This is a genomic window from Candidatus Omnitrophota bacterium (genome assembly GCA_018830005.1).
Taxonomy (GTDB): domain Bacteria; phylum Omnitrophota; class Gorgyraeia; order JAHJTE01; family JAHJTE01; genus JAHJTE01.
Genome location: JAHJTE010000002.1, coordinates 228,144 through 285,814 on the forward strand (window position 1 = coordinate 228,144; position 57,671 = coordinate 285,814).

Annotated in this window: 54 protein-coding genes (2 of these 54 cut by a window edge); all 54 read right to left on the minus strand. The window is 36.2% G+C overall.

From position 1 onward, the window contains the following. On the minus strand, positions 1 to 2,206 hold the 5' portion of the coding sequence (locus tag KJ593_05775) for an AAA family ATPase (protein ID MBU2541388.1). 1,061 nt of this gene lie to the left of the window's left edge; 2,206 of the gene's 3,267 nt are visible here — the first part of the coding sequence; the start codon lies at positions 2,204 to 2,206; its stop codon lies beyond the left edge, outside the window. A 49-nt stretch (positions 2,207 to 2,255) separates the two neighbouring features. Next, positions 2,256 to 2,624 carry a PilZ domain-containing protein gene (locus KJ593_05780; protein ID MBU2541389.1) on the minus strand — a complete coding sequence of 123 codons (369 nt, stop codon included), beginning with the start codon at positions 2,622 to 2,624 and terminating at the stop codon, positions 2,256 to 2,258. A 37-nt stretch (positions 2,625 to 2,661) separates the two neighbouring features. Further along, a complete protein-coding gene (locus tag KJ593_05785) occupies positions 2,662 to 3,855 on the minus strand; it encodes an electron transfer flavoprotein subunit alpha (protein MBU2541390.1) in 1,194 nt (397 codons plus the stop codon). Between the two features lie 16 nt (positions 3,856 to 3,871). Beyond that, positions 3,872 to 4,672, minus strand: coding sequence for an electron transfer flavoprotein subunit beta/FixA family protein (locus KJ593_05790; GenBank protein MBU2541391.1), 801 nt, complete (start codon positions 4,670 to 4,672; stop codon positions 3,872 to 3,874). Between the two features lie 83 nt (positions 4,673 to 4,755). Then, positions 4,756 to 5,910, minus strand: coding sequence for an acyl-CoA dehydrogenase family protein (locus KJ593_05795; GenBank protein ID MBU2541392.1), 1,155 nt, complete (start codon positions 5,908 to 5,910; stop codon positions 4,756 to 4,758). Between the two features lie 20 nt (positions 5,911 to 5,930). Then, positions 5,931 to 6,386 carry an N-acetyltransferase gene (locus KJ593_05800; GenBank protein MBU2541393.1) on the minus strand — a complete coding sequence of 152 codons (456 nt, stop codon included), beginning with the start codon at positions 6,384 to 6,386 and terminating at the stop codon, positions 5,931 to 5,933. Between the two features lie 87 nt (positions 6,387 to 6,473). Then, entirely contained in the window at positions 6,474 to 8,504 is a 2,031-nt protein-coding gene (locus KJ593_05805) for a tetratricopeptide repeat protein (GenBank protein ID MBU2541394.1), read from the minus strand. Then, the gene (locus tag KJ593_05810) at positions 8,501 to 9,439 is read right to left on the minus strand and encodes an ATP-binding cassette domain-containing protein (GenBank protein ID MBU2541395.1); all 939 of its coding nucleotides are present in this window, start codon (positions 9,437 to 9,439) and stop codon (positions 8,501 to 8,503) included. Before KJ593_05810 ends, KJ593_05805 begins: the two co-directional genes overlap by 4 nt. Then, positions 9,436 to 10,230 (minus strand): ABC transporter ATP-binding protein, encoded by a 795-nt coding sequence (locus tag KJ593_05815; GenBank protein MBU2541396.1) that lies wholly within the window; start codon positions 10,228 to 10,230, stop codon positions 9,436 to 9,438. The genes KJ593_05810 and KJ593_05815 overlap by 4 nt, the downstream gene beginning before the upstream one ends. Next, positions 10,227 to 11,024 (minus strand): ABC transporter permease, encoded by a 798-nt coding sequence (locus tag KJ593_05820; protein MBU2541397.1) that lies wholly within the window; start codon positions 11,022 to 11,024, stop codon positions 10,227 to 10,229. The genes KJ593_05815 and KJ593_05820 overlap by 4 nt, the downstream gene beginning before the upstream one ends. Before the next feature lie 11 nt (positions 11,025 to 11,035). Then, the gene (locus KJ593_05825) at positions 11,036 to 12,010 is read right to left on the minus strand and encodes an ABC transporter permease (GenBank protein ID MBU2541398.1); all 975 of its coding nucleotides are present in this window, start codon (positions 12,008 to 12,010) and stop codon (positions 11,036 to 11,038) included. Next, the gene (locus KJ593_05830; GenBank protein MBU2541399.1) at positions 12,007 to 13,614 is read right to left on the minus strand and encodes a peptide-binding protein; all 1,608 of its coding nucleotides are present in this window, start codon (positions 13,612 to 13,614) and stop codon (positions 12,007 to 12,009) included. Before KJ593_05830 ends, KJ593_05825 begins: the two co-directional genes overlap by 4 nt. Before the next feature lie 65 nt (positions 13,615 to 13,679). Further along, positions 13,680 to 14,069 carry a preprotein translocase subunit SecG gene (secG, locus tag KJ593_05835; protein MBU2541400.1) on the minus strand — a complete coding sequence of 130 codons (390 nt, stop codon included), beginning with the start codon at positions 14,067 to 14,069 and terminating at the stop codon, positions 13,680 to 13,682. Then, positions 14,054 to 14,815, minus strand: coding sequence for a triose-phosphate isomerase (gene tpiA / locus KJ593_05840; protein MBU2541401.1), 762 nt, complete (start codon positions 14,813 to 14,815; stop codon positions 14,054 to 14,056). The genes secG and tpiA overlap by 16 nt, the downstream gene beginning before the upstream one ends. A 10-nt stretch (positions 14,816 to 14,825) precedes the next feature. Continuing rightward, entirely contained in the window at positions 14,826 to 16,010 is a 1,185-nt protein-coding gene (locus tag KJ593_05845) for a phosphoglycerate kinase (GenBank protein ID MBU2541402.1), read from the minus strand. A 24-nt stretch (positions 16,011 to 16,034) separates the two neighbouring features. Then, positions 16,035 to 17,051 (minus strand): type I glyceraldehyde-3-phosphate dehydrogenase, encoded by a 1,017-nt coding sequence (gene gap / locus KJ593_05850; protein ID MBU2541403.1) that lies wholly within the window; start codon positions 17,049 to 17,051, stop codon positions 16,035 to 16,037. Positions 17,052 to 17,340: 289 nt separating this feature from the next. Next, positions 17,341 to 18,285 carry a methionyl-tRNA formyltransferase gene (gene fmt / locus KJ593_05855; protein ID MBU2541404.1) on the minus strand — a complete coding sequence of 315 codons (945 nt, stop codon included), beginning with the start codon at positions 18,283 to 18,285 and terminating at the stop codon, positions 17,341 to 17,343. Beyond that, a complete protein-coding gene (gene priA, locus KJ593_05860; GenBank protein ID MBU2541405.1) occupies positions 18,282 to 20,168 on the minus strand; it encodes a primosomal protein N' in 1,887 nt (628 codons plus the stop codon). Before priA ends, fmt begins: the two co-directional genes overlap by 4 nt. Continuing rightward, on the minus strand, positions 20,158 to 21,258 hold the full coding sequence (locus KJ593_05865) for a hypothetical protein (protein ID MBU2541406.1): 1,101 nt from the start codon (positions 21,256 to 21,258) through the stop codon (positions 20,158 to 20,160). The genes priA and KJ593_05865 overlap by 11 nt, the downstream gene beginning before the upstream one ends. Then, positions 21,255 to 21,854: an HAD-IIIA family hydrolase gene (locus KJ593_05870; protein ID MBU2541407.1), complete on the minus strand. Its 600-nt coding sequence runs from the start codon at positions 21,852 to 21,854 to the stop codon at positions 21,255 to 21,257. Before KJ593_05870 ends, KJ593_05865 begins: the two co-directional genes overlap by 4 nt. A 19-nt stretch (positions 21,855 to 21,873) precedes the next feature. Then, entirely contained in the window at positions 21,874 to 22,911 is a 1,038-nt protein-coding gene (locus KJ593_05875; protein ID MBU2541408.1) for an NAD-dependent epimerase/dehydratase family protein, read from the minus strand. Between the two features lie 3 nt (positions 22,912 to 22,914). Further along, the gene (locus tag KJ593_05880) at positions 22,915 to 23,685 is read right to left on the minus strand and encodes a glycosyltransferase family 2 protein (protein MBU2541409.1); all 771 of its coding nucleotides are present in this window, start codon (positions 23,683 to 23,685) and stop codon (positions 22,915 to 22,917) included. Beyond that, positions 23,675 to 24,781, minus strand: coding sequence for a DegT/DnrJ/EryC1/StrS family aminotransferase (locus tag KJ593_05885; protein MBU2541410.1), 1,107 nt, complete (start codon positions 24,779 to 24,781; stop codon positions 23,675 to 23,677). Before KJ593_05885 ends, KJ593_05880 begins: the two co-directional genes overlap by 11 nt. Before the next feature lie 11 nt (positions 24,782 to 24,792). Next, the gene (locus KJ593_05890) at positions 24,793 to 25,866 is read right to left on the minus strand and encodes a glycosyltransferase family 9 protein (GenBank protein MBU2541411.1); all 1,074 of its coding nucleotides are present in this window, start codon (positions 25,864 to 25,866) and stop codon (positions 24,793 to 24,795) included. Between the two features lie 8 nt (positions 25,867 to 25,874). Further along, positions 25,875 to 26,864: a glycosyltransferase family 9 protein gene (locus KJ593_05895; protein MBU2541412.1), complete on the minus strand. Its 990-nt coding sequence runs from the start codon at positions 26,862 to 26,864 to the stop codon at positions 25,875 to 25,877. Between the two features lie 31 nt (positions 26,865 to 26,895). Then, on the minus strand, positions 26,896 to 27,687 hold the full coding sequence (locus tag KJ593_05900) for a glycosyltransferase family 2 protein (GenBank protein ID MBU2541413.1): 792 nt from the start codon (positions 27,685 to 27,687) through the stop codon (positions 26,896 to 26,898). Positions 27,688 to 27,693: 6 nt separating this feature from the next. Continuing rightward, positions 27,694 to 28,620 carry a transketolase gene (locus tag KJ593_05905; GenBank protein ID MBU2541414.1) on the minus strand — a complete coding sequence of 309 codons (927 nt, stop codon included), beginning with the start codon at positions 28,618 to 28,620 and terminating at the stop codon, positions 27,694 to 27,696. Between the two features lie 2 nt (positions 28,621 to 28,622). Further along, a complete protein-coding gene (locus KJ593_05910; GenBank protein ID MBU2541415.1) occupies positions 28,623 to 29,459 on the minus strand; it encodes a transketolase in 837 nt (278 codons plus the stop codon). 4 nt (positions 29,460 to 29,463) lie between these two features. Then, on the minus strand, positions 29,464 to 30,156 hold the full coding sequence (locus KJ593_05915) for a glycosyltransferase family 2 protein (protein ID MBU2541416.1): 693 nt from the start codon (positions 30,154 to 30,156) through the stop codon (positions 29,464 to 29,466). 1 nt (position 30,157) lies between these two features. Beyond that, positions 30,158 to 31,483, minus strand: a complete 1,326-nt coding sequence (rfbH, locus tag KJ593_05920; protein ID MBU2541417.1) for a lipopolysaccharide biosynthesis protein RfbH — start codon at positions 31,481 to 31,483, stop codon at positions 30,158 to 30,160. Beyond that, entirely contained in the window at positions 31,476 to 32,453 is a 978-nt protein-coding gene (locus KJ593_05925) for a GDP-mannose 4,6-dehydratase (protein MBU2541418.1), read from the minus strand. Before KJ593_05925 ends, rfbH begins: the two co-directional genes overlap by 8 nt. Further along, on the minus strand, positions 32,446 to 33,405 hold the full coding sequence (locus KJ593_05930; GenBank protein ID MBU2541419.1) for an NAD-dependent epimerase/dehydratase family protein: 960 nt from the start codon (positions 33,403 to 33,405) through the stop codon (positions 32,446 to 32,448). The genes KJ593_05925 and KJ593_05930 overlap by 8 nt, the downstream gene beginning before the upstream one ends. Positions 33,406 to 33,435: 30 nt before the next feature. Continuing rightward, positions 33,436 to 34,224, minus strand: coding sequence for a glucose-1-phosphate cytidylyltransferase (gene rfbF, locus KJ593_05935; protein MBU2541420.1), 789 nt, complete (start codon positions 34,222 to 34,224; stop codon positions 33,436 to 33,438). A 1-nt stretch (position 34,225) separates the two neighbouring features. Beyond that, positions 34,226 to 35,488, minus strand: coding sequence for an O-antigen ligase family protein (locus KJ593_05940; GenBank protein ID MBU2541421.1), 1,263 nt, complete (start codon positions 35,486 to 35,488; stop codon positions 34,226 to 34,228). After that, the gene (locus KJ593_05945; protein ID MBU2541422.1) at positions 35,467 to 36,183 is read right to left on the minus strand and encodes a glycosyltransferase family 2 protein; all 717 of its coding nucleotides are present in this window, start codon (positions 36,181 to 36,183) and stop codon (positions 35,467 to 35,469) included. The genes KJ593_05940 and KJ593_05945 overlap by 22 nt, the downstream gene beginning before the upstream one ends. After that, positions 36,180 to 38,228, minus strand: a complete 2,049-nt coding sequence (locus tag KJ593_05950; protein MBU2541423.1) for a hypothetical protein — start codon at positions 38,226 to 38,228, stop codon at positions 36,180 to 36,182. Before KJ593_05950 ends, KJ593_05945 begins: the two co-directional genes overlap by 4 nt. 71 nt (positions 38,229 to 38,299) lie before the next feature. Continuing rightward, the gene (locus tag KJ593_05955) at positions 38,300 to 39,166 is read right to left on the minus strand and encodes a glycosyltransferase family 2 protein (GenBank protein ID MBU2541424.1); all 867 of its coding nucleotides are present in this window, start codon (positions 39,164 to 39,166) and stop codon (positions 38,300 to 38,302) included. A 46-nt stretch (positions 39,167 to 39,212) separates the two neighbouring features. Continuing rightward, positions 39,213 to 40,643 (minus strand): B12-binding domain-containing radical SAM protein, encoded by a 1,431-nt coding sequence (locus tag KJ593_05960; protein MBU2541425.1) that lies wholly within the window; start codon positions 40,641 to 40,643, stop codon positions 39,213 to 39,215. Between the two features lie 198 nt (positions 40,644 to 40,841). Continuing rightward, the gene (locus tag KJ593_05965) at positions 40,842 to 41,654 is read right to left on the minus strand and encodes an FkbM family methyltransferase (protein MBU2541426.1); all 813 of its coding nucleotides are present in this window, start codon (positions 41,652 to 41,654) and stop codon (positions 40,842 to 40,844) included. A 191-nt stretch (positions 41,655 to 41,845) separates the two neighbouring features. Continuing rightward, positions 41,846 to 42,904, minus strand: coding sequence for a hypothetical protein (locus tag KJ593_05970; GenBank protein MBU2541427.1), 1,059 nt, complete (start codon positions 42,902 to 42,904; stop codon positions 41,846 to 41,848). A gap of 6 nt (positions 42,905 to 42,910) precedes the next feature. Next, positions 42,911 to 43,069, minus strand: a complete 159-nt coding sequence (locus tag KJ593_05975) for a hypothetical protein (GenBank protein ID MBU2541428.1) — start codon at positions 43,067 to 43,069, stop codon at positions 42,911 to 42,913. Between the two features lie 28 nt (positions 43,070 to 43,097). Further along, complete coding sequence (locus KJ593_05980) at positions 43,098 to 44,843, minus strand: DUF2079 domain-containing protein (GenBank protein MBU2541429.1); 1,746 nt, start codon at positions 44,841 to 44,843, stop codon at positions 43,098 to 43,100. A 27-nt stretch (positions 44,844 to 44,870) separates the two neighbouring features. Next, positions 44,871 to 45,260, minus strand: a complete 390-nt coding sequence (locus KJ593_05985) for a hypothetical protein (GenBank protein ID MBU2541430.1) — start codon at positions 45,258 to 45,260, stop codon at positions 44,871 to 44,873. Further along, positions 45,261 to 47,078 carry a carbamoyltransferase gene (locus KJ593_05990; protein MBU2541431.1) on the minus strand — a complete coding sequence of 606 codons (1,818 nt, stop codon included), beginning with the start codon at positions 47,076 to 47,078 and terminating at the stop codon, positions 45,261 to 45,263. A 25-nt stretch (positions 47,079 to 47,103) separates the two neighbouring features. Next, positions 47,104 to 48,219, minus strand: coding sequence for an SDR family NAD(P)-dependent oxidoreductase (locus KJ593_05995; protein MBU2541432.1), 1,116 nt, complete (start codon positions 48,217 to 48,219; stop codon positions 47,104 to 47,106). 10 nt (positions 48,220 to 48,229) lie between these two features. Continuing rightward, a complete protein-coding gene (locus KJ593_06000; protein ID MBU2541433.1) occupies positions 48,230 to 49,477 on the minus strand; it encodes an O-antigen ligase family protein in 1,248 nt (415 codons plus the stop codon). Next, positions 49,464 to 51,287: a hypothetical protein gene (locus KJ593_06005; protein MBU2541434.1), complete on the minus strand. Its 1,824-nt coding sequence runs from the start codon at positions 51,285 to 51,287 to the stop codon at positions 49,464 to 49,466. The genes KJ593_06000 and KJ593_06005 overlap by 14 nt, the downstream gene beginning before the upstream one ends. A 36-nt stretch (positions 51,288 to 51,323) precedes the next feature. Then, the gene (locus tag KJ593_06010) at positions 51,324 to 52,292 is read right to left on the minus strand and encodes a class I SAM-dependent methyltransferase (GenBank protein ID MBU2541435.1); all 969 of its coding nucleotides are present in this window, start codon (positions 52,290 to 52,292) and stop codon (positions 51,324 to 51,326) included. 24 nt (positions 52,293 to 52,316) lie between these two features. Beyond that, positions 52,317 to 53,285: a GDP-mannose 4,6-dehydratase gene (locus tag KJ593_06015; protein ID MBU2541436.1), complete on the minus strand. Its 969-nt coding sequence runs from the start codon at positions 53,283 to 53,285 to the stop codon at positions 52,317 to 52,319. Between the two features lie 6 nt (positions 53,286 to 53,291). After that, a complete protein-coding gene (locus tag KJ593_06020) occupies positions 53,292 to 54,467 on the minus strand; it encodes a glycosyltransferase family 4 protein (GenBank protein ID MBU2541437.1) in 1,176 nt (391 codons plus the stop codon). Beyond that, entirely contained in the window at positions 54,443 to 54,997 is a 555-nt protein-coding gene (locus KJ593_06025) for a hypothetical protein (GenBank protein ID MBU2541438.1), read from the minus strand. Before KJ593_06025 ends, KJ593_06020 begins: the two co-directional genes overlap by 25 nt. Continuing rightward, entirely contained in the window at positions 54,994 to 55,536 is a 543-nt protein-coding gene (locus KJ593_06030) for a DUF4330 domain-containing protein (protein MBU2541439.1), read from the minus strand. The genes KJ593_06025 and KJ593_06030 overlap by 4 nt, the downstream gene beginning before the upstream one ends. Before the next feature lie 102 nt (positions 55,537 to 55,638). After that, positions 55,639 to 56,922, minus strand: a complete 1,284-nt coding sequence (locus KJ593_06035) for a DUF4330 domain-containing protein (protein MBU2541440.1) — start codon at positions 56,920 to 56,922, stop codon at positions 55,639 to 55,641. Beyond that, a protein-coding gene (locus tag KJ593_06040) for a glycosyltransferase family 39 protein (GenBank protein MBU2541441.1) crosses the window boundary here: on the minus strand, positions 56,919 to 57,671 show its 3' portion. It continues 498 nt past the right edge of the window; only the last 753 of its 1,251 coding nucleotides appear in the window; its start codon lies beyond the right edge, outside the window — the gene reads right to left on this strand; its stop codon occupies positions 56,919 to 56,921. The genes KJ593_06035 and KJ593_06040 overlap by 4 nt, the downstream gene beginning before the upstream one ends.

Here is a 57,671-nt window from a genome sequence, read left to right on the forward strand (position 1 = left end):
GTGTATCTTTTTCTTTATCCTGAGTGAGTGAGGCCTCGATTATCCGTAATGAATTCTCTAGGGACTGATGCCTAGGAGCAATGTTTGCAATTAAGGTCTCCAATTGAGCGATGTCCACTGTTTGTGACTCGCGCTTCTGGATTAAATCAGCAATCAGCTCTTCAGATTGAGAAATAGACTGCTCATTATTTTTAATTTCAGAGTCGATTGAATCTACTTTATTATTTGATTTCTCTAGGGCCTCACGCAGTGTGGTCATTTCTGATGTGACTTCCTGAAATTCCTCCTCTACGATATTTGCTTCCCCATTTAATTTATTAATCTCCTCTTTAAACAAATCAAATTGCATTTTCGTATTAGCAAAAGAAATCTCTTCTTTCTTTAATTCTTCCTCTTTTTGCATTTGAGATCTGGATCCTGCTTGAATAAGGTCTAGGAGTTCGTTTTTCTTGAGGCCTTCTTGCGCAAGCCTAGCCTCAAGCGCCTCTTCTTCTTCGGCAATCTTTTCAATATCCAGATCAATAATTTTTAATTTAACCTTTATTTGCTTCTTGCTGCCGCCCTCAAACTGGAGGCTATTTAATAAATTCTCCTCTATTTGTTCAATAGTATCAACTTTTGCCAAAATACCCATACCTGGCTTTAGATTATCAGCCTCAAAGATAATTATGCCATCGCAGGCATCAGGAAAATCACCATATTTCGATTTAAGATTTTGCAAAAATTCTTTTTTAGACACTAAATTAGAAAGTTTTTTCTCAAGAGTCACTATGTCTTCTTCTAATTTTTTTAACGTGAGCTTATTATTAGAAAGATTCTCTCTTTCAGCTTCCAGTGTTTCCCTTATCGCCTGGACTGCATCTGTCTTTTCTTTAAAACTAGCTTCGGCCTGGCTAAAATTAGCTTCAACGCCTTGCTTTTCTTCGTTGACCTTTGCCCTCTCAATCTGAAGCCTCCTGCTTCTGGCAGAAAGAGCATTTGAATCACTCAACAGTTTAGAGGCGTCATTTCTTGCCTTGCTTAAATTAGTTGCCAATTCCAAAATATTCTTCTTTGCACGCTTGATTGTCTCGCGTGCTGACTCGATCTCATCAATTGTAGAACTGAGTACCTCCTTTTTCACTTTTAACTGATTTTCCTTTTCCCGGGCGTTTTTATCAAAATCAGAAAGCTCACTTTTGATTGCTTGCGATCTTTCCTGCTCACCTTTAATTCTTTCGGAAATCAAATCTTTTTCTTTGGTTAAGGCGGTGATTCTTTGCTCATATTCTTCAATCCGCTCTTTATTAACAGCTATCTGCTCATTAAATCTTTCTGCAGCGCTATCCGCCTTAAGGGCATCTATATCAGCTAATTCAATGTTTGAGGCGATTTCATTAAAGCGTGTTCGCAGATCTTTTAAATTTTCTATTTTGCTTGCAATTGCGGCCTCTATATCTTTGCTCTCGTTTACTGATAATGTCTTCTCAGCCGCCAATTCCTTTATTTGGTTATTAAACTGATCTAATTGGAAATATGCCTTGTCTATCTCCAAATCTTTCAGATGCTGAAAAACCTCCTTATAGCGCCTTGCCTTTGCTGCTTGACGCTCCACAGAACCTATCTGACGCTTAACCTCAGCAATAATATCTGAGAGTCTTAATAAATTATCCTCGGTATATTTTAATTTATTTAGGGCCTCTTTTTTCTTGGCCTTATATTTAGTAATTCCTGCTGCCTCATCAAAAATCGCCCTTCTGTCTTCCGGACGCGAACTTAAAACAAGATCAATCTTACCCTGCTCAACCAAAGAATAAGATTCACTGGCGATTCCAGTGCCCATTAGAAGCTCATTTATATCCTTTAGTCGGACGCGGCTCTTATTTAGAAGATATTCGCTTTCTCCAGAACGAAAGAGTCGACGCGTAATAGTTATCTCTGAATAATCAACAGGAAAGAATTTACTTTCATTGGAAAAGGTTAAGCTAACCTCGGCAAATCCTAAAGCCGGCTTGCTGGAAGTGCCATTAAATATCACGTCCTCCATACTCACCCCGCGCATGGCCTTAACTGACTGCTCACCTAAAACCCAGCGTATTGAATCAAAGATATTACTCTTACCGCATCCATTTGGGCCGACTACTGCGGTAACGCCCGGTTCAAAATTCAAAACCGTCTTTTCCAAAAATGACTTAAATCCTAGAAGTTCTAATTTTTTAAAATACATATTTAACTTTTTAATCGGCCTCTAATCTGGAGGCTTCGGGGTTATGGTCTCATTTACCTTTATTATTTAAATTCAGAACTCCAAATACATATTTGGATATCTTTTCCTGGTCTTCCTTGGCAATATCCCTAAATTCAATACCTGCCTCATATTCTTCCTGGGCATCTTTGCCTCCAACCTTAAACATATCTATCCATACTATCTTGCCCGTTGTCTCGATTGGCTCTGATTGTTCTGGAAGAAATAATTTTAATTTCAATAAAGTATCTTTTTGGATGAGCGAATCTAAAAATAGGCAAATACCGCCTTGACTCAGATTTTTCGTAAAGGATCCAGTTCTATCGCCTCTGGATTCAATAATATCGTATTCAACCCTCACGCGTGTATCTAAACGAATGAATTTTCTTCTCTCCTGCATATTGAATCACCCCTTTTAACATACCGCAACTTTTAATCTATTTCAAGACTTCTCTGAATTTTTTTGTCAATACCGGAAGGATGTCAAATAAATCAGCAACTATGCCATAAGTAGCTACCTGCATTATTGGCGCATCCGCATCCTTATTTATTGCTACGATTATATCCGAAGACTGCATCCCAACGAGATGCTGGATTTGACCCGAGATTCCGCAGGCAATGTAAATCTTAGGACAGACTGTTCTTCCGGTTTGCCCCACCTGATGAGAATAAGGAATCCAATCTGCATCTACAGCAGCCCTAGATGCACCGACCGCAGCGCCTAATGCCTTTGCCAAATCCTCAATTAATTTAAAATTCTCAGGCGCCTTAAGTCCTCTGCCTCCGGAAACAATAATATCTGCCTCAGCCAGATTTACCTTGGAAGTTAAATCTGCAACAAATTTCAAAAGGCTTGTACGTGAATTTAAGAGCTCACTTCCTAAATCTTCCTTTATGAGCCTTCCTTTTCTTTGCTTATCGACAGCAGCTTCTTTCATTACCTTGTGTCTTACTGTTGCCATCTGAGGCCGGTTACACCTTGTAATAATCGTTGCCATAATATTACCGCCAAACGCAGGGCGAGTCTGAAGAAGACAACGACTTTCTCTGTCGATATCAAAACCAGTACAGTCAGCAGTTAAGCCTGTATTTAACTTAACAGCAACGCGCGATACGAGTGACCTACCGATAACTGTAGCCCCAGCAAGGAAAATCTCTGGTTTATATTTATTTATTAAATGAACCAAGGCATTGGTATAAGGCTCATCTAGAAAATCTTTTAATTTGGGATTGTCAATTACATATACCTCATCTGCTCCCCGGCTTATTAATTCTTGGCAACTTTTCTCTACATCGCTACCTAAAAGAACTGCAGCTAGCTTAACATTTAGAATATCAGCTAAATGCCTGCCTTCCCCTAGTAACTCATATACTACTGACTGAATAATACCGTTTTTCTGTTCGGCAAAAACCCATACACCCCTGTATTCTTTCAGATTCTGGCATCTTGTTTGTTGCTTCTCAATAACTATGGCTTCGAATTTGCAAGAATCAACACAGGCCCCGCAAAGCGTGCATTTATCTAAATCGATAATGGCCTTCTTATCAACAATAGTAATTGCATCAGGTGGACAGACCTTAACGCATAACGTACAGCCTGTACACTTATCTTTAATAACTTTTATTGACATCTTTTTAATTACGAATTTACTTACTCGATTTTGCTTGTAACACTGCGTCCTTTAATGCATCAACCAGCCTTTCTGCCACATCCTCTGCTTCGCCTTCGAATATTGCACCTTTAGGCCGGGGTGGAGGTGAAAATATTTTTACTACTTGTGTAGGTGAACCATCAAGGCCGATCTTATCTTTTTCAAGTTCTAGGTCCTTAACTGTTAAATGTCTTATTTCTGCTGATTTTGAACGCATCATATGCCGCAAGGAAGGAAGACGCGGCTCATTTATCTCTTTGACAACAGTTATTAGCGCCGGAAGGGGTGAGCTGATAACCTCAAAACCCTCTTCTGTTGACCTCTCAACAACACAATTGTCTGCTTCGATTTTTTCTATTTTTCTAACATACGTTACCTGGGGTATATCAAGATGCGTTGATATACCTGGTCCGACTTGAGCAGTATCTCCATCAGATGCCTGCTTACCACAGATAATTAAATCAAAAGGCGGTAGTTTCCTAATGGCGCAGGAAAGAATATAACTTGTTGCCCAAGTATCAGATCCTGCAAAGGCACGATCACTAATCAAGACTGCATCATCTACCCCTAAGGAAATTGCCTCCCGAAGTGCACTCTCTGCCTGAGGCGGACCCATACTTACAACAGTAACCTTAGCAGAGAATCTCTCTTTAAGACGCAGTGCTTCCTCAATCGCATACATATCAAAGGGGTTAATAATTGAGGCTACGCCCTCGCGAATCAAGGTATTAGTCTCAGGATTAATCTTTACATTTCCAGTTTCTGGAACCTGTTTTATACAGACAATGATATTCATCTTAAGGCTCGAAATCATGTGAAAGCGAGGTCTTTTTACACCTTAGAACAGAACCCGCTTTGTGAATCTTTCCATGCGTACTATTATTTCTTCTTTGCCTCTTTAATCAACTGCAAAGCAATTATACCGCGCTGAATTTGATTTGTGCCTTCATAGATCTGAGTAATCTTTGCATCTCGCATATATTTTTCCACAGGATAATCACGCATGTAGCCATATCCGCCTAAAATCTGCACAGCATCTGTGGTAACACTCATTGCGACATCTGAGGCATATAATTTTGCCATGGCTGACTCTTTAGCAACAGAGGTCTTGCCTGCATCTACCATACGTGCAGTAGCATATACGAGTGCCCTGGCAGCCTCAACCTTAGTAGCCATATCTGCAAGCATAAATTGAATACCTTGAAAGCTTGAAATTGATTTTCCAAACTGAGTGCGGCCTTTAGCATAATTAACTGCCTCATCAAGTGCACCTTGGGCAATCCCAAGCGCCTGGGCTGCAACACCAGGTCTACTCATATCAAAGGTCTTCATCGTAACTATAAAACCCATACCCTCCCTGCCTAAGAGATTTTCTTTTGGAATCTTACAATCAGCAAATATAAGCTCCCGGGTTGAAGAAGCACGTATACCCATTTTCTTTTCTTTCTTACCAAAGGTAAAACCCGGAGTATCCTTTTCCACAATAAATGCAGATGCGCCCCTTGCGCCTTTCTTTTTATCGGTCATGGCAATAACTACATACACATGCGCATCACCGCCATTGGTAATAAAATGCTTGAGGCCGTTTAAAATATAATGATCGCCCTCTTTTTTAGCCGTGGTTTCAATCGCAGATGCGTCAGAACCGGCATTTGGTTCGGTTATGCCAAAGGCAGCCAAATACTCTCCCCTTGCCAGGAGAGGCAGATACTTCTTCTTCTGCTGGTCATCTCCATAAAGTAATATTGGAAAGGTACCTAAGGCACTTGCCGCATAGCAAACTGCAATTCCACCGCAGGCCTTTGAAAACTCTTCTGTCGCAAGGCATAATTCTAATACGCCTGCGCCCATTCCACCAAATTCTTGTGGTATGTAGAGTCCGAAAAGGTCTGATTGGGCGATGATCTTCATAATCTCATGAGGGAATTCCTCGCTCTCATCCAGTTCTGCAGCATAAGGCTTAATCTTATCCTTTGCAATCTGAGCGCATAAGCCTCTAATCATATTCTGTTCATCAGTAAGTAGATAATCCACAAAACCTCCTATTTTTAATATTAAATTTTCTTCAGCAAGGCTATTTCTTTACAGTCTGGAAATTTAGGACAATTACAACATTCTAGCCAGATTTTATGAGGCAACTTTAGCCTATTTATCCTTCTAAATCCAAACTTCTTAAAAAATTTAGGTACATAGGTTAAAACGAATATATTTTTTATACCTAAACTCCTGGCCTCTTCCATGGCCTTTAAGACAAGAGCGCTTCCAATACCGCGGGAGCGAAATCTGTTGATAACTGCCAAAGACTTAATTTCTGCTAAATCGCCCCAGGATATGTGTAAAGCACAGCAGGCAGTAATCCTTTTATTAGCCTCATTAACAAATACCCAAAAATCGCGTATATTCTCATATAATTCATTTAATGAACGCGGCAGCATATAATCGTCTTTCGCGTGCTGATTAATTAAAGTATGCAGTGCCTTTATATCTCTGATAGTTGCTTTTCTAATCATGGTAATTATTAAATAATAAAACTAGAAAATTATATAATAAAAGTTTAAGTATTGCAATATATTATAAAAAATAAGGTAAAAATCTGCCTAGTTTTCTTCTAGCGACTGTTCGAGATTTGCAACGAATTCTTTTATCTCTTTATCATCAGGGGTTATTTTCTGCGCTAAGCGGGAAATTTTCAACGCCTTTTCCTTCTCGCCTAACTTAAGATATGTCTTAGCTAAGAGCAAACGAAGATAAGACTTCCTAAGGCCGTAAGTATAGGCAAGACGCAAATGCCTCAAGGCATCATCAAACTTACCCTGATTAAGAAATGCCTTACCAAGATAATAATGAGCCTCCCTTGAAGAAGGATAAATCTTTAAGGCCTCCTCTGCTTCAGAAATAACAGCTTTATCTAGGCCGACAGCATCAAGTAACCTTGCACGCAAAATATATGGGTCAGGAACAACTACACCTAGAGTGAGACGCAACATGTCAACCGGTGATGCCTGCCAATTTTTTAAATCAACACTTAAGGACCTAATCAACTTGGCATTAGCAGTTGTTTTCCTCAAGAATACAACTCCGCTTTCATCAAAAAATACTAATTGCCACTCGGGATGCTCATAGAACATCTTGAAGGCTTTTTTGGGAATAAAGGAAGTAGAATTATTTAAAAGAGCAGTATTTATATTAAATTTTTCTACCTGGGTATCAAAAATTTCTTTATCACCAGCCATAATTTTAAGGTAGTTATCAAAAAATTCACTACTATAAAGTTCAGTGCGTCCATCAATAAAGACTTTATATTCAGGATAAGCATGGAAGATAAGATATGCCCCGGAATTAAAATCATTGAAGAGATTTGCTGGTAAGTTATTATCACGCATAAAATCTATGCATGCCTTTGGATAGCGATACCCTATTAGATCTGAAAGATGGCTCTTCATCTCATAATCCTTAAAATCATAGTAACGCCTGAACATGGATCCATAGCTGATCTTTGCCATAAATACAATTAACACGCAAATAATGAGGCCCTTAATAGCTATATCCAGTTTGCTTGAGAAGACATTAATCCTTACCTTGCTTTTAACAGAATGATCAATCTCATTCAATCTAGATATTACTATTAGATAAGCGGCAAAACTCAAAAAAGTAATATTGCGTTGTACCACCAAACCAAAGGGGAGAAAAAATGCAAATAATAAAATATGAGAAATGTCTAACTTTCGCCAATTAAATAATAAACTAAACAGACTAATCAGAACTAAAATGTTAAACTGCGTACTTCCTACAAAGGCATTCCCTTTAAGGGGGAAAGCACTTACAAGCTCTGCCACGCTTTTAAATGCATAATGAGCCTGACCTAAGACTATATCTTTTAATATGAGGAAGGGATAAACTACGCCGATAAATCCATGCGGGTTAATAAAACAAACAAGTAATACTAGAAAAAGGAGTTTAATCAATCTATGAAAACTCCTATCCTCCAATTTGCCGGTTTGCGACCATTGGGCTGGAAGAAAAGGCAAGAATCTTCTAAAGACCTCGGCGATAATAAAAATAAGTATTAAAAGCGGACCTAAGAAAAAATAACCATGGGAATTCACCCAGAGAAACTGCCAGAATATCAAGATATAGATAACATTAGTGCCCTTATTAAACTTTAATTGATGCAAGAATATGCTAAAGAACAGTAAGCTCAATATATCCGGCCTCAGGTTGAATCTAGTATAAGTAGCAAATATTACCAAGATAGACAATAATACCGTCGTAATCATATGTTGGTTGTCTTTAAATCCAATCAAAAACAACACAAGAAAGGCTAAGGCAACAAATAGTGTCTGTAAGAATATCAGGCCGCTTATATCAAAATATTTGTACATTAAATAAACGGCAACCTGAAATAGCCATTCGTGATTTATCCAGCGCTTTCCGGATAAAGTAAATGAATAAGGATCAGAGCCTGAGACGCGCATGTCCTTGATAATCTCTTTTCCGGTTCTCAAATGCAGCCAGATATCTGTATCAAAGATACCGCTGGTTGCCTGAACAATCACAAATAATACAAGAATAATGCTTAATGCCGAGGTTGCATATTTATTAATTTTTGGAATTATATTTTTGTTCATTTTTGGCTCCTATATAAATCAAATGAAAAATGACAGGCGCTGAAATGGCCTTTTTCTTTCTCTTCTAATTTAGGTTCAACACTAAAACATTTATCCTTTGCATAGGGGCAGCGTGAATTAAAAATACAGCCAGAGATTTTCCTAAATCGTGGTATATCTCCTTTAAGTTTACTCCTCTTATCCCTTGCGGCCAAGAGTAAAGACTCTGTATAGGGATGCAGGCTTCTTTTAAAAATATCAAGGGCTTGCGCCTTCTCCATGATTTTGCCCAAATACATAACCAAACAAGCATCGGAAAAATTCTTAACCACAGCCAAATTATGAGTTATAAACAAAAAACTCAAACTAAGCTTTGTTTGTAAACTTTTGAGCAGATTTAAAATCTTTACCTGGATTCTAACGTCTAAGGATGAAACCGGCTCATCAAGAACAATAATTTTTGGACCTGAGGCTAGGGCCCTGGCTAAACTAATCCTTTGACGCTGACCGCCGGAAAATTCTTTTGGAAAGCGAAAACGCGAGCCTGAATCAATATCTACCAAGTCTAGGAGTTCTATAACACGCTCCTTAGGAGATTTGTGAGAAGACATCTTATGGATTAAGAGTGGCTCCAAAATAATATCCTCTATACGCATTAGAGGATTAAGTGAATTGTAGGGATTTTGAAAAACCATCTGAACATCTTTACGTAAATTCTTAATTTGGCTTCCAAAGATAATATCTCCGGAGGTGGCTGGAATCAATTTTAGAATAAGTTTTGCAACGCTAGTCTTACCGCAGCCGCTTTCGCCGACAATAGCTAGAGTTTGAGAAGATTCAAGAGAAAAATCAAGATCATCAACAGCCCTAATCTCAATTCTTTCCCTTGAGAAAAAATTCTTCTGTATGTAATAATATTTTTTAAGGTTTGAGGCTTTAAGTAAAGCTTCTTTCATAGTCTGCTAGTAATCATGCCTGCATTTAACAGCTCTTTAGTATAGGCCTCTTTAGGATGCGCAAATAACTCCTTGGTCTTTTTTAATTCTATCAATTTTCCCGCATAAATTACTGCTGTCTCATCAGCAAGAAAACGCACTAAGGATAGATCATGGGTAATAAAGATTATAGACAGACCCAGCTTTTGCCTTAACTCTGCCAGCAATTCCAAAATCGAGGCCTCTATTGTTACATCAAGATTAGAGGTTGGCTCATCTGCAATAAGAAGTTTAGGCCTAGAGGCCAAGGCCAAAGCAATCATCACCCTCTGATTCATACCTCCGGAAAATTGATGTGCATAGAATTCAAGATGCTCCTTTGGATCTGGTATTTTTACAAGTTCAAGCAGTCTATGGGCTTCATCTTTAGCATATTTACGGCTTAAATTTCTAGAGTTCATTATAGTCTCAATAAGTTGGCCGCCGATACTTATAACTGGATTTAGTGCTGCGGTTGCATCCTGAAATATATATCCGATTTGCTTACCGCGAATAGCCTCTAATTGTCTATCTGTCAATTCTAAGATATTCTTACCTTGATAAATAACCTTACCGCTTATGAATTTGGCGTTATCAGGTAAGAGTTTTGCAATACTCATTGCCAAAGTAGTTTTACCACAGCCACTTTCACCTACAATACCCAAAGCGCCACCTTCGCATAACGTGAGGCTTATGCCTGTTAACGCATCTAGCCTTCCTTCTCTGGCGTAATAAGAAACACTCAAATTTTCTATTCTTAATATATCGCTCATTGCTTCTGCCAATTTCTTAATCCTTCACCCAGCATATTATAACCGAGTATGGTGATAAAAATAGCGAGTCCGGGAAAAAGAGTAAGCCACCAGGCAACGCCTAATGTAGATTTTGCTTCAATAAGAATATTACCCCAGGAAGGCGTAGGCGGCTGAACGCCAATGCCTAAAAAACTCAAAGAAGATTCTACAAGAATCGCATATGCCATGCCTAAGATAGCTGCTACCACAACCGGTCCAAATGCATTAGGCAGGAGATGCTTGAGTATAATCCGCATATTGCTGGCTCCGATTACGTGGGCGGCCTGAATAAACTCACGTTCTTTTAGACTTAAGACTTGTGCACGTACAATACGAGCAACTCCCATCCAGCTTGTAAGACCGATAATGATCATAATATTAGTTATCGACGGTTCTAAAATCGCTACTACTGAAAGTATCAAGAAGAATGTCGGAAAACACAACATCAAATCAACAAAGCGCATTATCACCGAATCAATCCATTTACCATAAAAGCCTGCGATTGAACCTACGGTGCATCCGATTATTGTAGAAATCCCTACAGCTATAAAACCTACTTTGAGTGAAACCCTTGAACCAAAAAGCATACGCGAGAATAAATCCCTACCCAAAGAATCAGTACCCAAAATATGTTCACTTGAAGGCGGCATTAAAATACTGTCGACATCAATCTGGGAAAAATCATAAGCTGATAAGTAAGGTGCAAAAAAAGCACAAACTGCCAGCAGTAAAACAATTAGTAGGCCAAAAACTAATAATTTATTTCTTAACATTTTTCCTTTCTTTATCGCTGATAGCGTATACGAGGATCAACCCAGGCATAGGTAACATCAGCAATCAGATTGCCAGCCAAGGTAAAGATACTACCCAAAACGAGCAAACCCATAATCGAAGGATAATCTCGACTCATCACTGATTCAAAGAATAATCTTCCCATGCCCGGTATAGCAAATATTGTCTCAAAAATTACGCTACCACCAATTAATCCCGGAATAGATAGTCCTAAAATTGTAATTATCGGAATTAATGCATTCCGCAGGGCATGATTATATATTACCCTTGTTTCACTCAGGCCTCTTGCACGTGCTGCAATTACATAATCAGCTTTTATTACCTCCAGCATGCCTTGACGCATATAACGTGAAATCCCAGCCAGGCCTCCAAAGGCAGAAACAAATACAGGTAATATTAAATGCTTACTAACATCGAAGAATTTCATCATCGGTGTTAAAAATTCAAAATCAATGGATTTGATTCCAGATATAGGTAACCACCTTAAATGAACGCCAAAAAGACTCATCAAAAGTAGGGCCAACCAAAAACTAGGCATGGCAAATCCCACAAAAACAAAGATAGTGCTACTCTTATCAAATAGACAGCCCTCTCTTAAGGCTGATTTTATTCCTAAGGGTATGGCAACGATAAGAATGAGAGCCAATGATAGCACGTTAATCAACAATGTTATGGGCACTCTTTCTTTTATCTTATCCCAAACTGGCCGATCATCCAAAAATGAGTTACCAAAATCAAAACGTATAAGGCGCAAAAACCAATCTCTGTACTGGATATGCAGCGGCTTATCCAGGCCGTAGAGTTTTGCAAGTCGCGCTCTGACTTCTAGGCTAACCTTGGGATTAAAATCCGACGCAATTGTCGTAGGCCTGCCTGGGGCAAGATGAATCACTAAAAAAGAAATTAATGTTATACCAATAAATAAAGGAATTAAAATCAATATTCTTCTTATTAGATAATTAATCATCTTTTAATTCTAGAGCGGATATATTTTTGCTCTGAGTCAGGAACCCACCATTTTATAAAATTATATCCTATACCCAAGGGTTCTGGTTTTATGCCCTTAAAGCGTTTATGGACTATTGGAAGTGAATCCGGAACATAGAGAAATATATAAGGAGCATCTTCATATATAATTTCGTGGATTTCTTTATATAATCTGGCACGCTCAGCCTGATTAAATGTCCGCCTCCCCTTTACCAATAAATCATCCACCTTCTTATTATTATAAGAGATGAAATTAAATTCTCCTTCTCGCGTCTTAGAAGAATGCCAGATATCGTAATTATCAGGATCGCGCGATAAAGACCAACCCAATAGAACAGCGTCAAATTTTCTCTTGTCGATAAATTCACTGATGAACGCAGACCATTCAATAATCTTGATCTTAACCTTTATACCAATATCAGCCAATCTTTTTTGGATAATCTCGGCAACTGCCTTTCTCTGCTCATTTCCCTGATTTGTGATAATCGTAAATTCAAAGCGCTTGCCTTCCCTATCCAGCCAGCCATCTCTATCTGTATCCTGCCAGCCTGCTCCTTTAAGTAAATGCCTTGCCTTATCCTGATTAAAGTCCCTGACTGAGATATCCTGATTATAAGCCCAGGAATCAGGCACAAAAGGCCCTGTGCAAACCCTTCCTAATCCTAAAAGAACACCTTTGATTATCTCATTCTTATCTAGGGCATAGTCGAGTGCTTGGCGTACTTTTTTATCTTTAAAAAGGGGGTTCTTCAAATTAAATCCAAGATATGTAAAGCCAAAACTTGGCAGCCTGTATTTATTAAATGTATTTTTAAAAAAGGCAGTATCAGTCTGGCGCTTGTATTGAAATGGTGTAAGGCCTGATAAATCTACGCCTTCTACCTGAGCCTCTAAAAACAGCGTTGCCTGATCTGGTATAATGCGATAGATGTAACGGTCAATAAAAGGACGACTCTGGAAATAAGCCTCATTTGCCTCTAAGACAATTTTCTCTTGCGTCTTCCAGAATTTGAATTTATATGGCCCTGTGCCAATGGGATTGCGTGAAAAAGAGGTATTATTAAAATCTTCATTTTCTAATATGTGTTTAGGCATGATACCCATGCCCCAGCTTGAAAGCCCTGGTGAGAATGGCTCTTTATATGTAACCTTTAGTGTATATTCGTCAATAACTTCAATGGCTTTGACTTTTTGGAAGTCTCCGCTATAAGGCGTCTTTACATCCGGATCAATTAATTTCCTAAAAGTGAATTCAACATCTCTTGCACTAAAAGGTGTTCCATCATGCCAACGTACATTCTTCCTTAATTTAAAAATAATTACCAGGCCGCCTTCGGCAATCTGCCAACTCTCTGCCAAGTCCCCAATCAAATTAATATCCTTATCATATTTTATCAAGCCATTAAACACTAGGCCAACAATATCTCCAGAGGCTGAATCTGATGCTAGTATAGGAATGAGCGAACGCGCATCGCCGATAGAACCAACTACAATAGTATCTCCAGTATCTTTCACCTCTTGAGCGGAAGTTAGACAATGTGAAAATAAAAAACATGTAATTATAAAAACTGCTATTTTCTTCATAAAATAAAAAGCTACCATTCTTAAGTGGTAGCTAAACATTTTGAATTAAAGACATGTTTAAAGTTTTACTCTTTAGGCTCTCCAACCGCATCCAGGATTTCGTTATCAGCAGCCACGCCTTCTGCGACGACTTCTTTAAGCTCAGGTGGGCTGACCTCCTCTTGCTTTGTGATCTCATCAGCCTTACTTTTAGTTTCTGGAATCTCAACTCTTTCCATCAAGGATTTAGACTGTTGCTTGGAAACATAAGCCAAAGTCAGGCAGCTTGTAATAAAAAGGATTGCCATGACAGTTGTCAGACGCACCATAAAGGCATTTGTCTTAGTGCCGAAAATAGATTCTGCAGCGCCTCCAAAGGTTTCTGCTAAACCACCACTCCTACCTGACTGCACTAAAATCACCACAATCAGCAAGATTCCAATAATTGCATGTATAGTAATTAAGATACCGTACATCTTTTTACAATTTGGGAAAATGATTCAATCCCTAAACTTGCTCCTCCAACCAAGGCGCCATCAATATCAGCTGCCTTCATTAAATCTGCTATATTCTCTGGCTTGACACTGCCTCCATACTGAATTCTTACCGAACTTGCTACCTCTTTATTATACCATTTTTCAAGCAGTGAGCGTAGGAATTTATGGACTTCTTGGGCCTGAGCACTTGTTGCGGTTTTTCCTGTGCCGATTGCCCAAATAGGTTCATAGGCAAATACGATCTTTTTTACTTGAGCCTCCTTGATATCTTTCAACGCTGCCTGCAACTGTCTCTGCACCACATCATAAGTCTGATTAGCCTCTCTCTGTTCTAATTTCTCACCGATACAACAAATAGGCGTAATCTCTGCCATTAATGCAGCCTTAATCTTATTGTTAACTGCCTCGTCTGTTTCTTGAAAGTGTTGCCTTCTTTCAGAATGGCCTAAAATCACGAAGCTAACGCCGACATCCTTAAGCATCGAAGCTGAGATCTCTCCTGTATAAGCACCTTCATCTTGCCAATACATATCCTGTGCACCCAATTTGATGCTAGAATCAGCTAAGACCTCAGATACTTCACTCAGTGCTGTATAAGTAGGACAAACAACAATATCCGCGCCTACGAAATCAGATAGCTCCCTCTTTAGGCCATTGACCAACTCAATAGCCTGAGGTATGGTCTTATACATTTTCCAGTTTCCAGCTATTATCGGCTTTCTCATTATCTATCTCCTACTTATCGCTTAAGGCAGCAATACCAGGTAATGTTTTTCCCTCCATATACTCTAAAGAAGCGCCGCCACCTGTAGAAATATGAGTAATTTTATCAGTCAGGCCAAAAAGACTTGCAGCTGCTGCTGTATCTCCACCACCAAGGATTGTAGCCGCATCTAACTCAGTAATATAGGTCATTATCTCCTTTGTGCCGCGGCTAAAAGCCTCAATCTCACTCACTCCCAAAGGTCCATTCCAAAGCATGGTCTTTGCGTCTTTTAATTCATCTTTAAATATCTCTATACTCCTGGGACCAATATCTAAACCCATAAGATCAGATGGTAAATTTAATCCTTTAATTAATTGCGCAGAGCCAGGATTATCAATTGCTGTTGCAGCTATATGATCAACAGGCAGAACTATTGCTTTGTTCTGTTTTTTCGCTAAATCAATTATATTTTTTGCAAAATCAAGGCGTTCTTTATCAAGCAGTGATTTTCCGATTTCAACGCCAACTGCCTTTAAAAACGTATAAGCCATACCGCCGCCAATCAGAAATTTTTGAGCTTTGGGCAGGAGATTTTCGATTACAGCGATTTTATCCGAAACTTTCGCACCGCCTAAAATCACAACAAAAGGCAATTCCGGATTTGCCAAAGTATCTCCTAAGTATTTAATCTCCTTTTCCAGTAAAAACCCTGCTGCAGATTTAAGGTGATGCGTTACGCCTTCGGTAGAGGCATGTGCGCGATGCGCGCTACCAAAGGCATCGTTTACGAATAAATCGCCAAGTTTAGCTAAACCCTTAGCAAAATCAGAATCATTCTTTTCTTCTTCTTTATGGAAACGAAGATTCTCAAGAAGAATTACTTTTTCTCTGGAATCGGCTATAGCTTTTTCAACAGCTTCACCAACACAATCATCAAGCTTTAAAACAGGCTGACTTATGAGCGCCTCAAGCCTAGCTGCAACTTTATCCATTTTTAAGCTATCTTTAATTTCTCCCTTAGGCCTCCCTAAATGAGACATGAGTATCAACTTTGATACGCCATTATCTAAGGCATACTTAATAGTAGGCAAGCTTGCTCTTATACGAATGTCATCTGTAATGTTTCCCTGCTTATCTTGAGGAGCATTAAAATCAACCCGCACTAAGAGGCGCTTATCTTTTAAGCTTAAATCTGAAATTGTTAACTTTGCCATTTATTACTATGCTCCTGTCTTTATCTACAATCCCTTACTAACCAAAAGCTCTAACAAATCCACTACCCTGTTAGAATAACCCCATTCATTGTCATACCAACCCACAACCTTAACAAAATTCTTATCCATAATCATAGTTGAATCTGCATCAAATATGCAAGAGGCAGTATTGCCAATAATATCACTGGATACTATTGGATCTTCTGTATATTCTAAGATCCCTTTCATAGCGCCTTGGGAGGCTTGTTTCATTGCAGCGTTGATCTCTTCTTTTTTAGCATCCTTTTTAAGAATTGCCACGAAATCAACAATAGAACCAACCACAACCGGAACACGCATTGCCATTCCGTTTAATCTTCCACTAAGTTCAGGAATAATCTTACCCACAGCCTTGGCTGCTCCTGTAGTCGTGGGAATAATATTTACGGCTGCAGCGCGTGCACGCCTTAGATCTTTATGAGGAAAGTCCAGAATACACTGATCATTAGTGTAGGCATGTATGGTTGTCATCAGCCCTTTTTCTATACCAAAGCTATCTTGCAATACTTTAACCATGGGTGCTAGACAATTTGTAGTGCAGCTTGCATTTGAGACGATTTTATCCTCTTTTTTCAAGGCCGCTTCATTAACACCAATAACAATCATATTATCAATTTCATCTTTTGCCGGAACAGTGAGGATTACCTTTTTTGCCCCTGCCTCTAAATGAAGAGCTATTTTTTCCCTTTCTCTAAATACGCCCGTAGATTCAATAACAATATCTACGCCTAGCTCCCTCCAATTGAGCTCAGCAGGATTCTTTATTGCGCTAATCTTGGTCTTTTTACCATTGACAACAATTGCATCTGCCTCAGGCTCAACTGTGCCGTCGAATTTACCATAAGAAGAATCGTATTTCAATAAATGAGCTAAGGTCTTAGCATCCGTAAGGTCATTGATTAATGAAACCTCTAATCCTTTTCTTTTATTAATGACTTTAAACACATTTCTGCCGATTCTTCCAAAGCCGTTGATTCCTACTTTAATAGCTCTTCCTGACATGTACTTCCTCCTTTAATAATTAGATAACTTAAGGAATCCATAAAATATACTCTTTAAATCTCAAGCTTCGTTCAGTCTATTATATTATTTTTTCTTCTCCTGTCTATTAAAATTTAAGAAAATTATAACTTTATCTCTTTTCCCCCATTCAAAACCAGCTACCCTAGTCAGGCGCGGGAACAATTCTATATGCCAATGATAATCCTGCTCAATTGTCTGCCAGTATCCTTTGCGAGGAAAACGGATCCTTACTTAATTCTCCCATCTTTCCATTTCCCTCTTTAGTTAATTATCCCAAAAAATCACCTAGTGAAATTCTTGACCCAGCAATAAATTCCTCTGGCCTCATGCGTCTTGAATTCTCTGGCTGCACCTCTTCTATCTTAAGGACACCGTGAGCACAAGCAACAGAAATCAAGCCATCGCTTAAACTAACTACTTCTCCTGGCTTTGCCGAAACAGATTCAGGAAAGACTTTGGCAGCAAAGATTTTAAGGCGCTTTCCTTTAAAATATGTAAAGGCAACTGGCCAAGGCAGACAACCCCGAATCTGATGATGGATAGCAACAGCATCAATATTCCAATTTATGACACCATCGTTTTTCTCCAATTTCGGAGCAAAAGTAGCACATGATGAATCCTGTTTAGAAAAGGTAATCTTTTTCTCTTTAATCAAATCCAAAACCTCAAGAATCTTTTTGCCAGCAAGCACACTAAGTTTAGCCTCTAAAGTTATAGCATTATCATCTGCCTCTAGCAGAATCTCCTCCTGAGCAACAATATCTCCTTCATCTATTTTCTCATTCATTCGAATAATAGTTATACCGCTTGAAGTTTCTCCGTTTATAATTGCCCATTGGATAGGGGCAGCTCCCCGATACTTAGGAAGTAACGAGGTATGGATATTTAAAGCAAAACTGCGCGGTATATCTAAAATTTTTGCTGGTAAAATTTTACCATAGGCAACAACAATAAATATATCAGCCTCTAACCCTGCAAGCTTATCTAAAAAGGCTTTATCGGATAAATCATCAACAGCTAAAACATCCAATGCCTTGGTTTCAGCAAAAATCTTAACAGGCGTAGAATGCAGCATAAGATGCCTGCCTGATTTTTTATCAGGCTGGGTAACTACACAGCTCGGGATATAGCCAGCCTTTAGTAAAGTGCTTAGTATCTCAACCGAAATCTGAGCACTTCCAAAAAATATTATTCTCAAATCTTGCTTACTCATATATCTACATTAACTCCGATACTAACTGCCTTGCCAGCCTTTAATTTAGGTAATAACCCGGAAACAATGCGATTCATCTCCTCCACTTTAGCTGTTTTAATCAAGATTTGCAATCTAAATTTTGAACGCAATTTAAACGGAATATCTTCAATAGGAGAAAATACTTCTATATGCCTTTCTCTCGCAACGCGATTTTTCAATAGTTTGAACAATTTTTGGGAAGTCAAATTTAACTCTTCTAGCTTCGCAGATTTTAAATTTAATGCAATCAGATGCCTGTAAGGTGGGAGGTTCAAGCTCTTTCTATCATTTAACTCTGCCTTAATAAAAGCCTCATAATCCCCCTGATTAAGACAGCTAAATACACGATGTTCGCATATATAAGTCTGAACAACTAACTCATCTTTTGCTAAGGCGCGCAAATGCAGTAAAATCCTAAAGGCCTCTTCGCTAGAGCGAAGCTGGGCAAGATTTAATATATTATCCATGGAAACAACAGCACATAAATCTATATCTTCTTTTATAAGGCCTTCTTTTAACCCGAATTGACTAGTGATAATTATGTTTGATGAAGAGGCCTCAGCCTTGGCCTCCAAGGAATCAAGACAGGTAATTTTAACTCCGGGAAATAAACGATGCGTTTCACTTTCAAGGCGTTGAATACCAAAACCGCCAAAATATATGAGATTAAAATTGCACTTTGGGCAGACCTTAGGCTCATCTATTTTATAATTACAATGAGGACACTGCATCGTCTTTGTATGATAATAGTAAATAAGATGACTGCTGCAGCGAGCACACTCAAGTGAATGTCCGCAACTCTTGCATCGTAAAAATGTAGCAAAGCCTCTGCGGTTAAGAAAAATCAAAATCCTTTTTTCCTGTTCTAGGTAATTCCTGATGCGTTCAGTAAACGGCAAAGAGAATAGATTGCCTCCTCTAGGCAACCTTTGATATCTCAAATCAATTATCTTTGTTTTAGGCAACCTAGCTTTATCTGTCTGTTCTGAGATAAACTTAAATTTATTCTTTATCGTAGAATGAAATACTTCCGCACTGGGTGATATGCTTGAAAGCACCAACATAGCTTGCCTGTCCTTGGCCAGCATTATTGCAACATCCCTGGCATTATAGTAAGGTCTGGTCTCCTGCTTATAAACAAAATTGTCCTCAGAATCTATGATAATCAAGCCAATATTAACTAAGGGAGAGAATATTGCAGCGCGTGAGCCAACTACTATATCCGCTTCAGACGATTTAATCGAAAGCCAAGCAAGAAACGCCTCCTTTTTACTTAATCTACTGTGCAAACAGATAATACGTGCCCCCTTGAAAATGCTCCTTAAGCGCTTGACCCAAACGTCGACTAAAGAAGTATCAGGCAAAAGAAATATAACCTGCTTATTTTTCTCCAGCGCCTCTTTGATTCTTTCTACGAAAAACTCGCTCTTTTTTTCTTCATCGATACTGCGATAAACAAACCCAGAAAATTTCTCTTTAACTTTTGGCCTCTCTTCTGGCTCTTTTGGAAACTTATAATCTAGAGGAATCTGCCTTCCTTTTCTGATTAAGTCCGGAAGTGCTGCCTCAATCATCTCGCCAAGCGAAGAACAATAATAAGAGGAGATCTTAGACATTAAAGATAAAAAATGACCTGGCAAGATTGGCGCCTCATCTATTAAGGAAATAATAGGGTTGAGTTTCTTAATCTGCGATTTATCCGTCAATGCCTGAACATAACCAATCATATTGCGTCTATTAAAAATTATGTTCACACGAGAGCCTGCCTTTATTTTTTTTCTTAAATTCTCAGGGATAGAATAATCAAAGCTTTTTGATAGCGGCAGGCCCAAAACAACTTTAGCAATTAATTTATCTGACATGTTCCTTTAGAAATGAAATTATCCTAGAATTTGCATCGCATCTTGCGTAGCGAGCTAAATTTTGCTTCAAGACAGTCAAACCCTTAGGATCCTGCGAAAATTCAAGCAACCTTTGAATGACTGCGCTTTCTCTTCTCTCATAAAAGGCACAACCTAAAGTGGTAAAAACTTCAATATTGGCTGCCTCCTGACCTCCGATACGCGAAATAAAACACATCGGGATTTGTGCAATGAGCGACTCTGTTACTGTCAGGCCTCCTGCCTTAGTAATAATAACATCGCTACAAGCTAAGAAATCAGCCATATTACTAACAAGTGGATATAAAATTAGGTTATTTGATCCTATCTTTTCTAAACTGTGTAGCAATTTTTTATTCTTACCGCAGATTACTATCGTCTGCATATTATCCTTCAAAACGCTGGCGATTCTGCCTAAACAATTCAGGCCGATAGCGCCAGTTACAAGCAGGGCAGTAAATTTATTAGGATTGACTCCTGTAATCTCAGCGGCTACCTGGCGGCTCTTTAGATTCAAAAACGATTTATCTACCGGAATACCCAAATCAAGGATCTTATCCTTTTCAATGCCTTTTTTAATTAAAATATCCTTTAAAAATTGGAGGCCGACTATGAATTTATCAACTCCATCATTTAACCAAAAGCCATGGATGGTATAATCAGTTATAATTGATATATGGAAGGAATCTATCTTCTTTCTCTTTTTTAAATTGGATAATACTTCGCTAGATAAAAAATGGGTGCTTAAAACAACCTGGGGGTTATTTTTATTTAAAAAGCATACAAATCTCTTCGTCATCAAAGAGTTGCTGGCTCTTCTTAATAAGTTTATAAGCTTGGAGAGTATTCCTAAATTTGTCAGCCAATAAAAAAATGACCAAAGCCAAGAAATACGACTTATCAGAAAAATATATCCTTTTGAATAGGTGAATTTAAAAAAGGAGGGCGTGAAATCTAGAATATCAACAAGAGATGATTCTTGCTTTAGGCTATCGTCTAAACTTTCATAAATTGCTTCTGCTGCCCTACGATGGCCAGCTCCGGCACTCGCATAAACAATAAGAAGTTTCATGCATTAGTTTTTAATATGAATTTTGTAGCTTCTAATAAATTTTTGAACACGTAGTCAGGTCTTCCTGAGCGCTTAGCCATAACCCTTCGCCTATCCCTTCCGCTTAAAACTAGAATAGTCTTCAGGTGGCTGCGCTTTCCCATAACTATATCCTTGGCAATATCATCTCCTATTAAATAAGAAGATGTACGGTCAATTCTTGAATCAAGAGATTGCATTGCCTTTTTTACTGAGGCGGTCTTGGGCTTGCGACATGCGCAATTTGTCTCTGGTAAATGAGTGCAATATAAGACCTTTCTTATGCTTCCGCCTGCCCTCTTAATATTTAACAGCATCTTATGGGTAATTGCCTTAAGTGCAGCCTTTGTGTATATCTTTTTTGCCACGCCAGCCTGATTAGAGATGATAAATATAATGAATCCTGCCTCTGTTAGCTTCTTAATAGCTCTTAATGAACCCGGGATAAGCTTAAAAGAGCGCAGACTTGTCACGTATTTTCTTCTTCCTGGATACCTGTTGATTACGCCATCACGATCAAGGAAAATTACCTTTTTCTTCTTAGGCTTCGAATGTTTGGTTAGAATCTTTTTTTTCATTGCCGGAACTTTAAGGATATTAGATGAAAAAACGCTTATTCGTCTTCACCCAATCAACTAATCTAGCAATACCATCTTTAACGCCTATCTTGGGTTGCCAAGAAAGTCTTTCTTTTATTTTATCTATATCTGAAATATATACCTTCTGGTCACTAGGGCGCCAATCGCCAAAAGAAAGATTAGGGTCTTTACCGCTAATCTCTTTCAGCTGCTTGATGAATTCAAGCAGTGATATTGTATTATTGGGACCACCGCCAATATTAAAAACTCCGCTAGATAAATCACTATCAATAAAGGCATCGTATGCCCCAACAAGATCTTCAACATATAAGAGGTCTCTAACCTGCTTACCATCACCAAAAATAGTTATTGGCCTATTAAAAAGCGCTGCAATAATAAACCAAGCAACCCAACCCTGATCTTCAAATCCAAATTGTCTGGTTCCATATATGCAGCTCATACGAAATACTGCTGTGCGCATACCATAGATATGGGCGTACTCCTGAGTATAAAGATCACCCACCAGCTTTGATACTCCATAAGGAGTATGAGCTGTTAAGTCTGTAAGTATATCTTCATTAATGCCTTTAATTTCCTTAAAACAATAACGAGTATCCTTCTCCTCTATAGGGAGTTCACTTACATTCTCGCCATAAACTTTATTGGTCGAACAATAGATAAAGGTTGCATGCTTGCAAATTTTTCTCGTGCACTCTAATATATTGAGCGTACCAAAGGCGTTAATACTAAAATCTTCCCTAGGATCTTTTACAGAGGCAAGTACGCCAGGTTGACCAGCAGTATGGATAACAACATCAACCCCCTTGCCTAAGGCCTTTAGGCAATCGGATTCTACCCTTACATCACCTTTAATGCACTTAATATTATTAAGTTTTTTTAGATAATTCCAATTAAACTCTACTGATTTTTTGTCATATCCGAAAATTTTTGAACGCATGAGATTATCAAGGGCAATAACCTCATTTCCTTTCTTGGCAAAGTATTCTGCTGCGTGTGAACCAACAAGACCAGCTCCACCTGTAATTAAAATTCTCAACTTTTATACCCCCTTATTACGTACTATCTCCCTGTATTTTAGATAACTTAAAAACTGATATAATCCAGCACAGAAGGCTACAACAAATCCCCAGAAGCCACCTTTAAATCCTTTCTTTCCAAAGAAACTGCGCATAAATCTGTCAAAACTACGCCAGAGAAAGTGCCCTAAACGCATTGGCTTAGCCTGGTTGTACCATTTCTGAGCTTCAAGAGTAGTCTGTTTATTAAGTTTATTGATGAAATCTTCAATATTTTTGTAAGAATAGTGGATAATATCGCTCTTTAGGTGCCCGCAAGGGTCAGACATGAATGCCTTGGGATGCACAGCCGCCTCTTCATATTTAAATTTATCTTTTCGGAATAGTTTTAGCTGCGGACTAGGATACCAGCCGCTAGATTTAATCCAATGCTTGCCAATGAAATTCTTTCTAGGAATCGTAAATCCATTATAATCTGTTGGATTAGATAAAGCCTTATCAATCTCATTTTTTAGCTCTTCTGTAACACGCTCATCCGCATCCAGGCTTAAAACCCAATCATTCTCTGCCTGGGCGTATGCCCAATTGCGATGTGCGCCTTCTATATCCATCTTACGGGAGAAAACCTTGCTGCTAAAACGCTTAGCCAGAGACAGCGTCTCATCAGTACTTTCATCATCGACAACAATAATCTCATCAGCCCATCCAGAGACACTCTCTAAACAAGAAACGATATTTTTTTCTTCATTCTTTGTAATAATAACAACGGAGATAGGCGTCAATTTATCTTTCATAAATTTTCCTTAAACAGCTAGCCACATATTCAATTTCCCTTTTCTTTAAATGTGGGTACATGGGAAGTGAAAGTACTTCTTTGGCAACTCTCTCAGATACTGGAAAATCTCCTTTTTTGTATCCCAAGAATTTATATGCCTTTTGTAGATGCAGTGGTATGGGATAATGAATCAGGGCGGTGATTTTTCTTTTCTTTAGCAATTTTATTAAATTATTTCGGTTTTTTATCCTTATTGCATAAACATGATAGATATGCCGGGCAAAATCTGATACTATAGGAAGCTTAATACCAGGACAGCCATTTAATAAACTATTGTAGATTGATGCATTATATTTACGCATACTATTTGCCCTATCTAGCTTTTTAAGCTTAAGCCGCAATACTGCAGCTTGCAAGGTATCTAAGCGAGAGTTGTAACCGATTGTTCTGTGATCATAACGACTTGTTCTGCCATAATCTCTAAGCATAAGTAATCTTTTATAAAGCTTTTTACTATTGGTTACTACTATACCACCATCACCACAAGCACCTAAATTCTTAGATGGATAAAAGCTAAAACATCCTACATCTGAACTGCTTCCAGCCTTATGCCAATTGCCTTTCGAATCTTTCCAATCTGCCCCATGTGCCTGAGCAGAATCCTCTATAACTTTAAGCCCATATTTATCTGCAATCTTTAAAATCTGAGGCATATTTGCCGGCTGTCCATAAAGATGTACAGGCATAATCGCCTTGGTTTTTTTGGATATGGCCTTATTGAGGCTATCCACATCTATGTTATAGCTAGATTCTTCAATATCTACAAACTTAGGTTTTGCACCAGTATAAGTTATGGCCAAAGCACTAGCAATATAAGTAAAGGCGGGTACGATTACCTCATCGTTTTTCCCAATACCTAAACTTAGTAATCCTAAAAATAAAGCATCTGTCCCAGAGTTTACACCTACTGCATACCTTACATTACAATAAACAGCAAACTCAGACTCAAATTGTTTAACCTCTTCACCTAAAATGAAATCGTTAGAATCGAAAATATTTTTAACCTTCTTTAGATATTCCGGCAAAATATCTCGATGCAGACTTTTTAAATCCATGAAAGGGACCTTCACAGAAACCTCCTTACTTTTGAAAAAACCTCTTCTGGGCTAATATCAACTAAACATTTATTGTTATTTTCACATTTTGAAATTCGAAAATTCTTATAGCAAGGCCGACAGGATAAATCAGACTTCATCACAATATGCTCTTTTGATTGCGGGTAGGGACCATAGACAACTTCATTTACCGGCCCAAACACCGAAACCGACCTTACGCCTAAAGCCACTGCCATATGTAACGGGCCTCCATCATTAGTTAAAATGAACTTACATCTTTCCAAAAGAGCGCTAAATTGATTCAAGCTCAAGGACGGATATAGCTTATGAACATTCGCCTTCTCATTTATAGAATTATATACAGCCTCACAAACCTGTTCATCTTGTTTATTGCCGAAGATTAAAATCTTTAGTGCGCTATTAGTGATAATTTTGTTGCAAACGCTTGCGAAATTTTTGGCATCCCAACGCTTAAATGAAGCATCCTTGCCCCAACTTTCTCCTGCTCCAGGACATACCCCTATAAAATCCTGACTAGAATCCAGATCATGCTTAATTAAGAATTTTTTTGCCCAGTTTCTTGACGCACCATCAACAAACAATTCTAGTTTTGGAGCCAAGGGCTCAATCTTAAAAAAGTCCAATAATTGAAGATAATATTCTACTATATGCTTATCATGGTATCCAGAAATTTCTAACTTTTGAGTTAAAAATTTACCGCGTTTTCGATAGTCGATACCAATGCGTCTCTTTATGCCGCATAGTTTTGCCAACATGCCGTAGCGATGATCCAGCGAAAAATCTAGCGAAACATCGAATCTTGTCCTTCTAATCTTAGATCGCAAGAAAAGGGTATTTTTAATCTTGGCAAAGAAAGAATAGCTATATATTCTTTTTATATCTCCCCTGCTTAAAGGAAAAACAACATCAATTTTAGGGTTGGATTTTAAAATATCACTTACCCTTTGATTGCACCAATAGCCTATAAAAGAATCTGGCCAGTGCTCCTTTATTGCTGAAATTAAAGGCGTTGTAAACAGGCAATCTCCAATGCCAAATGGATTTATAAATAGTATTCTTTTCATACTTTAACTTAATGCATTATCAAAATCTTGACCTTCTCCAATACATCTTGGACATCAATCTCTTCTAGGCGTGGTTTTTCGATAACCATATGACCTTTACCATAAGGCCCCCATCGCCTGGAAGATTTTCCCGGGATATCAGAACGAAACAACGCAATAACCAATGTATCAACTGCTGCTGCTAAATGCACTGGACCACTGTCATTAGAAATTAAGCATTTACTTCTTTTAAAAAGGCTGGCCAAATGCCGCAAGGACAACTTTCCTGTCAAATTAATGATTCCGCTGCCTACCTCCTGGCTAAAACTTTCTGCCGAAGCCTCTTCTTCCTTGCCTCCAATAAGGATAACCTGCAAATTAAGCTCCTTAATAAGCCTCTTGACTAAATTGATAAAAGAGGCAAGTGGCCATTGCTTGGTAACGTCGCTTGTCCAGGGATGGACTATAACCAAAGAAGAACCATTATTTACCCCTAGACCTTTTAGGATATTATCCAGGAAATCTTGGTCATCTTTATCGATTGAAATTGGAAATACCTTCTTTTGTTTCTGAACAGCGAGCGATTCGATTAAATCAAAATTATATTCTACCTCATGTTTTGCCCCTAGGAATTTAAAATCTTTGACTTTTTTATTAAGAAGAAAGCCCCATTTTCGATCATATCCGAGGCGATTTGGGATTCCAGCCAAAAAAGTGACAATATTAAATTTCTTTTTTGGATTGAATATAACTGCCAGATCGAATCTTCGCCTCTTTAATTCATTTATCAATCTAAATGTTCTTAACAGTCCACGAGAATAAGGGTCTTGGTATTCTATAATCTGGTCAATATCAGGACTCCCCTGCACTAGCTGCCTACTATAAGGATGGGCCATTAAGGTTATTGAAGAATTTGGGAAACTCTCTTTTAAAGCATGTATTGCAGGTAGGGTCAAAATAAATTCTCCGAATCTATCTGTCCTTATTGCAAGAATATTAGAGATCTTGTCTAGGTTCATACTATTTATTTTAAAAAGAGATAGAATTTCCTCAGGGCTTAGGGTAATTTTTTAGCTTGCCTTCATTGAGAGCTTTCTCCCAGATCTTAAGCCACCTATTCATAGCAAAAATGACATTTAATATGCACCAGATAAAACCATACATACCATCTTTGTATCCTTTTTTCTTAACATAAAGTTTCCAAAATAATTTAATTGGCTTCCAGCCAAGACGATATCTTACTTCCCTGAAATCCAATTCATTCCTATCCTCTAGAAATTCCTCTGATTCTTTACTTGAATAATGATTGGATTTCTCAAGGGCCTGCCTAATCGAAGTAAAAGGATAATGATATATCTCTGCCTCGATCTCTCCTATTGCTCCATCTATTTTCAACGTCTCATGCAAGGTGCTACCTATGTAATGACCTTTCCCTTTTCTAAAAATCTTTATCATATAATTGTCAGTACCAACACTCTTTAAGGCATAGCCCAAAAAGAAATTCTTCCGGAAAAGCTTAAAGGCAGCGAAATCTTTCGAATCCGCTAAGGCCTTTATAATCTTATGCACTGACTCCTTTGGGATTATTTCGTCGGCGTCCATCTGTAAAATCCAATCACCCCTGGCATTCTCTAAGCCGATATTTCGTTGATTACAAAAATTCCCCTTGGACTCATGAGTTATTACTTTTGCGCCATATCTTTTGCAAATCTCTACAGTATTGTCACTACTTAGATCATCTACGATTACAATATCATCAACAAGATTTTTCAAAGATTGCAAGCATTTCTCTACTTCCTTCTCTGCGTTTTTTACTATTATTACTGCTGTTATTTTTTCCATCTTAAGTTATATCGATGCGAGAAATCTTTTTGCCTTTTTTACTATATCAGAGACAGAAAATCCATGAATCTGCTGTAGGTAGCTGTGAGAACCAAATTCTTTACAAAAGGTATCATTTATACCTTCTCTGCGGAAAGGAACGTGAATATCAGAATTTTCTGCTAAAACTTCAGCCACTGCACTCCCTAATCCACCAATAATACTATGCTCTTCTACTGTAATAATCGCCTTCGTATTAGCTGCAGCATCAAAAATAGATTCTTTATCTATGGGTTTTATGGTATGGAAGTTAAGCAGGCGTGCCTTTATGCCTACTTCCTCCAATATCTCACAAGCCTTCAGGCAATTATACACGAGTCCACCCGTAGAGATAATAGTAACATCTTTGCCGTCTCTTAACTTAACTGCTTTACCAACAGTAAAATCATAATTTTTGGTATGGACTTTTGGTTCGCCGCTTTTTACAAGGCGTAAATAGACAGGGCCTTTAATCTTTACTATCGCTTCGACTGCTTTTTCTGTTTCATAAGTATCTGCGGGAGAAATTACAGTCATGTTGGGCAAGGAACGCATTATGGAGATATCTTCAATAGCATGATGAGTCGGCCCCAAGCTTGCATATGCAAATCCTCCTCCCACTCCAATAATCTTAACGGGTAAATTTTGATAGCATGCATCAATTCTTATTTGCTCAAAACAACGAGCAGTAACAAAGGGGACAATTGAATAAACAAAAGGGATTTTTCCGCAAAGCGCAAGGCCAGAAGCCATGCCAATCATATTTGCTTCCGCAACGCCTATATTAATAAACCTTTTGGGAAATGATTTTTTAAAGTCATCAAAAATAAAAATACCTAAGTCAGCAACCAATAAATAGATAGAAGGGTTTATCTTGAATTGCTTATATAAACTTCTTACAAAGGCATCTCTCATATCTAACCCTTAGACAATTCCTTTAAGGCCCGCATCATTTCTTTCTCATTTGGAGGACGGTAATGCCAGATTAACTTATTTTCCATAAAAGAAATACCTTTACCCTTGACGGTATGGGCAATAATCAAAGAAGGTTTATTCTTTTTAAATGGGATACTTTTTAATGCAGCTAGTATCTCATTCATGCGGTGGCCGTTTATTTCTTTACACTGCCATCCAAAAGCCTCCCATTTCTTCTTGAATGGCTCCAAAGCCATAATTGCCTCTGTCCTGCCTGTTGCTTGCAATTTATTATAATCAATTATGGCGCAGATATTATCTAGCTTAAAATGACTAATAGACATGGCAGCTTCCCAAATCGAACCTTCGTTACATTCTCCATCACCTAAAAGTACAAAAACCTTATTCTTCTTCCTGCCATGTTTAAAACTCAATGCCATACCTTCGCCAATAGACAAACCATGACCTAGAGAACCAGTGGAGGCCTCCAGACCAGGAATTCGGCCAAATTCAGGATGTCCTCCTAAGCAACCACCATCTCTACAAAAAGATTTTAATTGGGCTTGGCTTAAAAAACCAGCTCTTGTTAATGTGGCATATAAACCCAGACAGCCATGTCCTTTACTTAGAATAAATCTGTCGCGTCCTGACCATAGTGAATCATTGCTTTTAACCTTTAGGATTTCAAAATATAAAGCAACTAGTATATCAACGGCTGAAAGAGATGCAGCAATATGTGCACTTTTTGATGAAAATGAAGTCCTGACTATGTCTTGGCGTACCTCTTTAGCAACTAGATTTAATCTCTTTATAAGTTTTTGATTTGGAACTTTTCTCATAAATTCATCCAAAAAGTTTAACCTTTAACATAACAAACAATGCAGGAAAACTGTCATGCCATTTTATCTTCTTACCCTGTTTATAAGTACGGGGTGAGTATTTTACAGGTATTTCTTCAATCCTTCTGCCCTGTCTGCAGAGTCTGCTAACTAACTCAAAATCAAAAGCCATAAAATTCGACTTTACAGCAACCTCATCAAAAACCTGCCTACGATAAAATCTATTGCCTATTACATCAGTAAATTTTCTTCCATAAAAAACATTTATTAAAAATGTACTTAATAACGTAGCTAAGTAATATGGGCGTTCCTTTATTATTTCAAAGAAAGAATCATCCTTCCTTTCTGCCAGACGAGAACCAAATACTGCATCCAACCCATGTTTTTCTGCAAGCTCCACCATCTGATAAACACAACTAGGATCATATTCTAAATCTGAATTTTGAACAAAGAGATATTTTCCTTTAGCCAATCTTGCCCCTGTCTTAACCGAGCAACCATAACCTAAATTTTCTGGCTGGAATACGACTTCAATTGAAGGATCCTTGAGGTTCTCTAAAAGCTGTTTTGTTCCATCTGTGGAGCAGTTATCTACTACAATAATCTCTTTCTCAAGCCTTATATCCTTTACCTCTCGTATCGCTTCTAATATCGTATCCTTCTCATTAAATACAGTAATAACTATTGTCAAAAGCATATTATTTTCTTTTATTTTTGAAAAATTTTCTAAATACAGAGATAATATAATCTATTTTTTGCTTATTTAAACCAGGGTAAACACCAATAAAGAATGATTTCTCCATAACAATATCAGAATTCTTTAGATTCCCAGAGATTCTAAAATTACACTTAGAATACGCGGGCTGACGAATAATATTGCCGGCAAATATCAACCTTGTTTCTATGCAATTGTTTTCAAGAAATCTTAAAAGTTCCTGGCGCGAAAAACCACAATTAGACTTTAAGGTAATAGGAAAAGCAAACCAGCTGGGTTGAGATTTTTTATGCCAAGTGGACAAAATAAATTTATCCTCAAATACTTTAAGGCCATCAAAAAGGCGCCTGAAATTTCTATTCCTCATCCTTATAAAGTCATTAAGCTTATTAAACTGAGCTAATCCTAATGCTGCTTGAATATCTGTTGGCTTAAGATTATAACCGATATGGCTATAGATATAACGGTGATCATAAGAAATGCTTCTATCACTGAGTTTAATTCTGTAATCAAAACGTCTGCCACAATCGCCAGCTAGGGAAGAATCGCCTTTGCAGAAACAATCCCTGCCCCAATCTCGCAAAGACAGGACAGCTTTAGAAAAACTTTCATCATTAATAATCACAGCTCCACCCTCTCCCATGGTAATATGATGAGCTGGATAAAAGCTTAATGTCCCCATGTGGCCAAAGCTGCCAAGTCTTTTTCTATCAAATTTAGCTCCTAAACTATCACAGACATCTTCAATTAAATAAAGCCTATGTTTTTTGCAAATTTTACTAATAAGTTCCATATTGCAAGGGTTACCCAATGTATGAGGGATAACCATTGCTCTCGTCTTTTTTGATATTGCCTGCTGAATCTTTTGCTCATCGATATTTAGTGTTGAAATATTACAATCAACCAAAATAGGTTTAAAACCAGCCTGGACAATGGGTGCAAAGGTAGTAGGAAAAGTAAGCGCCGGAGTAATAACCTCATCACCTTCTTTAAGCGGTCTGGACAATTTTTGAGATTTTAAGGCTGAAGTACTCAAAAGATTTGCTGAAGATCCTGAATTAGCTAATATACAATTCTTGGCATTCATATAATTTCTTAATTTTTCCTCTAATTCTTTTCCATAAGCACCTAAAGTAATCCAAGAGTCAAGAACAGCGTAAACCATAGAAGTCAATTCTTGAGTATCAAATACCCTACCCGCATAATGTATCTTGGTTTTACCAGGAATAAACTTATCAGGCTTAAGATGTTTCCTGTAGTAGGCTTTAACTAATTTCGAAAAATTAGCTCTATCTTTTTCTTTACTCATTTTTTAGATATTCCTCATACCAAGCAATAGTCTTTCTTAGGCCTGAATCCAAGCTCTCTTTTGGCCTCCAGCTTAAGACTTTCTTTGCCTTTTGCGCACAAAGATATTGTTTCTTAATTTCACAGCTTGCCTGATTAAGTATCCTATATTTTGGCCTTTTACCAATTAGTCTATAGATTTTTCTTACTAGCTCTAAAACGCTTAGGGGTCTTTCATTACTAAAGTTAAAGGCTTGACCATGGAGTCTTCCTCTAGTCATAATTTGGGCTAACTTCAAATAACCAGATACAATATCCTCAACGAAAATATAATCACGCGTAAACTTACCATCGCTTCTAATCAAAAGAGTCCTTCCTCGAATCGCCGAGATAATAGTATCCGGCACAATCCGTTCAAAGTGCAGATCACCTGGGCCATAAATATTACCGCAACGAGTAACGCATACCGGAAGTTGGAAACTTTTAAAATAAGAATGAGAAATTAAATCTGCACAACTCTTAGATACATCATAAGGATAGATACCGCAAAGTCGACTCTTTTCTTCATAGGGTAGCTTACTATGCACGCCATATGCTTTATCACTTGAAGAAACAATTATATTCTTAATCTTACACCTTTTTGCTACTTCTAGTATATTCCAAGTTCCAGTAATATTATCCTTAAAAGTAGCTAAGGGTATCTTGTTTGCTTTACCAACAATAGCCTGAGCAGCTAAATGGAAAATAAAATCAGGCTTATGTTTAGTGATAATATCTGAGACTAGCCTAAAATTTCTAATATTAGCACAAACCGAATAAAGTTTAAGATGTTTACCTTTAAGAATTGAATTCTTTCTTTCTACTCTTTTGTCAATGCCGATAACTCTGGCACCGCTTTTTAAGAGCGCTAGGGTAAGATGGCTGCCTAAAAAGCCAGAAAAGCCAGTTATTAAAATTTTTTTACCTGACCAGGATCGTCTATCCTCACTCATAATGTTTAAATCTCCCTAGGTTTTGCCTAAACCATTCTACTGTCTTGCCAAGTCCATCATTTAGGCTTACTTCTGGCTGCCAGCCAAGAAGCGCTCTTGCCTTTCTTATATCTGCCCGCCAGCAAAATTGCTCATTTTCTCTATAGGCTAAAACTCCCCAGCCTGGCTTAATAGGGTTGCCTAATTCCCTTAGTATAATCCTCGCTACTTGACGCAAGCTATAGTCCTTACCACTAGCTATATTAATAGTTTGACCAATAACATCTTGTCTATAATCGATAATCTTTAAAAAGGCATTTATTACTTCAGATATAAATAAAAAATCTCTTCTCTGTCTGCCGGGGGTTAACTTTATCGCTCTCCTTCTTAAAGCAGATATTATAAAAGATGGTATAAAGCGATGGGCATCTTCAAAATATCCAAAGGGCGAGAACAATCTCACGTTAACTATCGGTATATTAAAGGTGCTGGAAAAGGCATTGGCAATCAGACTAGAGGCTGCCTTAGAGGCTCCATAAACGCTAACTGGCGCAAGCCTGTCATCTTCGTGCATCGGATTCTTCTTGGGGCCATATTCAGAAGAACTTCCTACATTTACAAAAAGCTCTAAAGAAAGAGGGTTGACTGACTTTATTAGATTAAAGCTTCCAGTAATATTTGTACTTACCATTTTATCAGCGTCTCTCTGATGAGTATAACCTCCAAAGCAGCCTAAATGAAAAATAATATGTGGCTTAAAATCCTTCAATGCTTTCTTAACCTTATCATCTTCTCGTAAGTCAAGACTGAAATTCTTCAACTTTTTTTTAATATCCTGAATTCTCCAGAAGTCAGAAGTCGTACGGGAAAAAATTCCTATTTCGCAACGACTTTGGATTAAGGACCGAATTAGATTTGCTCCCACAAAACCTGTTGCGCCTGTAACTAGTATCCTCTTTTTTGACAGTCCCATAATTTATACTGTTGTTTTTAACTGCTTAGGTTAATCCTTCCAAATCTTCCAGGGCGCTTTTCCCCGCCATAGTCTATTAAGTAATTCGGCATCGCGTGCAACATCCATACACTGCCAGAATCCATCATGTTTATAAACGTTAAGTTGGCCAGTTTTTGCCAATCTTTCTAAAGGTTCCTGCTCTAGTATGCAATTGTCATCCTCTTTTAGTAATTTAAAAAACTTTCTGTTAAATACAAAAAAGCCGCCATTAATTAATGCATTTTTGCGAACCTTTATTGGCTTTTCATGAAAGATATCTACCCGGTTCTTCTTAATAAATAATTCTCCGAATTGATAACGAGCAACTGGAAAGACTCCTGTGACCGTCCCGATCTTCTTATGTCTTAAGTGAAACTCTAACAGCTTCCCAATGTCTACATTGGTAACCGCATCTCCATAAGTGAGCATAAAATTGTCTGACTCAATGAATCTCTCTATCTTCTTTACCCGCGCCCCTGTCTGAGCATCCTGCCCTGTATCAATAAGGGTAACGTTCCAATCCTCCAAAAGATGATGCTCAAGGGTCCTAATAGCACCACTCTTTAAATTTAAAATACAATCATAATTAAGCCCCTGGTAATTTAAAAAGTAATTCTTTATACCTTCTCCTTTATAACCTAAGCAAAGAACGAAATCATTAAAGCCATAGCTTGAATAAATCTTCATAATGTGCCAAAGAATGGGCCGACCCCCAATCTCCACCATAGGCTTAGGGCGAGATTCTGTTTCACTTCCTAAGCGCGTACCTCTACCACCACATAAAATTACTACCTTTATCTTATCTGTCTTTTTCATATCTTTCACCTTCCTTTAAGGATTTTTCGCTAACTTTAAATATCCCCATCAACAATCCTGTTTGAAACCAAAATAATGTCGCTACCTTGGAATAATAAAGGCTACTTTCGGTTAAGCCATTAATTAAAAAGGCAATTATACCGGCACTTAGGCCTAGAAGACAAATCTTTAAAAAATGCCCTTTCATTAAAGAATTATATATCGTTGTTGCTTTTTTAAATAAGGCAAATAATAACCAAAAGAAAATACCTAAACCGCTAAGTCCAATTTCTCCTGCCATATGAAGGAAATTATTATGGGCATAATACTTATCTTCTTGCGTCCTGCCATATGACTGAACGGACTTATATTTCCCGTAGTTAAGGCAAAAGGTATTAACCCCGACTCCGATAAAAGGGTGATCTTTTATCATATTTAATGAACTCTTATAGATGTATATCCTTTCTGCATTTAGTAAGACCTCCCATGTCGAACTCCTATTCTTGGCCCAATCCTTAATACCTGCCGGTAGCATCAAAGGAGCAATAAACAATGCTAAAACAAACAATATTAACAAGGCCTTGTCTTTCTGTAAAATAGCAATAAAGATAACTGCAACAATAAAACCTATCATTCCACCACGCGAAAAGGTAAATACAAGAGAGAAAAACGAAAGAATTGAGACTATTGTAAAAAATAATCGCTTTCTGTTTTTAAAAAAGTAAAGCCCAACAGAAATAGTGAGGGGTAGCAACAAAATTAAATAGATAGCAAAAACATTGGGATGTGGAAAGGCCGCCCTTACTCGCGGCAAAACAATAGTAAACTCTAACGGAAATCCTCTAAAAAAATCCTTGCCAAAATGCAATTGATAAATAGCATCCAGAGAGGCAAAAAGAAGCCCAAGAGCAGAAGAAGTTATAATTTTTCTAATGTGTTTGACATCGACAACACTTTCACAAATAATCAGAAACAATAATCCATATTTTAACAATTTAAGTAAGCCATGGATGCTTACGGATAAATCAGTACTATTTTTTATAGAAAGTACAGAGATTAATATTAAAAATAAAAACGGAATGCTAATTACTGTCTTTACCAACCGATAATCTTTTGATAGGATTTTTTTAAAGATATAAGTAAATACTAAACAGCCAACAACTATATTTACTGCAGCTGATGAAAAACTTCCGACAAATGGCAGAATAATAATTAACCAATATAATAGCCTAACAGAGCTTGAGATTATTTTTTCTTTAAAAGACATGTTTTTAGTCCTTTTATTAGAGCCCAAAGATATAGTTTTAAATAAACTAAACCCTGCTCTGCCACCAGGAATTTAGATTTTCCTTTTTTTCTATCTATCCAAGTGGTAGGAATTTCGCTAATCCGAAAACCGGCAAAATATGCCTTGAGCGGTATCTCTACTGAAATCTCGAAACCGCTCGCCTTCAACTCAAAAGATTTTAAAACATCACGTCTATACATCTTAAATGAATTAGCAATATCATGCGTAGATACTTTAATTAACAAATATAAGCTTAATCCTACAAACCTCGAGAAAAATGTCTTTAATTTTGGTCCGCCGACTTTCCTGCCTCCCTGCATATAACGAGAACCGCAGACAATATCATAGCCTTGTTCTATCCTTTCGTACATCTTAATTATTGTCTGAGGATCATCGCAAAGATCGGCCATTACCGGAACAATTAATTCACCGCTTGCGGCATTAAATCCTGTCCGCAGTGCATTGGCAAATCCAGCCCGGTTATGATTGTGTATTAATCTAACATTAGGAAATTTTCTAGACTGCTCCTGAACCACATTAATAGTATCATCTGTGGAATGATCATTAACTACTAACAGCTCATGCTCTAACTTCAGGATAGATTCTAACTGCTCAATGGTATCAGAAATAGAAGCTGCCTCGTTATGAGCTGGAATAATAACAGATATTTTCACTTTATTATTTTATATATACGAATAGTATCATTAATGAATGCTAAGGAAAATTCCTCAGGATGATTACTCGCCCATTTTTCTTCTATAGGAAACTGGATTTTATCTGTAAGAAGTTCAGAATAAATAAACAGATAATCAGTGCCATGCGCCAACAAATTCTTAAGCCAAATGTTATAATTAGCTCCTCCTCTATAATTACCCGGTGCATCAAAATTCCTAAATGTGCCTTCATCAGTATGCCCCCAGATATATTTGGAATTTAGAAAATAATGTAACATGGCTGGCTCAACTTCATTTACTGATACATAATAAACATTATTCTTAAAATAACTTCCATATAAAGGAAAAGGAACCGGCCTTCCTATATAGGCAATATTATTGCCGCTAGTTTCTTGGTTAAGCCAGGCCCAGGCATGGGTTGCATCTGGCCAAAAACCAGAATAGTCTACCATTTTTACATAACGCTGGTGTTCATTTTTGATATAGTCCTTTTCTAAAAAGACAAATAACAAACCTAACGTCAGAAAAAGACAAATAATTGTTTTAAAGGTTATCTTAATCCTTTTAAGTCTCTTTATGATAAGCAATATAGCAAAGAATACCAAACTAAGCAAAAGAGACATAATTAATTCAAGGTGGCTAGCCAATTCTGCAATAGAGGCTAATAAGCATATTACTATCAAAATTGGTAATAATGGTTTTGGCAATTTTAAGTTCTTAATCGTATAAAAAGCGATTATAAGAGCTATTGCAAATAAGGCATAAATGTAGCGTAAATTTGGCAAGGGTATTAAGATACGAAGGCATAAAAATAAAAGGAGCGGTAAAATCATAAAGTAAATAAGATTGAAATCCAAATCCTTTTTTCTTTTTCTTAAGGCTGTAGGTAATCCTAAAAAAATAGCCGGCATTACAAACAATAGGGTCTGTGCGCCAAGGCCTTCTGAAAATAGCATCTTTACTAAACTAAAATCTCCTGGCCGAGTGGCCGTACGATAAATTGCATTATCAACAACTCCTTTAAGAATTGTCCGCCCGAATAATTTAAGATTTAAGGGGTATAAAGGATTGCCGGTCTGAATAATATTCCTAATATAACCAAATCCACCTATAAGTATTATCAGAAAAACGCTTAGACAAATTAATACAAATGCTTTTTTAAGCTCAAAATTACTAAAACAAAAATATAGAAATGGTATAAATAGTAGCAAGGTAAAAGTAATTGCCGTACTCTTAATCCCCACCATCAACCCCAGACTAAGACTAAACAGGATGATATTTTTCCAAGAGCTATCTTTGTATAATAAGAATATGTAATTAAGCGTAGCTAAAAACATGCAAGCAACCATAACATCTATATAGGCAATCTCTAGCTGCTTGAAATAATTGGGAATCAAGATAAAAAGTGAGGCAGAAAAAAAGGCATATTCTTTTGATAAATCTAATTTTTTGGCTAGAGAATAAACCGCCAGAAATGAGATAATAAAAAAAGGAACCTGGCTTAGGTCGGCTAAGAATACATTTTTGAGTGGAAATATAAACCATAAGAAAAATAGACTACCGTTTATAGGATAATAAGATACTGCTGGATCACCAGAAATACTTATAGGATTGGCTAAATTTGCCTGTTTTAGCCACTCTACCGGAAAACTAAAATGATAATTAAGGCTATCCCAACCAAAAGGAGGATTGACTAAATTAATTGCAATCTTAACTAAACCAAAACCTAAAATAACCGCTAAAGAGAAAAGTACTATCTTATTAAAGGTTAGATTATCTATGACAAATGTAAATTTAAATCCTAAATTATTTCTTGGTTTAATGTTTTTAACTTTAATTATGATAAAAACAGTAAATAGAATACCTAAATTTAAAAGAATGACATTAGCTAAGTAAAGTACATTTGCTATGCCTAATAATTGCTGGCTTAGAACAATTTGCGTAAAAAAAAGTATAAAAAAAGTTATGATGTAGTCGCATTTTTCTTTAAAAAAGAAAAAATACTTAAGAGATAAAAACGCGGTTGTTCCTACAATTAAGTTCATTAAAAGTAAAATAAACATTCCTAAGTCCCTTTAATTAATTATTAATTTTCATTAACTTTGCTTCTAGACTTCTATCCAAATGTCCTTGCAATTTTGCTAATAACTGAAAGGTCAAATGTTCGCAAGCATAATGCCTTCAATAAATAGTAACGTGCTCTCTTTTTATCCAACTTCAAGGAATCCTTGCCCATTGTTCGGTAAAATCTAAAAAGATATCCCTTATCTTTTTTTAGAAGCTCAAAATTCTTTTTCAGAAACACCTCTTTGCCTTTTATTAATTCTGGGGTCACCATGTTAACATGGCTCTTTAAAATATGCCATGTTACTAAATTTTTATTTAAAAAATAAATCTTATACTTTCTTGCTATTCTTACAAAATAATCGCCATCATCCCAATTGTTATACATAGCTTCATCAAAATAACCGATTCTTTTTATTACCTCCATCGGCAGCATCCAACTTGAAGGAGGAGTAATTAAAACTCTTAATGGAAAAAACTTATCCTTGCTTGGATCATAAATGACTTTTGAATTGATTCTCTCGGTGATAAAAATTCTCCCTTCATCCTCACTAAATCCATTTGTATATATCAACCCAACATCAGAATTTAACTTTTTGAACAGATCTAACTGGGTTTGGAGTTTTTCGGGTAGCCATTCATCATCATCATCCAAAAAAGTAATAAATTCTCCCTTTGAATTTTTTAAACCTGTGTTTCTTGAAACGGCAACTCCTTTATTTTTATCATGGCGCACTAATTTTACTCTATCATCAGTAATAGAGCTTATTATTTCATGGGTATTATCAGAAGAGGCATCGTCGATTAAAATAATTTCTAAATCCTTATAAGTCTGTTTTAAAACACTTTCTATGGCTCTTTTTATGACAAAAGATCTATTATAGGTAATAATAATTACGCTAATCAATAGCCTAGTCATTTTTCAAAATAAAATATTGTATATATAGCTTTGGGCAGCAATAGCTCTAACGGCGTACTTTTGCCTTATTTTTTTTCTTTTTTATTCTTCTAATGCCGCTCTTTTCTAAAATATCTTTAAAAAAATATTCAATTTCCTTTATTATAAATTTATTAGAATGCAACATATTTAGAAAGAAAAACCTAGATATTTTTTTCCGCTTTTGTATTGCTGCCGTAAAAATATTAAGTGTTAAACGTGAATTTTCTTTTGTATATATCTTCCAGGTGTAATCAGTTAACCAGAAACTATCATCAATCGCGCCTTGTTGCTTTGCAATACTGTATAGTTCTGTTCCGGGAAATAACATTATTCCATTAGCCACTTCTACATCAGTAGGATTAGTACGGTTTAAGAAATCTATAGTCTCATTGATAGTCTGCCAGTTCTCGCCAAGAGAACCAGCAATAAGCAAGGTAACGCTCCTTATATTAAATGAATTTATGAGCTGAATTGCTTTAGCCGAAACCTCTAGATTTATGGGCTTGTGCATTATTTTTAATAATTTCGGTGATGCTGTTTCTATCCCAAGCTGAACTAAATAACAGCCAGCTTCTTTTAGGGATTTAATAATAATTTCATCCACGCAGTCTGCCCTGGTAATAATCCTAAACAGAATTCTTAATTTTCTCTTGCTTATTTCAGAGCAGAATTCAATTGTTGCTTTTCTATCTACAGAGAAACAATCATCATTAAACTGGAAGCATCGGATATTATAAGTTCTATTTAGAAATTCAATTTCATCAACTACTTTTTTTGCAGAGCGGTGTCTCCATTTCTTCCACATAAGGCGATTTGAACAAAAATTACATCTACCTATACATCCTCGAGAAAATAAAATTCCTGCGCCTGCTTCTTTAGAAAGATCTACCCCCTCATAGACAAAATTATTGTGAGTACCATATCTTCTCGGTTCAATAAGATTCCAGGCAGGCATTGGTAAGACATCGAGATCTTCAATATTAGGTCGTGGTTCATTTATAATAATTTTATTATTCTTTTTAAAACCCAATCCTAATATATCTTCCAGCCTCCTGCCTTGGCATAAATCCAGCATAAGATATTCACCTTCACCTATGCCAACCATATCAACAAAGGGATAATTATCTAGTAATTGCTGCCCCATCAAGGTTGGATGATGTCCTCCTAATATAACAATGACATCCGTGAAATTTTCTTTAACAATTTTCGCGACTTTAATGGCCTGGATACGCGCATAAGTAGGACAGGCTATTCCGACAATATCCGGTCGATATTCTCTAATCTTTCTTAAAATTGAATCCCAGCCGTCCAAAAAAGCATCCAGTATTTGCACCGGGATATTATTTTGGCGCAATACAGCGGCTATATACATCAAGCCCAAGGGGGCAGAGGTAGACCTTCCCGGAGAACTCTCAGGAGGATTTATTAGTAATACTCTTGTGCTTTTTTCAAACATTTATCTTCCCTTAAATTTATTTCTAGAAAATGTTTTAAGCCTTAAATATTGCTGAGGACCTATCAATTTTAGAATTAAAGTATATAGAAAAAATAATAATTATTATTTGAGAAGGTCTTTCTATATCCCTTCTCTTTAGTCCTCCCGAAATTGTTAAAAAATCACACTCTTCTAATCCCAACAATTTCCTATCCAATACTATATATTCGGTAATAAATTTTGTGCTTTCTCCTTTGGAATAAAAATATAATTATAACTATCAGCATTGAGGTAGATATAATTCTTTAATAAGTTTTTTATATTTTGAGCAATATCCTTATAAAAAATCTCAATAAGTAAAATAGGCCTAAACTCATTTAGATTTTTAAATCCTTTTAATATTTCTAATTCATGGCTTTCAGTATCAATTTTTATTAAATCAATACGAGTTAATTGCTTTTCTTCTATAAATCTATTAAGCGTTTGTGTCGGAATCGTAGTCTTTACAATTTTACTATTAGAATAATCTAAATTTTTACTTAATGTTGCTGGATAACTGTTTTCTGCCGATGTATTAGAAATGACTGCTTTTCCGTTTGAATTAGAAAGAGCGTAAGGCTGACAATATATATTGTAGTTATTAAGTTGACAGTTATATTGCAACTTTTGGAATATTCTAGGAATAGGCTCAAAGGCATAAACTTCTGCTAAAGGATTTATAGTTTTTGCAACTAATGAATAAATACCGGTATTTGCTCCAATATCGAGTATCACTTTCGATTTTTTGCAAGATTTGATCCAGATATCCATTGAAGTTTTCTCATAGCCTTCTAATCCCTTCCAAAATACTTGATTTTCTATCGCGTATCCGTAATGCTGCATAAAAAAAGATGTTTTATTAATTTTAACTCTAATTTTACTTTTGAAATACAAATGTTTGAATATAGTCTCAGGAGGTATCCAAAATAATTTAATAAATGAGTATATTTGCTTTTTAAAAGGTATTAATTCGTAAATTTTTTTTATTAACATTCTTATTCTTTTTCTTGGATAAGAATTGATCCTATTGGAAATGCATTTATATAATTAATGCGTAAATGCGAGAGATTTTATTTCATCATTAGATGTATAATATCGTCGTTGTGTTTTAATAATATAGTATTATTAATCTCCCTTCTTTTTACCTTTTTCCTACTCGTAACCTAGGCTCTTATAATAATAAATTATCTATTATTAAGAATAAGGTGTTTAAATTTAGCATCTTTGACTAGTTTATTCTCTAGGAAATCAGCCATGGCTTTAGCAAAGACGGAATTAGCTGCAGGGATAACATGACAATCGTCTGTGTAAAGATCTAGGTTATTTTCAAATATAGATGTTAAAGAAAAACCATAGGGCAAGCCCTTTACTTTCTCATCATATTTTCTATACAGTTTAGCTAACTCAGGTATTGCGTCAAATCTTACAGGTGAGCCATTGGGAACATACCACTTTGCAGGCTGCAAAAAAGTATAGAATCTTATATTCTTTGAGGCAGAGAAATCATGTATATCCTCCAATATCCTAACGTAGGCCCCAGAGACCTCTTCTATTCTTTTATCTGTTACACTGCTATAATCATAAGAGCTTTCACCCTTTGCAACAGTCTTGGCGAATTCATATGCCCTGACTAAATTTCTAAACAATACTTTAAGGCGAAAGTAAAACTTCCTCTCTGCCTTACCTCTTTGAATCACTTTTATGTCTCTCCAATTATGAGGAAGAGAGACACATTTGATATACTTGTTTAATTTAAAACTCACTAAATCATTAAACCCGTCTAAACCTATAATCATATCTGGATTATAGTGTTGGAGCAGAAGTTGTATAAAAATAAATTCCTGCTCTAAAACATAGCCTGATATTCCTGCATTAATTACTTCTATTCTTTCAGTTTTAAATCTTTTATTAAGCTCTTTTTGCAAATAAGAAGCAATCGTTTCCTTATATGGAGCAGCGCTGGAGCGAGCCGTACTTCCGCCAGCTAAAATAATTCTGTAATCTTGCGGGTCCTTCATTCTTGTACTCTTGCTATATAATCCGTCGTCATTAATAAAGTTACTTTTATCGCTCTTAAAAGAATAATAAAGGTAAGGATAATCTATTGTTCCTTCAAGATACAATATTTGATGCCTTGCGTCTTTTAAGAAAAATACAATCCCAAAGAATATCTCCAAAGCAAAAAATATAAGGAAAATCGAAACAATGATAAAACTTATTCTCTCGGATTTTAACTTTAACATATGTTTTTAAAATAAGGTATAAATAAAAGGCGCTACTGCAGACGATTCAGTAAAAATAATTAAAAGTGAAAATAACAAGAGTACAATTACTATCGGCAAAAGCCAATATCTTTTCCTGATGCGCATAAACTGCCATAATTCTTTCAAGATAGAAAGTTTTCCCATTACTGTCCTCCCCTTTTTATCTGTTAGCTTAACCTGCATCAAAAAAAATAATCTTCTTAGGTTGTTTCTCCAATAACGATTTCTCGATTTTAGAATTAAAGTATATATGGAAAGAATTGAACCTATCAAAGAAAGTTTTTTCATAGCCTTTTTTATTAAGGGCTTGCGAGATAGCAAAAAAATCATGTTCATCTAATCCTAATAATTCCCTATCCAAGACTATATATTCGGTGATAAATTTAGTGCTTTCTAAACTTTGCCATAGATATATATATTTGCGATGAGAAAGATGTGGACCTAAATTATGCACAGTATACACTGACGCATCTTTGGGAATAAGTTTTAAATACGAAATTTTCTCTTGTGCACGAATTTCTTCAGCGCCTCTAATAAACTTTGCAAATTTATGTCCGTCACTCTTTCCGAAGAATAATAAAGAGACTGTTATAATAAATATCGAAAGCCAGAAAGCAATACTTTTTCTTCTACTCCCAGAGTTTTTGACTTTCGATAAATGATCAACCAGCCAACCAACACCATATATCGCTGAAATAAAAATAAACGGCATGGTGTGTGCTGGATAATGTGAGCTAATTGTTTGCATCCCTGTATGCCTAAGGCTTCCCGCAATATGTGTCAATAAAGGAACAATAACTAAAAGAAGAGAACCAGGACTTAAAAATGATAAGAATCCCAAGGGGCCAAATAGCTTAAGATAATAAACAATCTTCTCTTTGCTCAAAAAGAGCTCTATTAAAAGGTGCGGATTTTTTATAACAGCACTCAGATTCTCTAAATAAGTCTTACCAAATGGTAACCATGTTAAATATGGATAATCTTGCGAATTTGCAAAATGAGGAATTATATACCTTGTTAATAAAACCCAGGCACTGATACCTAAAACAAATAAAAATAGTCCTAACTTATATTGCCTTTTAACTAAGACAATGAAAATTCCAAAACCAATAATTATAAAGGCAACATTTTCCTTGCACAATAACATAAAAAAAAGAGACAGAATAAATAAACTTATTCGATTTTTAATTAAAAGATAGAAGCTTAAAAATGCTAAAGGGACTAAAAATGCTTCTGTGTGAAAATCCAAGAAACCGATTCCTCTTACTGAGCGAGAGAAAAAATATGCGAAAATGAAAGCAAATATCAAGCTTCGACTACCTAATCTATTCTTAGCAATTAAATAAAGTGGAAATATTGCCAAGCCCAGAAAGAGAGATTTTAAAAATATCAAAACAGTTACATTTGGCCAAAGCATATATAGCGGCACGATTAAAAATAGAATAGGCTCAAAATGTGCACCTAAATGGTTTATATTTCCATCTAATGATGAAAATAAAGTATCTCCTTTTGTAGTATTGTAAATTGCCTGATCGGTCACTGTCAGATCCATACCAGATGATAGAGCCGTGTGTCTTGCGATGCCCATAGACAGAAATATAATAAGGAAGGCACTAAAAATTGAAACTAAAATTACCTTATCATTTAATTTGGTAATATTTTTGATAGCCTTTATAAATTTAATCTCAAGGAAGGAGTCTTTATGTATAAGGTATCTTACTGCCAACAAGAATATAAGTATTATCGTCTGAACGGATATATTAGAAATATCTTCAAAAGGAAGACTAAATTTATTATGAAATTTTAATAGAACGAATGAGTAATCGGTAAAAATTAAGCTAACAAAAAAAATAGAATATAGATTTAAGAAAAAATCATAGATATTTAAAAAAGCCTTGGCTATATTAGAATTACTCATATTATTATCGCTTGTTAATGAAACTCTCTAAAATTGCCTAAGATAATCTTCCCTATTACTAATTTGCTCTGGCTTAACCCAGTAACTAGATTGCCTAGACTTTTTAAGTTGTAGGAAGTCTTTTCCTAGAAAACGTGAGAATAATCCTATTGGAGTAATTACCAAATAATAGAGAAAGGTTAATACAGTGATTGTCAATATGCTCATTATGAAATGGAATGAACCCTTGAATACTTTGGATAGTGGTTCTAACCAAGCAGTCCTTAATATTGCCAGAGTGAATAAAGTTGCTGAAATCGCTAGAATTAAATAATAACCAACGATATTATTCTTGAGAAATAATCTTATACAAATAACCGAAGTTGCAACTGTTAAAGCCAAACCAAATAGTTTTAAGTCTTTAGTGTCTTGCTTCATTTAATCTAATTCCGCATACTTAAGAGGCTTAATCTTGCGAGATGATGTTTTCTGTTCAGATTTAGCTAATAAAAACGAACCCATAACTAGATAATCCATATCAGTTCTCAAAAAGCAATTGAATGCATCTTGTGGACTACATACAATCGGCTCACCTCTCACATTGAATGAAGTATTAATAACAACAGGGCAACCTGTCTTTTTATAAAAAGCATTGATTAAATCGTAATAGATCGGGTTATCCTCGTGCTTAACAGTCTGAATCCTTGCCGAGTAGTCAACATGAGTAACAGCAGGAATATCAGAACGGATTACCCTCAATTTATCAATTCCCTTTAATTTCTTTTCATTTTCCTTTAAGGAATACCTATGGTCATTTTTTACCGGAGCAGTTAATAACATGTAGGGGCTTTCTCTATCAATTTCAAAATATTCTCCCGCCTTCTCTTTCAATACAGTTGGCGCAAAAGGCCTAAAAGATTCCCTGAACTTTATCTTAAGATTCATTTTGGACTGCATCTTTCGAGATCTTGCATCTCCTAAAATGCTTCGCGAACCAAGTGCCCTTGGGCCAAATTCCATCCTATTCTGAAACCAACCAATAACCTTCTCATCCGCAATCAACTGAGCAACCTTATCGACCAATTCATCTGGCGATAATTTAATATAAGAGACATCTTTTTTTCTAAGAAAATTCTCTATGTGGTCATCATCGAAATGAGTACCTAAAAGAGAGGCCTTCTGAGAATCTTTGCCTGAAGTATTTCTAGGTTTATTTAGAAATTTATACCAAATTAATAAGGCGACTCCCAATGCTCCTCCAGCATCACCGCTTGCTGGCTGAATCCAGATATCCTCAAATGGACCTTCTCTCAAAATCCGGCCATTCCCCACGCAATTTAAGGCTACGCCTCCTGCCAAACATAACTTTCTTTTACCGGTTACCTTATGAACGTGACGAGCCATACGTAACATAATTTCTTCTGTAACCGCCTGAATAGAACGAGCTAGGTCCATATCTCGCTCTCTAATTAGTGTCTCAGGTTTTCTCGCAGGGCCACCAAATAGCTTTTCAAATTTTCTATTAATCATGCGCAGACCATTGCAAAAACCAAAATATCTCATATTTAGTCTAAACGAACCATCCTGCTTCAAATCAATCAATTCTTTAAGAATTAGATTAACGTATTTTGCTTGACCATAAGGAGCAAGGCCCATTAATTTGTATTCACCGGAATTGACTCTAAAACCAGTATAATAGGTAAATGCTGAATATAACAACCCGAGAGAATGCGGGAATCTTAAGGAGCGCTCAATCTTAAAATCATTATCTTTTCCTGTGCCAAAACTTGCTGTATCCCACTCTCCAACACCATCCATTGTCAAAAATGCTGCCTCCTTAAATGGCGAAGGATAAAATGCGCTCGCTGCATGCGCCTCATGATGTTGGCTAAAAATAATCTCAGCATTAAAACCAAGAAGATTCTTGTAAATAGAGTCCTTTGTCCAAAGTTTCTCTCTTATCCACAAGGGCATGGCTTGTAAAAACTGTCTTATACCACTTGGAGCAAAAGTAAGAGTAGTCTCTAAAATGCGCTCAAACTTAAGAAACGGTTTATCATAAAAACCAACATAGTCTAAATCCCTAGGTTGAATATTCGCTTCAGAAAGACAATAATTTATTGAATTAGTCGGAAAACTAAAATCATGCTTCTTTCTGGTAAAGCGTTCTTCTTGAGCCGCTGCTAAAATTTCTCCATCCTTAATTAAGCAAGCAGCACTATCATGATAAAAAGCTGAGATCCCTAATATATACATTAACCTAACTCTTTCCTTTTAAAAATTATGTCGAAGTCAGACCCTTCTCTTCTAATTCTCTGGTTGCAATCTCAATTCTATCCTCAGCAGAAACTGTCTTTGACCACTCTACTAAATCACGCATCCCCTGCTCGAAACTTACGTTAGGAGAAAACCCTAAAGCCCCTATTGCAGAGATATCGGCAAAACAATGTCTGATATCGCCCTTTCTATATTTATTAACAACATCTGGCTCCATATTTTTATCGTGAAGTCTGATAAGGATCTTAGCGATATCAAGAATAGAAGTTGGCTTACCGCTGCCAACATTAAAAGATTTATAATCAGCATTTGAATTAGTCATTGCCAGGATATTAGCATCAACGATGTCATTCACATGGATAAAATCCCTTGATTGTAGACCGTCTTCATAGATAATTGGCCGGTTGCTATTCTTTATGCGTGCTGAAAATATTGCACATACACCGGTATATGGATTTGAAAGAGCCTGCCTCGGACCATAGATATTAAAATACCTTAAGGCTACTGTAGGTATTTTGTATGTCTTCCCGATAAGTAAACTTAGCTGCTCCTGGTGTAGTTTAGAGAAGGCGTAAATAGATGTAGATAAAAGTAGCTTGCCTTCTTTTGTTGGTATTGGCTTTGCGATCTCGTTGCATTGTAAGCAATGCATTTGCCAATCGCCTTTGGCAAGCTGTGCCTCGCTTCTTAAATCAGGGATAAAATCTCCGCATTTATTACAACTATAGGCACCTTCACCGTAAATACTCATTGAACTAGCGATGATAAGTTTTCTTACGTTATTCTTCTCATTGACTAAAATATCTAAAAGATTGGCTGTGCCTAAAGTATTGGAATCTATATAATGGGAAATTTTATACATAGATTGGCCCACGCCAACTACAGCTGCTTCGTGAAATACAATATCAGAACCAACTAATACCTTTCTAAAGGCATCTCTATCCCTTACGTCACCTATAATATATTCGGCTTTAGGATTAAGATAATCGAGCTTCTTGCCTTGATGCACCTGCTCATCAAGATTATCAAAGACTATTACCTTATGCCCTTCCCGTACTAACCTATCAACCAAATGCGAACCAACAAAACCAGCACCGCCTGTAACAAGAATCTTCATAATTAAACCCCTCTTAGATCTTATCGTTAATTTTTATCTGATAATTTATATTGGCCTGACTTAGACCCAAAAGATACCAAAATAGCATGCCTATGTCTAAATTATATAAATTAGTATCAAAAATACTATGAATCAAATAAGTAAACAAAGCAGCAAGGAGCCCAACGCTTAAACTTCTACCAAAACCCAATTCAATTTTCTTCAAGCGTTTAATTGATTTATAAAATAAAATTATCAAAAGTAATAAGAATGAGAAAAGGCCAAATAAACCAGTCTCGGCTGCCATCTGTAAATAGCAGTTGTGCGCATAGCTTGCACCCCAACGATAGGCCTTCTTATCATAGTTGAATCTTTCAAAATTATACATATACGTACCTAAACCTAGACCAAACATTGGCCTGCCGCTAAACATCTCCAAGCTTATCTTACTTAAAATTCTGCGATCCCGACCACCTGGCCCTGCAAGGTTAAATCTATTTATCTCGTTCCACTTGTCTTGAGGTAAAAATTGCCAAAGCAAAATAAAAGCGATTAGCATAGATAATATAAATTTAAGAAATGATTTTTTATTAACAAAAAACCCAAGGAAGAATACTCCCATGAATAAACCAACCCATGCGCCTCTTGACAACGACATAAATAAACAGATTAATAAAAGTATTGGAAAAAATTTTGAGAATATTCTAGCTGACAATTTTTTGAATCTGTGAAAGAATAAGCTCAAAGAAAGAATAGCTAGAGGCGCCAAATATGCAGCAAAATCATTTGAACTCGCAAAAGGTCCCTTAATATGTAAAGTAAAAGGCTTGGCTCCGTATGGCCATGGGCGATGACGCAAGAAATCAATGTGTGTAAAAAATTGAAATATGCCATCGGCGCAAATCAAGGCAGCCGAAAACATCAAGACTATCAAGATAATATTCATCTTTTTCTTACTATTTATAGTCTCAGCAACTATAAAAAATATCAAAACATTTTCAAGCAGCTTAAAGAAAAAAGCCCTCGCACTTATTTGGACGTTTGTACTAAAAATGATAGAAAGAATACATACGGCTAGATAAACAAAGATGAATTTATTTAGTGGAGTATGTACAACAAAACTTTTGGAAATGATCTTTTTAACAATAAAGGCAAGTATGGCTAAGCTGGCAAAGATTTCTATGAATGCCTTGGATATGGGCAAGAAAAAAATCAAGCCATATAAAGCATACTCCATTACAATATCGCAAACTAAAATTGAATATTCTCTATTTAATCTCATAATTCTCACTGAAATCCAGCATGCCGCCCATTTTTCGTAAACGACAGCCATTTATGCTACAGATGGTGGTAATTTCTTTCAAATCGCTTTCAGGAAGCGACGGTATAGCAAGAAAAATTTCACCAATGCCTTTCATTTTTATAACTTTCCCCAAGACCTGTCTCGTTCCTAGAACCTTGATGCCGTGAATTTTCTTGCCGACCTTTACCTTATTATCATCTATAAAACCTATTGGATTATAATTTAATAAATTATTCCTTTTAATCTCCCTCAATAACATCTCACCCGTATTACCTGCCCCAAAAATAAGTATCTTTTTCTCCTTACGGCGAGAGGCAAAGAAATATTCACTTAAGATTGGCGTGACTACTCTGATTCCTATAACAAGAAAGAGTAAAATAAGTAAATCTAAAATAAACACAGCGCGTGAATAATCAACAAATCTAAACAAAAAGGTCACAGAAACTATGCTCAGCAAAGAACTTAAGCTAACTGCCTTAAATACGGAAATTGCATCATGGATACTTATATAAGGCCAAACCCTTGTATATAAACCAAAAACAAAAAAGCTAGTTAATTTTATAGTAACAATCAATGGCAGGCTTCTACTTATAATAGTAAAAACTGGATTGGGAATATTACCGTCATATTTCAATAGATAGGCAGAATAATACGCTACACAAATTAAAACTAAATCGACAATAACCTCTAAGGCATTTCGCTTATACAGCAACACAGTGTTTAAAACGACGTTATTGCCCCTCTGTTTTTGCTTACGCGCCCTCTCTAAATCTTCCTCTTTCCTGTAGGTTTTTACATCAGCAAGAAATATCCCGAAGAAAAGTATAACTATAACTGTCAAGATCGCAAAAATAGAAACAATACCTAGATTAATCTTTGTATACAATAAAGCAATGGTACCGAATAGAATGCTTAAACAATATAAAAGAATGACGGTCTTCCTTTCAGATAAACCTAAAGAAACTAAATGATGAGAGGTATGATCTCTGCCTCCCTCCCAAAAAGCCTTACCTCTAACATTTCTCAAGATAATAACAAATAATGTATCAAATATCGGCACTGCAAGGATTAAAAAAGGAACAGCTAAAGTAACTATAACGCTAGAAACATGCTGGCTAGAACCTATTAATGAAATAACAGCTAAACTAAAGCCGAAAAACATACTCCCTGAATCGCCCATATAAATTTTGGCTGGATTAAAATTATAGGGCAAGAAACCCAAAGCACTGGCTGCAAGTATAAGGGCAATAACACCTATGCCATCCTTATTTAACATCAAGGAAGTAACAAATATCATTGACGAGCAGATTGCTGCTGTACCAGCAGCTAGACCATCCATATTGTCTAATAGATTGAATGCATTCGTAATGCCAACAATCCAAAATATTGTCAATACATAAGACAGTAATCGATAATGCGGTAGATCAAAAGAAATTCCAAAAAAGATTATAATGCAACTTGCAATAATCTGACCTAGCAACTTTAGTTGAGGCTTCATGGGTCGAAAATCATCTGTTAGTCCCCAAAAAAAGATAAATACTGCGCCTGAAAGAAAGACCCATGTAGTTTTAGTCAAAGGCATAAAGATAACAATGCCGATAAAAAAAGCCAAGAAGATGCCTACCCCGCCTAGAAGAGCAGTAACCTTTCTGTGAAAACGGTTATCTTTTGGCCTGGACACTAATTTATATTTAATAGCAAAAGAACGCACAAGCCGCGTTAGCATTAACGAAACTCCAAAAACAATCAGAAAGATATAAGTATCTTTTAACAGCAAATCAGTCAACATTCCCTCCAAAAAAATTTCTCTTGGAAAATACTGTATTTAACTACTCTTTTTTGCAATAACAACAATATTCGGAGCAAGATAACCTACTCTATTTAACCTAATTCTATATTCAATCAGAGACAATAAATAGAGTGTGATTCTTGCAAATTGTCTCTTACAATCAAGCATCCAAGGAGTTGGATATTGATAGTAATGCCCCACATAATTATGCCATACAGGAACTTGGATGGGCCTGCCAATACAGACCCTAATTACCTTAAAGCCAAACTTATCAAGCATAAGCTTTAGGGTTTTTTGAGAATAATGAACAACATGTTCGTAGGAATCAAATATATCATAATTCTTTAACCTATTTGTAGTCTTCGCACAATAATATTTAAAAAGATTAAATAGTCCATTAGGGACCTTAATAAAGAGAATACCATCGGGTTTTAATATTCTTTTAACCTCTTCTAGGACCTCACCCGGTTCAGATAAATGCTCAAAAACATCAGTCATCGTTACTACATCGAAGAATGAATTCTTAAATCCAGCATCCTGCAGAAAGGCTGTTTTTACATTCAAGCTGAAATACTTTCTTGCTATCTCAGACAGAGAAGAAGATGGTTCTACGCCATAAAGATTCCAACTCCACCCTTTTGCATTCCTTAAGAAAAATCCCATATTCGTTCCTACATCCAAAAAGTTCCCTGATGGCTTATATTTGTAAATCAACTTTAGATCCTGGATATAATTTTGGTCTCGATGATGCCTGCTCTTGCCTTCAAAAATTAATCTTGCCTCTTTAAAATATTTATCTGCCTCACCCCAGTAAATCTTTTCCGGCTCTTTTAATCTAGGATTCACGTATAAAAGCCCGCAACCCAGGCACTTCACAATAGCCAATGTGCCTCTTTCTTGGTATATCTGTCTATATTTATTAATATTGCAAAATGGACAACAAACAGAAATTACATCTGATTCACTATAAATCTCCTTCTGCCTGCCACCTCTGTCATAATCCATAGTTTGCTTTAGGGTATCTTGGCTCTAACTAAGATTTTTCTTATGATATCTTATGACATCTTCAATAATGCCTTCTAAATTCTTGGTTGGCTTGAAATTAATCAATTTATGGATCTTGTTGATATCCGGAACTCTACGCGGCATATCTTCAAAGCCTTCCTCATAAGCCTCATCATAAGGTATATAAACAAGGCCTGATTTACTCTTTGTAATTTCAATAATTTTTTTTGCTAAGTTTTCGATACTTACTTCTTCTTGGCTGCCCAAATTGAAAACCTCTCCAACAGCCTCTTCCTTTTCCATTAATTTTATCATAGCCTGCACAGCATCTCTAACATGCAGAAAACAACGCGATTGCCTGCCATCACCATATATTGTAATAGGTTCTTCCTTCAATGCCTGTCGTATAAATCTGGGCACAACCATACCGTAGGTTCCAGATTGGCGTGGACCAACAGTATTAAATAGCCTTACAATTATTGTAGGTAAACCCCTAACCTTAAAATAAATATATGAGAGTATTTCATCAACTGCCTTTGAAGTCGAGTAACTCCAGCGGCTCTTTAAGGGCGAACCCAAGATTCTATCATCACCTTCTTTTAGCGGCCCGTTTGCATTTTTACCATAAATCTCTGAAGTAGAAGTAATTAGTAGCTTTCTATTATAGCGACAACTGGCCTCTAAAACAACCTCCGTGCCCTTAATATTCGTAGTCAAAGACTCAAATGGCTTCTTTATAATGAGCTCAACACCAACTGCAGCTGCTAGATGAAATACGGAATCAACTTTTTCAGCTAATTTATCAACTAGCTCTTCGTCTTGAATGCTGCCTCTTACAATCTGAAAATTTTCATTTTTCTCTAAGTGAGAAATATTTTCCATCCTACCCGTAGAAAAATCATCTAAAATAGTCACATGATTATTACGCTTTAATAATACTTCAGCTAAATGCGACCCGATGAAACCAGCACCACCAGTAACTAAATATCTCATTGTTCTTTACTCCTTTCTATATAATAATTCCTCATACAAACCTACAATATCATTAATTAAGCGCGTCTTATTGAATCTCTCTTTAACAAACTCACGGCCTGATTGGCCCAATCGTATCCTTAAACCTTGCTCATCAATAAGTTTTCTTAAGGCGCAGGCAAAAGCATCAACATCATTTGACTCAACCAAAAAACCTCTTTCCTCATTAACTAAGTCCTTAACCCCTCCGACTTTAGTGGCAACTACTGGCCTAGCAGAGGCCATGGCCTCGATTAAACTTACGGGGGTTCCTTCGTTCAAAGATGTCAAGACGACAATATCTAAATTTGAATATAAATCTACTAAATTGTTTTGCCAGCCTATGAATTCTATAAACCTCTCAACTCCTAATTTGCGCGAATTGCTCTTTAAACTTTCTCTCAATTCTCCATCGCCAGCAATAATGAATTTGTAGTCTGTGCCTTGAGGTTTACAATTTGTTAAAAGTTTTATTGCCTTAATGAACATATAATGATTTTTTATTGGGACTAACCTGCCAATAATACCTACATTGACCTGGGAATTATTACGACTTTCAGGGATACTAAATAATTTGTCCAGGTCTAAACCTAATGGAATTACTATTATTTTTTTGAAATCTCCGATTTTCAATTTAATAAGTTCATTTTTGACTTCATTGCTAACAGCAATAATTCTATCTGTAAATCTGGCTAAAATGTGCTCAACCAAAATAAAAATCCGAGTCTTAAATCCTGCAAAATAGCTGTGCAAAACGTGGCCGTGGAAAGTATGAACGAGTCTCGACTTTTTCCTCTTGCGCCTTGGATTCTGTGTAAACTTGTATAAAAGAGCAGCAAGACGTCCCAAGGTGCCTGCTTTAGCAGTATGGGTGTGGATTATATCTGGTTGTTCCTTCTTTATTATTTGAAAAAGTTTATAAAAAGAGATCAAATCATTTCTAAGGCTTATCTTTCGACCAAGTTCAGGTATAATAATTGGCTTTACATCTTTCTCGTTTGCCAGATAAGTCATATCGCCTTCATAACTATCAACAACACCTGATACTAAAACTGAGTCAAACTTATCATTATTAAGACCTTCCGTAAGTAAAATAGTATGTCTGGCTGGTCCGCCGATATTAAGCCTCGCAATTATTCTTAAGACTTTGATTTTTTTAACCATTTCAAAAATGAACTGCTTTGATTGATATTATCAAATTTTGCTTTAGAAAAAAGGCCGGCTATTGCTAACAGTAAAAACGCCAGCCGGATAATCAGGCCAACAAAGCTAATTTGCCGCTTTAGGAGAAATGCTAAAAATATATTTACCGCAATTAAGGAAATAGTAACGATACTACAACTCTTAATTGGAGCGAAGTAAAATATATTTTTAGCTTCTCCTACCAAGCTTATAGTTTTGACACTATTGTAAGAATTAACTATTCTCATCCTGCAAGACCTATAATTATAATTTATGAACTGCAGAATTCTGCTATTATCTAAAACCGCATATCTCCTACCTGAAGGTTCAGTAATCTTTCCTAAAAAGCTATGTTTGAAGCAAGTCTTTAAACAATTCCAAAAGTGGCTTATTATCTTGTGTATCTGACTAGCGTCATAGATCTCTCTCCATATCTGTTTGTTGCGATTTAAAAATAAAGAAAGACGTTTAAATACATATATCGAAATGCTTGTTTCTAAAAAACTTTTCATTCAATATCCTTTTTTTCTAAACCGATTATAGTTCCGTAGAAACTATAGAAATCTGGAGAAAACGTAAAAGTGCTTCCAATTTTCAGCAGCTTATTCTCAAAGAAATAACCAGTATTTTTACGATCGCTTATCACTTCAAGTTGCAAAATTAAATCCCTTTTTCCAGAACCATCTATGACACTCAAAACTTTTCCATCTCCCACAACTTTGGCAATTTGGGTCGGTGTATTTGAAATAATTTTAACTATTTTAACTGCAGGCCTGTTAGCCTCAAGTTCTAACCACTGATTCTTTACAATTTGTATCTGTATATCCCCTTCCTTTACAAGTTTACCTACATCTGGATCTAACTCCTCAACCCTCAACGTTAATAGCACTGTCTCTAAATGTTCTAGGTATTCTATCTTAGGAGTCTCTACAGTAGAAACTCTATGTACAAAATAATATATTGGAATGAGTAATAACAAAAAGGCAGCTACTAAAAAATCTATAATGTTTATCTTTTCAAATAGCCTTCCTTTTTCATCTATAATCTTCATTTTTATCCCTCCATTTTAAATTTCCGCAAAGAAGTTTTCTCTGATACCTTTAAGATCTCCTCCCCACCAAGATCGAATCATGATAAAGCTTTGTGATTTCATTTAATTTTTTACTGCAAAATCAATAATATTACCTCGAACGCTATATAAACTTGTGTTTAATGTAATAGTATTACCTATCAAGATCGGAAAATCTTTATAATAATATTTTTCATTTTTTTTCAAGGCTAGCACATCTACCGATAAAATAAAATCTTTATAAAGTGGATTTTCAACATAGGCAAACTCTTTCCCATCGAATTTCGCTACTGCTACTGTCGAAGTCTTTACATCAAAATAAAGTGGATTTTCAACATAGGCAAACTCTTTCCCATCGAATTTCGCTACTGCTACTGTCGAAGTCTTTACATCAAAAATCGAACGAATTCTGCCTATGGTCTTACCAAAATTATCTTTTTCAATATCTCCTTCTCTTGCTACATTAGCCACCTCTTGAATAATCCCTGAACATTTAATACGCAGTGTCAACCACTTTTCTTCAAAATAGGCAATACCTAATATCGCCTTTGCTTTATATTTATCTGTTACAAACTCAAAATGTGTGTCGCGCCCCACTCTCTTACCTTCAAAATAAAGATTGCCATTATTGTCTACTTGACATCTCATTCTTATCTTTACTGGTATTTGCTTTATCTGCTCATCCTGAACTATTAAAAAATCTCCGCTCTTCGCATTGATATTAATATAGCCGATTTGAGGTTTGCCAATCTCTAAAATCTCAGCTAACACCTCGCCATTTCTATCTAAAACCTTATCCCCAACGCAAACTAATTTAAGTGTATTTTCGTTTAAATCTTTTAGTGTAATATCCAAATACAATGTTCTCTCTTCCAATCCACCTTGTTGCTTGAACATAAAGGTTGCTGTATATTTATCAGTATTAAACTCAAAAAAAGGATTGGAAAATAACCGGCTATTTTTATAATATAGATTGCCATCCAATCTAGTTTCTGCCCTCAGCCTGAGTTTCGCAGAGATCTGTTTTAAGTTTGAATCTTTTATAGTTATCGCCTCTTCCTCACTTAACTTAATCTCATAAAAATAAGGCTTAATCTCCTCTAGACTTATTATCTGGGCTATAGGCTTTCCATCCTTATCAAACTCAGCATCTCCAACTGAAAGACTCTTTGCTACTTCGGGTTCTAACATTACAAACAAACAGTGGAAATCTGCCTCAACGCTTTCGCCCCACATTTTATATTCCTTAGTGTATACCTTGTAAGCAAAATAAGAGATAGGCAAAAGGAAAATCAATAAAAATATTACTGAGAAATCTATAACGTTTATCTTTCCGAATAGCTTTCCCTTTTCATCTAAGATCTTCATCTTCTCTGCTCCTTTTTTTTCAGCAAAAAATTTATTCCATTGGCAGCAAAAATTAATACAAAAGATTCCACGGCCCACCTATGCCTTCCATCTAAATTATAAAGGGCATGTACTAAAGTTAACGTTACTAAAAATAAAACCACTGAAATCGTACCATATTTGATACTTTGAGAAGTTAATCCTGTTGCAAACTTTTGATAAATTCCAAGAATAAAAAATGCCAAGATAAATATCCAGTAAAATTTGTAAATATCAAAATAAACTTTCGGATACTCGAGGCCTTGTGTCGGAGTAAACCACCAGAAATATTTTATTTTTTTAAAATATAAAACCAATGACTCTAAAGGGTGCTGTTTAATAAACTCTAATCCCTGTTTATAAAAATATTCCTTTTGGCCAAATTCATCCATACTTAAAATAGTCTTACGAAATTCTTGCGGAGCAATTTCAAATATAAAATCTCCATTTAAGGTCTTATTTGTTCCGGTTGCATCTTCATTGTAACCTAACCAAAATGCAAGAGCTGAATCATTAGGCGATATTACAACTCTATCAAAGACAATATAATTTCTAACCCACAATGGAAGCAAAACTACTGTTATGCTAATCAATATGAGTGTGATCACCCTGACGCATAACGCTTTATCATCTCGCAGCTTCAAAAAAATGAAAAGCAAAACAACAAATAAGAATGGAGCTATTGTAGAGCGACTAAGTAAGGCCGGTCCAAAAGTTATCCCAAAAAGTAA

What these genes read in the sequence shown, in the direction of transcription:
- KJ593_05780 (MBU2541389.1), bottom strand. Translation starts at nt 2,624, where the DNA reads ATGCAGGAGAGAAGAAAATTCATTCGTTTAGATACACGCGTGAGGGTT.
- KJ593_05785 (MBU2541390.1), bottom strand. Translation starts at nt 3,855, where the DNA reads ATGTCAATAAAAGTTATTAAAGATAAGTGTACAGGCTGTACGTTATGC.
- KJ593_05790 (MBU2541391.1), bottom strand. Translation starts at nt 4,672, where the DNA reads ATGAATATCATTGTCTGTATAAAACAGGTTCCAGAAACTGGAAATGTA.
- KJ593_05800 (MBU2541393.1), bottom strand. Translation starts at nt 6,386, where the DNA reads ATGATTAGAAAAGCAACTATCAGAGATATAAAGGCACTGCATACTTTA.
- KJ593_05805 (MBU2541394.1), bottom strand. Translation starts at nt 8,504, where the DNA reads ATGAACAAAAATATAATTCCAAAAATTAATAAATATGCAACCTCGGCA.
- KJ593_05810 (MBU2541395.1), bottom strand. Translation starts at nt 9,439, where the DNA reads ATGAAAGAAGCTTTACTTAAAGCCTCAAACCTTAAAAAATATTATTAC.
- KJ593_05815 (MBU2541396.1), bottom strand. Translation starts at nt 10,230, where the DNA reads ATGAGCGATATATTAAGAATAGAAAATTTGAGTGTTTCTTATTACGCC.
- KJ593_05820 (MBU2541397.1), bottom strand. Translation starts at nt 11,024, where the DNA reads ATGTTAAGAAATAAATTATTAGTTTTTGGCCTACTAATTGTTTTACTG.
- KJ593_05825 (MBU2541398.1), bottom strand. Translation starts at nt 12,010, where the DNA reads ATGATTAATTATCTAATAAGAAGAATATTGATTTTAATTCCTTTATTT.
- KJ593_05830 (MBU2541399.1), bottom strand. Translation starts at nt 13,614, where the DNA reads ATGAAGAAAATAGCAGTTTTTATAATTACATGTTTTTTATTTTCACAT.
- secG (MBU2541400.1), bottom strand. Translation starts at nt 14,069, where the DNA reads ATGTACGGTATCTTAATTACTATACATGCAATTATTGGAATCTTGCTG.
- tpiA (MBU2541401.1), bottom strand. Translation starts at nt 14,815, where the DNA reads ATGAGAAAGCCGATAATAGCTGGAAACTGGAAAATGTATAAGACCATA.
- KJ593_05845 (MBU2541402.1), bottom strand. Translation starts at nt 16,010, where the DNA reads ATGGCAAAGTTAACAATTTCAGATTTAAGCTTAAAAGATAAGCGCCTC.
- gap (MBU2541403.1), bottom strand. Translation starts at nt 17,051, where the DNA reads ATGTCAGGAAGAGCTATTAAAGTAGGAATCAACGGCTTTGGAAGAATC.
- fmt (MBU2541404.1), bottom strand. Translation starts at nt 18,285, where the DNA reads ATGAGTAAGCAAGATTTGAGAATAATATTTTTTGGAAGTGCTCAGATT.
- priA (MBU2541405.1), bottom strand. Translation starts at nt 20,168, where the DNA reads ATGTCAGATAAATTAATTGCTAAAGTTGTTTTGGGCCTGCCGCTATCA.
- KJ593_05865 (MBU2541406.1), bottom strand. Translation starts at nt 21,258, where the DNA reads ATGAAACTTCTTATTGTTTATGCGAGTGCCGGAGCTGGCCATCGTAGG.
- KJ593_05870 (MBU2541407.1), bottom strand. Translation starts at nt 21,854, where the DNA reads ATGAAAAAAAAGATTCTAACCAAACATTCGAAGCCTAAGAAGAAAAAG.
- KJ593_05880 (MBU2541409.1), bottom strand. Translation starts at nt 23,685, where the DNA reads ATGAAAGATAAATTGACGCCTATCTCCGTTGTTATTATTACAAAGAAT.
- KJ593_05885 (MBU2541410.1), bottom strand. Translation starts at nt 24,781, where the DNA reads ATGGATTTAAAAAGTCTGCATCGAGATATTTTGCCGGAATATCTAAAG.
- KJ593_05890 (MBU2541411.1), bottom strand. Translation starts at nt 25,866, where the DNA reads ATGAAAAGAATACTATTTATAAATCCATTTGGCATTGGAGATTGCCTG.
- KJ593_05895 (MBU2541412.1), bottom strand. Translation starts at nt 26,864, where the DNA reads ATGAACCTAGACAAGATCTCTAATATTCTTGCAATAAGGACAGATAGA.
- KJ593_05900 (MBU2541413.1), bottom strand. Translation starts at nt 27,687, where the DNA reads ATGGAAAAAATAACAGCAGTAATAATAGTAAAAAACGCAGAGAAGGAA.
- KJ593_05905 (MBU2541414.1), bottom strand. Translation starts at nt 28,620, where the DNA reads ATGAGAGATGCCTTTGTAAGAAGTTTATATAAGCAATTCAAGATAAAC.
- KJ593_05910 (MBU2541415.1), bottom strand. Translation starts at nt 29,459, where the DNA reads ATGAGAAAAGTTCCAAATCAAAAACTTATAAAGAGATTAAATCTAGTT.
- KJ593_05915 (MBU2541416.1), bottom strand. Translation starts at nt 30,156, where the DNA reads ATGCTTTTGACAATAGTTATTACTGTATTTAATGAGAAGGATACGATA.
- rfbH (MBU2541417.1), bottom strand. Translation starts at nt 31,483, where the DNA reads ATGAGTAAAGAAAAAGATAGAGCTAATTTTTCGAAATTAGTTAAAGCC.
- KJ593_05925 (MBU2541418.1), bottom strand. Translation starts at nt 32,453, where the DNA reads ATGAGTGAGGATAGACGATCCTGGTCAGGTAAAAAAATTTTAATAACT.
- KJ593_05930 (MBU2541419.1), bottom strand. Translation starts at nt 33,405, where the DNA reads ATGGGACTGTCAAAAAAGAGGATACTAGTTACAGGCGCAACAGGTTTT.
- KJ593_05940 (MBU2541421.1), bottom strand. Translation starts at nt 35,488, where the DNA reads ATGTCTTTTAAAGAAAAAATAATCTCAAGCTCTGTTAGGCTATTATAT.
- KJ593_05950 (MBU2541423.1), bottom strand. Translation starts at nt 38,228, where the DNA reads ATGAACTTAATTGTAGGAACAACCGCGTTTTTATCTCTTAAGTATTTT.
- KJ593_05955 (MBU2541424.1), bottom strand. Translation starts at nt 39,166, where the DNA reads ATGACTAGGCTATTGATTAGCGTAATTATTATTACCTATAATAGATCT.
- KJ593_05960 (MBU2541425.1), bottom strand. Translation starts at nt 40,643, where the DNA reads ATGTTTGAAAAAAGCACAAGAGTATTACTAATAAATCCTCCTGAGAGT.
- KJ593_05965 (MBU2541426.1), bottom strand. Translation starts at nt 41,654, where the DNA reads ATGTTAATAAAAAAAATTTACGAATTAATACCTTTTAAAAAGCAAATA.
- KJ593_05970 (MBU2541427.1), bottom strand. Translation starts at nt 42,904, where the DNA reads ATGTTAAAGTTAAAATCCGAGAGAATAAGTTTTATCATTGTTTCGATT.
- KJ593_05975 (MBU2541428.1), bottom strand. Translation starts at nt 43,069, where the DNA reads ATGGGAAAACTTTCTATCTTGAAAGAATTATGGCAGTTTATGCGCATC.
- KJ593_05980 (MBU2541429.1), bottom strand. Translation starts at nt 44,843, where the DNA reads ATGAGTAATTCTAATATAGCCAAGGCTTTTTTAAATATCTATGATTTT.
- KJ593_05985 (MBU2541430.1), bottom strand. Translation starts at nt 45,260, where the DNA reads ATGAAGCAAGACACTAAAGACTTAAAACTATTTGGTTTGGCTTTAACA.
- KJ593_05990 (MBU2541431.1), bottom strand. Translation starts at nt 47,078, where the DNA reads ATGTATATATTAGGGATCTCAGCTTTTTATCATGATAGTGCTGCTTGC.
- KJ593_06000 (MBU2541433.1), bottom strand. Translation starts at nt 49,477, where the DNA reads ATGAGATTAAATAGAGAATATTCAATTTTAGTTTGCGATATTGTAATG.
- KJ593_06005 (MBU2541434.1), bottom strand. Translation starts at nt 51,287, where the DNA reads ATGTTGACTGATTTGCTGTTAAAAGATACTTATATCTTTCTGATTGTT.
- KJ593_06010 (MBU2541435.1), bottom strand. Translation starts at nt 52,292, where the DNA reads ATGGATTATGACAGAGGTGGCAGGCAGAAGGAGATTTATAGTGAATCA.
- KJ593_06015 (MBU2541436.1), bottom strand. Translation starts at nt 53,285, where the DNA reads ATGAGATATTTAGTTACTGGTGGTGCTGGTTTCATCGGGTCGCATTTA.
- KJ593_06020 (MBU2541437.1), bottom strand. Translation starts at nt 54,467, where the DNA reads ATGGTTAAAAAAATCAAAGTCTTAAGAATAATTGCGAGGCTTAATATC.
- KJ593_06025 (MBU2541438.1), bottom strand. Translation starts at nt 54,997, where the DNA reads ATGAAAAGTTTTTTAGAAACAAGCATTTCGATATATGTATTTAAACGT.
- KJ593_06030 (MBU2541439.1), bottom strand. Translation starts at nt 55,536, where the DNA reads ATGAAGATTATAGATGAAAAAGGAAGGCTATTTGAAAAGATAAACATT.
- KJ593_06035 (MBU2541440.1), bottom strand. Translation starts at nt 56,922, where the DNA reads ATGAAGATCTTAGATGAAAAGGGAAAGCTATTCGGAAAGATAAACGTT.